This is a genomic window from Pseudobutyrivibrio ruminis DSM 9787 (assembly GCF_900218035.1).
Taxonomy (GTDB): domain Bacteria; phylum Bacillota; class Clostridia; order Lachnospirales; family Lachnospiraceae; genus Pseudobutyrivibrio; species Pseudobutyrivibrio ruminis.
In genome coordinates, this window is the sequence record NZ_OBMR01000014.1 from 1 (window position 1) to 57,671 (window position 57,671).

61 protein-coding genes and 1 tRNA gene (1 of these 62 running past the window's edge) are annotated in these 57,671 nt (G+C 35.7%); 28 read left to right on the top strand and 34 right to left on the bottom strand.

The genetic code is table 11. From position 1 onward, the window contains the following. Positions 1 to 57 precede the first annotated feature (57 nt). The 17 genes from CRN97_RS12845 to CRN97_RS12925 all read right to left on the bottom strand — a co-directional run bounded on the left by CRN97_RS12845 (position 58) and on the right by CRN97_RS12925 (position 12,402). Positions 58 to 501 carry a GNAT family N-acetyltransferase gene (locus tag CRN97_RS12845; RefSeq protein ID WP_097077132.1) on the bottom strand — a complete coding sequence of 148 codons (444 nt, stop codon included), beginning with the start codon at positions 499 to 501 and terminating at the stop codon, positions 58 to 60. Between the two features lie 2 nt (positions 502 to 503). Beyond that, complete coding sequence (locus tag CRN97_RS12850) at positions 504 to 977, bottom strand: MazG nucleotide pyrophosphohydrolase domain-containing protein (RefSeq protein ID WP_097077133.1); 474 nt, start codon at positions 975 to 977, stop codon at positions 504 to 506. Positions 978 to 1,010: 33 nt separating this feature from the next. After that, positions 1,011 to 1,083, bottom strand: a tRNA-Pro gene (locus CRN97_RS12855). A 179-nt stretch (positions 1,084 to 1,262) separates the two neighbouring features. Then, on the bottom strand, positions 1,263 to 1,817 hold the full coding sequence (locus tag CRN97_RS12860) for a DUF5714 domain-containing protein (protein ID WP_097077134.1): 555 nt from the start codon (positions 1,815 to 1,817) through the stop codon (positions 1,263 to 1,265). 22 nt (positions 1,818 to 1,839) lie between these two features. Further along, a complete protein-coding gene (locus CRN97_RS12865) occupies positions 1,840 to 2,277 on the bottom strand; it encodes a GNAT family N-acetyltransferase (protein WP_097077135.1) in 438 nt (145 codons plus the stop codon). 67 nt (positions 2,278 to 2,344) lie between these two features. Beyond that, positions 2,345 to 2,794, bottom strand: coding sequence for a GNAT family N-acetyltransferase (locus tag CRN97_RS12870; RefSeq protein ID WP_097077136.1), 450 nt, complete (start codon positions 2,792 to 2,794; stop codon positions 2,345 to 2,347). 309 nt (positions 2,795 to 3,103) lie between these two features. Next, a complete protein-coding gene (locus CRN97_RS12875) occupies positions 3,104 to 4,333 on the bottom strand; it encodes an EAL domain-containing protein (RefSeq protein ID WP_097077137.1) in 1,230 nt (409 codons plus the stop codon). Positions 4,334 to 4,438: 105 nt separating this feature from the next. Continuing rightward, entirely contained in the window at positions 4,439 to 4,732 is a 294-nt protein-coding gene (locus CRN97_RS12880; RefSeq protein WP_097077138.1) for a hypothetical protein, read from the bottom strand. Between the two features lie 2 nt (positions 4,733 to 4,734). Then, complete coding sequence (locus CRN97_RS12885; RefSeq protein ID WP_097077139.1) at positions 4,735 to 5,250, bottom strand: hypothetical protein; 516 nt, start codon at positions 5,248 to 5,250, stop codon at positions 4,735 to 4,737. A 138-nt stretch (positions 5,251 to 5,388) separates the two neighbouring features. Continuing rightward, on the bottom strand, positions 5,389 to 6,321 hold the full coding sequence (locus CRN97_RS12890; RefSeq protein ID WP_097077140.1) for a hypothetical protein: 933 nt from the start codon (positions 6,319 to 6,321) through the stop codon (positions 5,389 to 5,391). Further along, on the bottom strand, positions 6,302 to 6,715 hold the full coding sequence (locus tag CRN97_RS12895) for an ATP-grasp domain-containing protein (protein WP_097077141.1): 414 nt from the start codon (positions 6,713 to 6,715) through the stop codon (positions 6,302 to 6,304). Before CRN97_RS12895 ends, CRN97_RS12890 begins: the two co-directional genes overlap by 20 nt. Beyond that, positions 6,705 to 7,190 (bottom strand): hypothetical protein, encoded by a 486-nt coding sequence (locus CRN97_RS12900; protein ID WP_097077142.1) that lies wholly within the window; start codon positions 7,188 to 7,190, stop codon positions 6,705 to 6,707. Before CRN97_RS12900 ends, CRN97_RS12895 begins: the two co-directional genes overlap by 11 nt. A gap of 11 nt (positions 7,191 to 7,201) precedes the next feature. After that, positions 7,202 to 9,640 (bottom strand): VirB4-like conjugal transfer ATPase, CD1110 family, encoded by a 2,439-nt coding sequence (locus tag CRN97_RS12905; protein ID WP_097077143.1) that lies wholly within the window; start codon positions 9,638 to 9,640, stop codon positions 7,202 to 7,204. Next, positions 9,637 to 10,053: a PrgI family protein gene (locus tag CRN97_RS12910; protein ID WP_090394428.1), complete on the bottom strand. Its 417-nt coding sequence runs from the start codon at positions 10,051 to 10,053 to the stop codon at positions 9,637 to 9,639. The genes CRN97_RS12905 and CRN97_RS12910 overlap by 4 nt, the downstream gene beginning before the upstream one ends. 23 nt (positions 10,054 to 10,076) lie before the next feature. After that, the gene (locus CRN97_RS12915; RefSeq protein ID WP_097077144.1) at positions 10,077 to 11,120 is read right to left on the bottom strand and encodes a hypothetical protein; all 1,044 of its coding nucleotides are present in this window, start codon (positions 11,118 to 11,120) and stop codon (positions 10,077 to 10,079) included. Then, positions 11,121 to 11,414, bottom strand: a complete 294-nt coding sequence (locus tag CRN97_RS12920) for a hypothetical protein (RefSeq protein WP_097077145.1) — start codon at positions 11,412 to 11,414, stop codon at positions 11,121 to 11,123. A gap of 7 nt (positions 11,415 to 11,421) precedes the next feature. Next, entirely contained in the window at positions 11,422 to 12,402 is a 981-nt protein-coding gene (locus CRN97_RS12925; RefSeq protein WP_097077146.1) for a ParM/StbA family protein, read from the bottom strand. Between the two features lie 117 nt (positions 12,403 to 12,519). Between CRN97_RS12925 and CRN97_RS12930 the strand changes: the two genes are divergently transcribed. Then, a complete protein-coding gene (locus tag CRN97_RS12930) occupies positions 12,520 to 13,212 on the top strand; it encodes a hypothetical protein (protein WP_097077147.1) in 693 nt (230 codons plus the stop codon). Between the two features lie 50 nt (positions 13,213 to 13,262). On the opposite strand, the gene CRN97_RS12935 is transcribed toward CRN97_RS12930, so the two are convergent. The 10 genes from CRN97_RS12935 to CRN97_RS12980 all read right to left on the bottom strand — a co-directional run bounded on the left by CRN97_RS12935 (position 13,263) and on the right by CRN97_RS12980 (position 25,947). Then, positions 13,263 to 13,484, bottom strand: a complete 222-nt coding sequence (locus CRN97_RS12935; protein WP_097077148.1) for a hypothetical protein — start codon at positions 13,482 to 13,484, stop codon at positions 13,263 to 13,265. A gap of 47 nt (positions 13,485 to 13,531) precedes the next feature. Continuing rightward, positions 13,532 to 13,873 carry an HTH domain-containing protein gene (locus tag CRN97_RS12940; protein WP_179670756.1) on the bottom strand — a complete coding sequence of 114 codons (342 nt, stop codon included), beginning with the start codon at positions 13,871 to 13,873 and terminating at the stop codon, positions 13,532 to 13,534. A 133-nt stretch (positions 13,874 to 14,006) separates the two neighbouring features. Then, entirely contained in the window at positions 14,007 to 14,390 is a 384-nt protein-coding gene (locus tag CRN97_RS12945; RefSeq protein WP_097077150.1) for a hypothetical protein, read from the bottom strand. 8 nt (positions 14,391 to 14,398) lie between these two features. Next, positions 14,399 to 16,852 carry a VirD4-like conjugal transfer protein, CD1115 family gene (locus CRN97_RS12950; RefSeq protein ID WP_097077151.1) on the bottom strand — a complete coding sequence of 818 codons (2,454 nt, stop codon included), beginning with the start codon at positions 16,850 to 16,852 and terminating at the stop codon, positions 14,399 to 14,401. After that, entirely contained in the window at positions 16,849 to 18,129 is a 1,281-nt protein-coding gene (locus tag CRN97_RS12955) for a hypothetical protein (protein WP_097077152.1), read from the bottom strand. The genes CRN97_RS12950 and CRN97_RS12955 overlap by 4 nt, the downstream gene beginning before the upstream one ends. Then, positions 18,092 to 19,849: a hypothetical protein gene (locus CRN97_RS12960; RefSeq protein ID WP_097077153.1), complete on the bottom strand. Its 1,758-nt coding sequence runs from the start codon at positions 19,847 to 19,849 to the stop codon at positions 18,092 to 18,094. Before CRN97_RS12960 ends, CRN97_RS12955 begins: the two co-directional genes overlap by 38 nt. A gap of 13 nt (positions 19,850 to 19,862) precedes the next feature. Next, on the bottom strand, positions 19,863 to 20,351 hold the full coding sequence (locus CRN97_RS12965) for a TM2 domain-containing protein (protein WP_097077154.1): 489 nt from the start codon (positions 20,349 to 20,351) through the stop codon (positions 19,863 to 19,865). 39 nt (positions 20,352 to 20,390) lie between these two features. Beyond that, positions 20,391 to 24,608 (bottom strand): BspA family leucine-rich repeat surface protein, encoded by a 4,218-nt coding sequence (locus tag CRN97_RS12970; protein WP_097077155.1) that lies wholly within the window; start codon positions 24,606 to 24,608, stop codon positions 20,391 to 20,393. After that, positions 24,609 to 25,094 carry a hypothetical protein gene (locus CRN97_RS12975; protein WP_097077156.1) on the bottom strand — a complete coding sequence of 162 codons (486 nt, stop codon included), beginning with the start codon at positions 25,092 to 25,094 and terminating at the stop codon, positions 24,609 to 24,611. It lies immediately after the preceding gene. A gap of 4 nt (positions 25,095 to 25,098) precedes the next feature. Next, positions 25,099 to 25,947 (bottom strand): toprim domain-containing protein, encoded by an 849-nt coding sequence (locus CRN97_RS12980; protein ID WP_179670757.1) that lies wholly within the window; start codon positions 25,945 to 25,947, stop codon positions 25,099 to 25,101. 154 nt (positions 25,948 to 26,101) lie between these two features. Here CRN97_RS12980 and CRN97_RS12985 point away from each other — a divergent pair, with 154 nt between their 5' ends. From CRN97_RS12985 to CRN97_RS13035, 11 genes are all read left to right on the top strand, one after another. Next, positions 26,102 to 26,581 carry a hypothetical protein gene (locus CRN97_RS12985; protein ID WP_097077158.1) on the top strand — a complete coding sequence of 160 codons (480 nt, stop codon included), beginning with the start codon at positions 26,102 to 26,104 and terminating at the stop codon, positions 26,579 to 26,581. A gap of 369 nt (positions 26,582 to 26,950) precedes the next feature. Continuing rightward, positions 26,951 to 27,550 (top strand): hypothetical protein, encoded by a 600-nt coding sequence (locus tag CRN97_RS12990; protein ID WP_097077159.1) that lies wholly within the window; start codon positions 26,951 to 26,953, stop codon positions 27,548 to 27,550. Further along, a complete protein-coding gene (locus CRN97_RS12995; protein WP_097077160.1) occupies positions 27,550 to 29,841 on the top strand; it encodes a relaxase/mobilization nuclease domain-containing protein in 2,292 nt (763 codons plus the stop codon). The genes CRN97_RS12990 and CRN97_RS12995 overlap by 1 nt, the downstream gene beginning before the upstream one ends. 725 nt (positions 29,842 to 30,566) lie before the next feature. Beyond that, positions 30,567 to 31,361, top strand: a complete 795-nt coding sequence (locus CRN97_RS13000; protein WP_097077161.1) for a ParA family protein — start codon at positions 30,567 to 30,569, stop codon at positions 31,359 to 31,361. 13 nt (positions 31,362 to 31,374) lie between these two features. Beyond that, positions 31,375 to 31,962 carry a hypothetical protein gene (locus tag CRN97_RS13005; protein WP_097077162.1) on the top strand — a complete coding sequence of 196 codons (588 nt, stop codon included), beginning with the start codon at positions 31,375 to 31,377 and terminating at the stop codon, positions 31,960 to 31,962. Between the two features lie 648 nt (positions 31,963 to 32,610). Further along, positions 32,611 to 34,056 (top strand): replication initiation protein, encoded by a 1,446-nt coding sequence (locus tag CRN97_RS13010; RefSeq protein WP_097077163.1) that lies wholly within the window; start codon positions 32,611 to 32,613, stop codon positions 34,054 to 34,056. Between the two features lie 120 nt (positions 34,057 to 34,176). Continuing rightward, positions 34,177 to 34,482, top strand: coding sequence for a single-stranded DNA-binding protein (locus CRN97_RS13015; RefSeq protein WP_097077164.1), 306 nt, complete (start codon positions 34,177 to 34,179; stop codon positions 34,480 to 34,482). A 33-nt stretch (positions 34,483 to 34,515) separates the two neighbouring features. Beyond that, positions 34,516 to 36,747 (top strand): hypothetical protein, encoded by a 2,232-nt coding sequence (locus CRN97_RS13020; protein WP_097077165.1) that lies wholly within the window; start codon positions 34,516 to 34,518, stop codon positions 36,745 to 36,747. 2 nt (positions 36,748 to 36,749) lie between these two features. Continuing rightward, the gene (locus CRN97_RS13025; RefSeq protein ID WP_097077166.1) at positions 36,750 to 39,614 is read left to right on the top strand and encodes a C40 family peptidase; all 2,865 of its coding nucleotides are present in this window, start codon (positions 36,750 to 36,752) and stop codon (positions 39,612 to 39,614) included. 5 nt (positions 39,615 to 39,619) lie between these two features. Further along, positions 39,620 to 40,003: a signal peptidase I gene (locus CRN97_RS13030; protein WP_097077167.1), complete on the top strand. Its 384-nt coding sequence runs from the start codon at positions 39,620 to 39,622 to the stop codon at positions 40,001 to 40,003. 190 nt (positions 40,004 to 40,193) lie between these two features. Then, positions 40,194 to 41,255 carry a hypothetical protein gene (locus CRN97_RS13035; protein WP_143483268.1) on the top strand — a complete coding sequence of 354 codons (1,062 nt, stop codon included), beginning with the start codon at positions 40,194 to 40,196 and terminating at the stop codon, positions 41,253 to 41,255. A 33-nt stretch (positions 41,256 to 41,288) separates the two neighbouring features. Here CRN97_RS13035 and CRN97_RS13040 read toward each other — a convergent pair whose 3' ends face one another. Then, positions 41,289 to 41,708 (bottom strand): hypothetical protein, encoded by a 420-nt coding sequence (locus CRN97_RS13040; protein ID WP_097077169.1) that lies wholly within the window; start codon positions 41,706 to 41,708, stop codon positions 41,289 to 41,291. Positions 41,709 to 41,871: 163 nt separating this feature from the next. Between CRN97_RS13040 and CRN97_RS13045 the strand changes: the two genes are divergently transcribed. Further along, positions 41,872 to 42,582 carry a helix-turn-helix domain-containing protein gene (locus CRN97_RS13045; RefSeq protein WP_143483269.1) on the top strand — a complete coding sequence of 237 codons (711 nt, stop codon included), beginning with the start codon at positions 41,872 to 41,874 and terminating at the stop codon, positions 42,580 to 42,582. A 37-nt stretch (positions 42,583 to 42,619) separates the two neighbouring features. Here CRN97_RS13045 and CRN97_RS13050 read toward each other — a convergent pair whose 3' ends face one another. The 4 genes from CRN97_RS13050 to CRN97_RS13065 form a co-directional block, all read right to left on the bottom strand. Next, positions 42,620 to 43,462: a DegV family protein gene (locus CRN97_RS13050; protein WP_097077171.1), complete on the bottom strand. Its 843-nt coding sequence runs from the start codon at positions 43,460 to 43,462 to the stop codon at positions 42,620 to 42,622. 619 nt (positions 43,463 to 44,081) lie between these two features. Further along, entirely contained in the window at positions 44,082 to 44,660 is a 579-nt protein-coding gene (locus tag CRN97_RS13055) for a GDSL-type esterase/lipase family protein (protein ID WP_097077172.1), read from the bottom strand. Continuing rightward, entirely contained in the window at positions 44,657 to 45,139 is a 483-nt protein-coding gene (locus CRN97_RS13060) for a GNAT family N-acetyltransferase (protein ID WP_097077173.1), read from the bottom strand. Before CRN97_RS13060 ends, CRN97_RS13055 begins: the two co-directional genes overlap by 4 nt. Continuing rightward, positions 45,129 to 45,821, bottom strand: coding sequence for an alpha/beta hydrolase-fold protein (locus tag CRN97_RS13065; protein ID WP_143483270.1), 693 nt, complete (start codon positions 45,819 to 45,821; stop codon positions 45,129 to 45,131). Before CRN97_RS13065 ends, CRN97_RS13060 begins: the two co-directional genes overlap by 11 nt. Positions 45,822 to 45,962: 141 nt before the next feature. Here CRN97_RS13065 and CRN97_RS13070 point away from each other — a divergent pair, with 141 nt between their 5' ends. From CRN97_RS13070 to CRN97_RS13135, 14 genes are all read left to right on the top strand, one after another. After that, positions 45,963 to 46,148, top strand: a complete 186-nt coding sequence (locus CRN97_RS13070; protein WP_090394397.1) for a hypothetical protein — start codon at positions 45,963 to 45,965, stop codon at positions 46,146 to 46,148. An 8-nt stretch (positions 46,149 to 46,156) separates the two neighbouring features. Beyond that, a complete protein-coding gene (locus CRN97_RS13075) occupies positions 46,157 to 46,555 on the top strand; it encodes a hypothetical protein (RefSeq protein ID WP_242962105.1) in 399 nt (132 codons plus the stop codon). 66 nt (positions 46,556 to 46,621) lie between these two features. Continuing rightward, the gene (locus tag CRN97_RS13080; RefSeq protein ID WP_097077175.1) at positions 46,622 to 47,674 is read left to right on the top strand and encodes a DNA/RNA non-specific endonuclease; all 1,053 of its coding nucleotides are present in this window, start codon (positions 46,622 to 46,624) and stop codon (positions 47,672 to 47,674) included. Between the two features lie 18 nt (positions 47,675 to 47,692). Next, on the top strand, positions 47,693 to 48,739 hold the full coding sequence (locus CRN97_RS13085; protein ID WP_097077176.1) for a macro domain-containing protein: 1,047 nt from the start codon (positions 47,693 to 47,695) through the stop codon (positions 48,737 to 48,739). A 100-nt stretch (positions 48,740 to 48,839) separates the two neighbouring features. After that, a complete protein-coding gene (locus CRN97_RS13090; RefSeq protein ID WP_097077177.1) occupies positions 48,840 to 49,052 on the top strand; it encodes a hypothetical protein in 213 nt (70 codons plus the stop codon). A gap of 120 nt (positions 49,053 to 49,172) precedes the next feature. Beyond that, complete coding sequence (locus CRN97_RS13095; protein ID WP_097077178.1) at positions 49,173 to 49,400, top strand: hypothetical protein; 228 nt, start codon at positions 49,173 to 49,175, stop codon at positions 49,398 to 49,400. A 132-nt stretch (positions 49,401 to 49,532) separates the two neighbouring features. Further along, positions 49,533 to 50,219 (top strand): vWA domain-containing protein, encoded by a 687-nt coding sequence (locus tag CRN97_RS13100; protein WP_097077179.1) that lies wholly within the window; start codon positions 49,533 to 49,535, stop codon positions 50,217 to 50,219. 4 nt (positions 50,220 to 50,223) lie between these two features. After that, a complete protein-coding gene (locus tag CRN97_RS13105) occupies positions 50,224 to 51,009 on the top strand; it encodes an ADP-ribosylglycohydrolase family protein (RefSeq protein ID WP_097077180.1) in 786 nt (261 codons plus the stop codon). A gap of 177 nt (positions 51,010 to 51,186) precedes the next feature. After that, positions 51,187 to 51,432, top strand: a complete 246-nt coding sequence (locus tag CRN97_RS13110) for a hypothetical protein (RefSeq protein WP_097077181.1) — start codon at positions 51,187 to 51,189, stop codon at positions 51,430 to 51,432. Between the two features lie 10 nt (positions 51,433 to 51,442). Next, entirely contained in the window at positions 51,443 to 51,631 is a 189-nt protein-coding gene (locus tag CRN97_RS13115; RefSeq protein WP_097077182.1) for a hypothetical protein, read from the top strand. Between the two features lie 184 nt (positions 51,632 to 51,815). Further along, positions 51,816 to 52,532 carry a hypothetical protein gene (locus CRN97_RS13120; protein WP_097077183.1) on the top strand — a complete coding sequence of 239 codons (717 nt, stop codon included), beginning with the start codon at positions 51,816 to 51,818 and terminating at the stop codon, positions 52,530 to 52,532. A 1,139-nt stretch (positions 52,533 to 53,671) separates the two neighbouring features. After that, a complete protein-coding gene (locus CRN97_RS13125; protein ID WP_097077184.1) occupies positions 53,672 to 54,364 on the top strand; it encodes a hypothetical protein in 693 nt (230 codons plus the stop codon). A 53-nt stretch (positions 54,365 to 54,417) separates the two neighbouring features. After that, positions 54,418 to 54,714 (top strand): hypothetical protein, encoded by a 297-nt coding sequence (locus CRN97_RS13130; RefSeq protein WP_097077185.1) that lies wholly within the window; start codon positions 54,418 to 54,420, stop codon positions 54,712 to 54,714. Positions 54,715 to 55,138: 424 nt separating this feature from the next. Next, positions 55,139 to 55,573 carry a hypothetical protein gene (locus CRN97_RS13135; protein ID WP_097077186.1) on the top strand — a complete coding sequence of 145 codons (435 nt, stop codon included), beginning with the start codon at positions 55,139 to 55,141 and terminating at the stop codon, positions 55,571 to 55,573. A 40-nt stretch (positions 55,574 to 55,613) separates the two neighbouring features. On the opposite strand, the gene CRN97_RS13140 is transcribed toward CRN97_RS13135, so the two are convergent. Together CRN97_RS13140 and CRN97_RS13145 are read right to left on the bottom strand one after the other, a co-directional pair. Next, complete coding sequence (locus CRN97_RS13140; RefSeq protein WP_097077187.1) at positions 55,614 to 55,805, bottom strand: hypothetical protein; 192 nt, start codon at positions 55,803 to 55,805, stop codon at positions 55,614 to 55,616. Between the two features lie 3 nt (positions 55,806 to 55,808). After that, entirely contained in the window at positions 55,809 to 57,068 is a 1,260-nt protein-coding gene (locus CRN97_RS13145) for a hypothetical protein (RefSeq protein WP_097077188.1), read from the bottom strand. Positions 57,069 to 57,323: 255 nt separating this feature from the next. On the opposite strand from CRN97_RS13145, the gene CRN97_RS13150 reads away from it, so the two are divergent. Continuing rightward, positions 57,324 to 57,671, top strand: partial view of a 3'-5' exonuclease gene (locus tag CRN97_RS13150; protein ID WP_097077189.1) — the 5' portion only. Its footprint extends 318 nt past the window's final position; the window shows 348 of its 666 coding nt (coding positions 1-348); it begins with the start codon at positions 57,324 to 57,326; its stop codon lies off the right edge, out of view.

Consider the following 57,671-nt stretch of genomic DNA (forward strand, 5'->3'; position numbering starts at 1 on the left):
GAGGTACATCAGCTTCTACTGTTTTTCTAATTTCCATTTCTGAGTTCTTTCTATATATTATAAAGCCTTTTCAAATATCTGATCTGCAAGTCCTACAATAGGTTTAAAATCTGCAATCTTTTTAAATCCATATTTTTCATATAGGCCACGATGTTCGCTTTTTAGATAAACTTTATTTAATCCTAGTTCTTTGCCATAACTTAGGGCTTTTTCTATTAGCTTTTCTGAAACTCTTTTGCCTCTATAGGATTCATCTACAAATACTAGATTTATAAATGGGTGGTAATTATATTCAGGTGGAATATATCCGTTCTCTTCAAAAACGCAAAATCCTGCGATCTCATCATTTTCAATCGCTGCAAATATCTGCTCGTCATCTTTAAAGTCACCGTTTTCCATTCTTGTAGCTAATTTTTTACCTGGTAACCATGAGCACTTACTTGAAAAGGCTATCAGCTTATCCCAATATGGCTCATTCTCATCTACTAATATAATCTCCATTACTACTTATATCCCTTTCGCTCTTTTGCCTTTTCTATAAGTTCTTTTGCTTCCTCAAAAGCTTCTGGAAGAGTATCCGCAAACCATTCCTTGCCTGCCTTTTCACGCTTCTTTATTTCTTCCCAGGCTGCATGCTGTTCTTCCTTTGAGTTATAGGTTACTCCAGCAAAGACATGAGGGTGTCGTCTGACCATCTTTTCAGATACAGTCTTTGCTACATCATCAAATGTAAACAGGCCTTCCTCTTCTGCTATAACAGAATGGAACATTACTTGAAGGAGAAGATCACCAAGCTCTTCCTTAAGGTTTTCTGCATCACCCGTTTTATCAAGGATGTTTATTCCACTGACAACCTCAGCAGCTTCTTCGATTACTTCTGGCTTTAGGCTTGTATGAGTCTGAGCTCTATCCCAAGGACAACCGTTTTCACCTCTAAGTGTTTCTACTATTTCTTTTAATCTATCGATTTCTGCCATAGTTACCTCGCTCCACTATTAATGTTTTAACAATCGGAGTGACGCGATTTGAACGCGCGACTTCTACATCCCGAATGTAGCGCTCTACCATCTGAGCCACACCCCGTTAAGAAAATGGCTGCAAAGATTACTCCTTGCAGCCTTATATATTTTAGCGGATAAGCTTAGCTTGAACCCGCAATGTCGAGTTTAGGCCTCCACAATGTGGAGGAATTGACGTCTTTTCATACGCAAGACCTCCTCTCCTAAATTCAACATTTATTATAGCCTAGTGCTATATCTTTTTCACTCATAGAAAGGACATTTTTCTTTAATGCATTGTTGATTCATGCTGTGAAATTCACAAGTCTGTGGTTCGTATTCTAGTTTTACATCGTAGTGATTATTGATATATTCAATGCCATGTTTAAATGCTATCATTGCATCTCTTTTACAGCATCTTGGACCATTAATCTTTCCAAGTTCACCAATAGCATCAGAAGTATAAGCCATATGGTTTCCCCATGTACCATCATCAGATAGAGGTCCTGTCTTATCTAATATAGAAAGAACTGCACCAATAGATGTAATAGCACCACAGATACCCCAGTGACCACACATAGCCCCTGGCATTTTTAATCCTTCAGATACTAGTCTTTCAAGACATTCATCTAGGTTTATATTTCCACCTGCATTATTGTATGCTACTAAAACACAAGCTCCATCTAATATATGATGTTCTGGCCCATGCATACTAATGTAATCTTTAGATGCCATTCTTTTAAATATCTTTACAGGATTAATTCCGGTTTCTTCTTTAATATCCTGTATTATGAGCTTTGCCTTTTCTTCTATTGTCATAGAGTATTTCCTTTACTTTGTATTACAAATTAATTCTCATGGATGCTATACCATTCTCATATCCGGTTTCTTCAAAGCCCATACGCCTATACAATTTGTAAGCAACCTCCATTACATCGGGTCTGGTGGTAAAACAAACTTCTTTATATCCTAATTCACGAGCTTGAGCAATCATAGAATTAAGCATGATTCTAGCATAGCCATTTCCTCTGAATTCAGGTTTGATATATAGACGCTTTGCTTCACAAATATTATCATCTACCATCTTAATAGCTATACATCCAAAAGGTATTTCATCCTCGTAGCCAACTAATATGGCTCCACCTGAGTAAAAGCCTTTCAAATCTTCAAGTTCCTTATCAAAAGAAACAAAGCATCCTTCAGCACCTTTAATCCTAGAATACTCAACGAATAAATCCTTTATAGTAGAATAGTCTTCTGAACATTTAATTTCTGTCATTATTTCCCCCTCGTATTCATGTTAATCTTCGACTTCGATATTAAATATTACTGTCTCTCCTTTTTTACTATATACTCATTACCATACATTCCTCAGATGCCTTAAAACCAAGTTTTTCATACAATGGTCTACCTTCGTCTGTAGCATCTAAGCTTATTTCTGTGGCATGCTTTTCTTTAGCATCATCTATAAGCAGATTTACCATCTGTTTTGCTATACCTTGTCTTTGGTAGTTCTTATTAGTATATACATTCATAAGATGTGCTCTTTTTCCCGTCGGATGAGAATAGGTTGGCATTACTTCTATATAAGAGATACTTGCACAACCAACAGCTTTATCACCGTCAAAAACTAGACAAGTAGTTTGGTTACCATTTAAGAAATAGTCTTTACTACATTCTAATAGTTGTTCACTAAACGGTTCGTCTTCTTCCATATGGTTTACAACTCGAAGCATTTCAAGACGGATATCCATCAAGGTGTCTATGTCTTTACTTGTTGCTATTCTAATATCCATTTAATCCCCCTCTATGAATGCCAAATACATGTTTTTCTCATTATAAGTATTTAGAGTAAGAATTGAAACAGTTCTTTAGAATAAAAACGGCCCATCAAGAGCTTTCGCGGCATAAATCCATTGGTTTATTCCACGGTCTCTTGACAGGCCTAGACCTCCTGCTTATTATCGGATGCCGATAACAGGGGCTGTTGATCTTATATTTATATATATCAGTTATCGCTTAATTCATTCTAGCAGGAGGTCTTCTCTTGTTTTACCTCCTCCAGGAACTGTTGGATTTGATTATTGGCTAGCCTTGGGGTTTAATTAATATCCAAATCTTACAGTGCCTACATAAGTATCATCACTAAAGTCTACGTAGTGAATAAAGGAAACCATAAACACATCATTACTATCTGGATGATTCATAAAGTAATCTTCAAAGGCTACTTTATGATATTCTCCTTCTTCAGTACGTTGACCTACTATTCTTACAACTGACTTTTCGCCTCTTTCATATGCTTCAAGAAGGTTTTCTCTTGTAAATGCTTTATCTAAAGTATCAACATCCTCTTCTTTACACATACTTCTGGCATACTTATATCCTTCAGTATAGCTTCCTGTTTCAGGAAGAAGTGTATTCATAAAGGTTTCTCTTTTCATCACATGGTAGCTATCTCTTGTTAGATTTGTAAATACTACCATATGGAACTTACTATAGACAGCATCTATAAGTGCTCTTACCTGACCGAAAGCTGTCTGGGATGCAAATGGATCAAAGAAGTCTACATCTACAGGAGCTTCATTAGTACACATGTTGAAAAATTCATCATGTGGTACAGGCTTTGAGAACAGGTATCCCTGGATATAATCACAATCGCAGGTGTTTATGAAATCAAGTTGCTCTTTTGTTTCTACACCTTCTACCACTGTTGTAAGTCGAAGTCTGTGTGCCATATAGAAAACGGATTCAAGTGTGATTCTTCCTTTTTCTGACTGGCAGTTATCCTCCAAGAAGGATTTATCTATCTTTAATACTTTTGCAGGAACATCTTTTACAAATGAAAGGGACGACATACCTGAGCCGAAGTCATCAATGGATACTGTATATCCAGCTGCTTCTACTCTTTGAACCCAGGCGATAACATCTTCTTTTTCAGCTACTACATCAGATTCTGTAATCTCTACACCAAGCAAACTCTTATCAATATGATACGCTTCTACCATCTTATCAAGCTTTTCTACAAAGTGTTCATCCTTAGCGTGCTCTCTTCCGAAGTTTACGCTTATCTTTATTGCTTTATCGCCAAGCTCTTTGATGGTTTTACAAGCTTCTTCTGTTATAAACCAATCTACTATACTTACCTGGCCTTTTTCTTCAAGTTCTGGGATGAACTCTGCTGGTGGTACTATGGTGCCATCTGGCTTTACCCAGCGAACCAGTGCTTCGGCTCCGCCGATGACTCCTTTTCTTGGGTTATACTGTGGCTGATAATATGCCTGCAGCTCATTATTTTCCATGGCTGCTACTATGTTATCGAGTAATGTTCCTTTCATTAATTATCTTCCTTCAAACGTTACAAAACTATATAGCGCGACAATTTCAAATTTTATTATCACGCAAGCAAATTGTCAATAAATTTCTTGTCTTTTTAATGTCACTTATTTGAGTAGTCTGATACTGCCTACTACTGGTACTTCTGTTTCTTCTTCACGGGTTGCGTAGATGAAACCTATAAACCAAAGGATAGTTGCAAGTGGCATTACTACCATTCTTATATAAGGAAGGAATCCTACCAAAGAGATTAAATGAATGATTAATGCCTGGTTTAAATGAAACTTTGCTCCTTCTCTATCACCGCATAGGTATGCAAGGATAAATCCTATATATGAAAAGTATGCTACGATACCTGTCATCTTCTTTGACATTGTCTGATTTGTTGATTTGTTTTCCATTATTAATTACCTCTTTCCATTTCTTCAAAAAACTCTTCCTCGTCTATTTCATCAAGAAGAGTGTTAACTGTATCTTCATCCAGCCCTAAGAACTCAATATTTTCTGTAGGTGCTATAAAGTGAATGCCATTTGGTATTTCATAAGGCCTTGATGCCTTATAGGAATACATGGCTCCTACCACAGTAAGATAGTTTTCTATATCTCCTGCAGGCATAATTGTAAGTGTTAAAAGTGGTGGGATTTCTGCCTTTGAGTTTGCTTTTGATACAAGACTAAAATACTCATCCAAAAGTCCTGTCAGCTGAACAAACTCATAATCTCCACTATCGCTAAAGGTCAGCTCAAAGGCTGAGTTATGGTCTGGTACTATGGCCACATCCAAGATGCCGTAGAAGGATGTGACAGTATCTATCATTTCATTTTTAACTACATCCATGATGCCCACTACTACCTGAGCTTTTGACTTGCCATCTTCATCTAAGCCTTTGACTTCATTTAAGAATTCATTTTGATCCAAACTTTTGGCCCCTTTCTTTCTGATATCTAGCTTTATAATTTAAAAACGTCGCACTTGTATGAATACATATTTTATTTATGTTTTTTATATAATTTATATTTTTTATGCGCATAGTATTGCTTATGTGTATTTAAAGGTTTATCTATCCAGGTTTTTAAAGTATTTCTTTGTATCGAATAATCCTTTATAGTCCTGATGAAGTCTTAGTTTCTTAGCTTCCTTTACCATGTAAAGTTCCATGTAAGCTGCATCATCAGAAGACATAAGCTTATATCTTAGGCCTTTAATCATGGTTTGGGCTTGGGTAGTGGCTTCTATTCTTTCCAAAAGACCTAAAGTCTCGTTCTTATCCTCCTTCATCAGTGCCCTAAGAAGCATTATCTCCTCAAAATCAAGGACTACTCCTTCTGTCAGATAGTGGCAACGCTTTAATATTAAAGAAAGGTCCATCAATCGTTCTTCATTAAGAAAGGCCTTAAGACAAGCCATATCTATATCAGGCTTTGATGGATAATATCCCTCATTAAGAAGAACCATATATACAAGAAGCCTGTTGTAATCCCTATTTTCTACCTCTTCTTCTGTAGCAAACAGTTCTGCTAATATCTCAAGCACTGCCCTATTAATCATGCCTTTATCACTGAACTGGCTTGTATAGACGTTCTTTGCAATGTAGGCCTCACCATTTCCCTTATCAAAGTGGCCAAATCTACCATCCCATAAAAGCTCTGTAGGGCGTGGAGTAATACCAAACACCTGAAAGAATCTTGTAAGATGATTAATGCCCACATCCGATTTCTTTGGCGGTCTGACTTCCTTCACTTTGGCTCTGGCAAAAGTCATTTCTTCCTTAAAGACTGGAAGGAAGATTTGCCCTTCTACTCCAGTAAAACGCTTGCCCAATTCAACAATGCTATTTTCAGGAAGCACGTACTTTTCAATGTTTCCCTGATTAAATAGATATGCGTGATTGAAGGCCCCAAGATTTGGATTATTAACTACGATTTTTATGTATCTATCAAGATTTGTAGCATCAAGGGTTTCTAAAGCTTTAGACAACTGCGTAAGCATTACCCACCACCTGATAATTCTTTAATTTCTTCTTGATTACATTCAGCATTTCCTGCTGACGGAATACCTCATCTTTTATGTAGCCACCTGCGTAGAGATTTAAAAGCACTGTAAATACAAGTTTCATGGCCTCTCTATCTCCATACTCCTTCTTTTCAATGTTAGAAAGTGTTGTATGCTTCTTCAGAAGTTCCTTTAAGTCATTGGCTGGTTCCATGGCATACTTCTGCTTATCTACCTCTGTTACTACCTCAGTGCCCTCTCTTGATACAGACACATCTACCTCAGTAGTATCAAGGAAACATTCAAATAGAAATCTCACGGAGCCAACCATACGCTCTGCAATCAATTCCTTTACCTGTCTGGTTTTCACTTCCATTGATTTATCTTTCATTCAATAATTCCTCTTCCTTTGTAAGCTCATACTTTGCTTTTTCAGCTTTTATACGGGCTGCCTCTTTTTGCTCAAAAAGCTGTTTCTTTCTTAGATCCTTTTGTCTTTGCTCTCTCATAGTTGCTTCAAAGTAGGACTCTTTCTGCTCAATAAAGTTTGTAGGCTGCTCTTCAATATTTACTACATCTTCCCTTTGCTTCTGCTTAGTCATGAAGGCATACTGCATGGCAGCCATAAAGCCCAAAACATTCTCATTAACAGGGTTGTTTTCTACAGGCTTTTCAGCGGCCTTCTTTACAATCTGCCTATGTCTTAGATTTACAAAGATCATGTCTATAAAATTTGAAAACAGCATTACTACAACAATGCCTGCAACTAAGATAAGAAAATATACGTTATTAAGAGGGGTTGGCAGGTTCGCAAAAAACTCTGTAAACAGTTTTGTCCCCTCTACGTAATCTATAAATTTATCCATTTGCTACCTCTTTAAATAAGTCTTTTTAATTCTTTCTTTGCTCTGACTTCTTCTCTTTTTTCCATTTCCTCAAAGGCCTTGATTTCCTTAAGGTCTGATGTAAGAGCTTTATATATGTCATTACCCTTAGGGAACCTTGAATAAAATGGCACCAGGTTCGCCCCTGTATACAAAAGCCCCTGTCCTCTTGGAGCATTAGTTATATAAGAAACCTGAGTATCAGATAGATTCAAAATCTCCCTAAGCCTTTCTCTATCAGGTCCAGATTGGCTAAGTATGGCCAGGTAACAGCAGTTTTGAAGCATGTCTCTTGCTGTTGGACTTTCAAGCAAGCTTGATACGTTTTGAGTAATACCCGTTGGAACTCCTCCGTACTTTCTGGCTCGTCTGAAAAGAGTATTTAGGAATGTAGCTGAATACTCATTCTGGAATAATAGATAGATCTCATCTACAAAGAACCAGGTATTCTTTCCTACCTTTCTGTTGGTTACAATTCTGTTCCAGATATGATCTAAGATTGTAAGCATGGCAAGAGACTTAAGTCGGTCACCGATATCCCTGATTTGATATACAACAAAGCGGCTTCTTGTTTTTACGTTGGTTTTGAAACCAAAGGTGTTAAGAGATCCCTTTCCTGTATAAAGCTTTAGTGCCATGGCAAGACTTCTTGCTTCTGGCTCCCTTCTTTTGGCTAGCAAAAACTGCAGGTCTGTAAGGGTTGGCATCTCATCTTCAGGAATGTCCCTTAGTCTTCCGTTTACTACAAATGGCTCAAACAACTCCTGCACACACTCATCGATGATGGTCTGCTGAATTGAATCAATACCAAATGGGGATGATAAGATACATTCCATTACCTTAAGAACAAAGTCGGCTTTTGCATTAACAGGATTTGTTTCATCCTCAAGCTCATAGCTGTTTACAATCTCGAGAGGATTTATATGGCTCTTTCCATCAGGCATGATTTTTATTACTTCTCCACCTAGCATGGTTGCAAGGGCCGTGTACTCATCCTCTGGATCTATAACGATGATGTCAGCATTGGTTTTTAAGAATACTGAAAGCATCTCAACCTTACTGATAAATGACTTACCAGAACCTGGACTACCTAACACAAATCCATTAAAGTTGTTGGAACTCATGCGGTCATAGACAATAAGATTCTTTGAAATCAGGTTACAACTATAGTTGATTCCTGACTTATCGTTTAATTCCAGTGTTGAAAATGGAATAAAGATAGCAGCTGAACTTGTAGTAAGTGTTCTTCTGTCTCTAATCTGGCTGTTGCAAAGAGGTAGTGTTGAGTTAAAGCCCTCTTCCTGCTGATTAATCATTACGTTAATAGTTGCCGCAGCCTTTTTATATTCAGTGATTATGGTCTCTGTATACTCATCAAGCTGTTCCTTATTCTCTGCAAAGATTGTTACTGTAATGCTTGTTTCAAAAAGATGCTCATCCCTTGTATGCATAGCATCTCTTAGAGCCAGAGCCTCAGCTTCTCTATCTAGAATCTTTGGATCCACGTATGAGTCATCATAGATACCTGCCTTTTGTCCTGCCTGAAGAGCTCTTTTCTTTTCATCTCTGATGAAAGATAGGTTCTTTGCTACCAGAGCGTCTGCCTGCTTTGCAGAGATTGGATGAATGTTTATTGTTGTAAGCAGACTGAAATTCATATCTGTTACGTTTGTAAGAAATTCATCTGAAAGCCTGCTTGGAAGCTGTGTCACCCTTAATGTTCTTGCAAACTTATTGCCCATGGTCATATACCTTGGCTCAAAGGTAAAAGATGATGGCGCAAGAAGGTCATTTATGGTAAGACCCTGGGAGCGCATGTTTTCAAAGTCGAAGCTCTTTTCTTCCTTAAGCTGGCCCTTATCATCTACTGTTCTATGGGTTTGAACCAAAAATGTGTCATCATCATTAAAGATGTCATAGAGAATTTCTATTTCCTCAGGAAGTGTCAGGGGGATTGCAAATGAGCCGATCTTTTCAAATGACTTATTTAAATCGTTGCTTATTCTTGAAAACTCATCAAAAGCCTTCTTTGGAGTCTTTGATTCTACTGAAACAGATAGGTACTTAGCTTTTACAATTCCGTTTTTACCTTCTTTGATTCGGTCTAGGATAATGGTATTCATCTGCTTTCTCAGATAATCCCATTCATCACCAGCCTCTTTAATTAGCACATCCTCAGATACTTCGTTTTCATTGATGGCTCTGTTAAATATTGTGATGGCAAAATCTACATTTGAACCGAAGGAATTAAGAACCTTTCTGTATCCCTCGTAAATCTGGGCCTGCTCTTCTTCCATGGCTGTAAGATAATTGTTATCTCCCAGTCTATAAATCTTTACGAAGCGTCCCTTTGAGGTTTCAATAAGACCGTATTTTTCATATACACCACTTATTCTGATTGTCTTTTGTGTTGTTGATATATTTATATTCATCTTATGTAATTCTCTTTAACCTTTGATTTCTTCTGCTTCTTAAGGCTTTTTCTAACCTGCTTATTAGCTAAGTCAATCTGCTTTCTTCTTGCATACTCCTTGTTTAGAAGAGTCACGTAAGCATTCTTTGTTCTATAGGTTCTTTTCTTGGTTCCATAAAAGGCCTCGTTTATCTTTTTAAACAAAAACTCTTCCATTGGTACTCCATCAAACTTAATCCATCCAAAGGCAAAAGCTATGGCGCCAACCACCATTGAAGGAATAATGCTTACATAAAAGTTCATTGAAAACAGCAGTGCAAACAATATAGCCATAAGAAGACTTATTAGAACACATATGAACTTTCTCATGCTTAAGCCTAAAAGAATCTTGTTTTCCTGTTTTATTTCCTTTTCAATATCTACACTTAACATCTGATCCTCCTTAACTTAGTTTCTTAGGCTATACCTAATGCAGTCTTAGTTATGTCATTAGCTCTAAAGCAGACACCTACCTGAACTATTCCTACAATTACCTGCTCCCAGCAAAGGGAACCAAAGTTGTTTGCTGTTACAGCCTCTGCAAAAATTGAAGCCTGAATGCTTGAACCAATGATTACTGCAAGCAAGATAATTGAGCCTGACATTGAAAGTGCTATGACATTTTTTATGGCACGAGCTGTATTTGATGTATTGGCATCACCCTTTGCTATATCAGACAAAGCTATAGGACTTACCACTGCCATAAGGGTTAGCTCTATAAATCTTGACCAACATACTACCTGTAAAAGCACCCAGCAAAGCTTATTGATAACCCATGGAATAAACATCTGGGTTACATAGCCTACCTGAACTCCAAGATCTGCCATGTTTTGAAGTAAACGCTTTATGGCACTGGCATCAGGATTGACTGTATAGATGTCTGACCATATCTCTGCTTTTACATCATCCAAAGCTGGAGTGTTGTAGCCTGTGGAGGTAGCCACGTTATAAGCTTTAAGGACTATGGCTGAGCCAATGTTGGCTATTCCATAGACAAGCTCCATAGCCTGGCTTATAAGAACTACTCCTACAACAAGGAATACAAACTTCTTAATCATCTTTTCTATGTACATCTGGTTAAAGGAAAGCTCTTCAAGTAAACCTGCTCCAAAGTACATAATCATTACCATGATTCCCAGGTTTTGAAATATCTTATAAAGCTTTGGGATTACTGCCATGTTTATTGTCATTCCACCACTTGCGTTTCCAGTCTTTCCAACATTGGCTGCTATAGTGACTGACCCATTTTTAATGGTGTCAAAGTCTATGTAGAGAAGATTTTTAATATCTCCTACTGTCTGACCCTTGAACATGTCATCAATCCAGTCACTGATAAGGCCACTCATGATGTGCTTTTCTGTAAATGGATCAGGAATAGCAAAGGCAAGAGAAACAACTAAGAAGGCTGTCATGGCAAAAAAAGTAAATGCCAAAATCTTATATTTACTAATTCTTATCATTTAAAATCCAAAGCCTGAAAGACCTGCAAGTGCTATAGATGCATTGTCTGTCTTAGGCTCTTCCTCCTTCTTTTCCTGTGGTACTACTTTTTGACTTATTGGCTTTGTATCCTTCTTCTGGCCAACTTTGCTGGTACAACCTGTTTCAACAATCAGCCATGAAGGAAGGTACTCATCACTTTCTTCCATAAGTTGATAGATAAGCTGTGTTATAACTGCACTTCTCTTTCTTTTTAATGCCTTAACAAACTTGATTACTTCCTCATCTTCAACTTCAAAATAAAACCTTGTCATGTGCCACCTACTTAACCAGCGCCTCAGCGATTTTTTCATATCCAATGGCATTAGCTGAGATTGAGTCAATGTAATGAGTAATTCCAAACATCTTTGACTTTTCAATGTATTCCTTAAGAACCATTGAGCCACCACCTAAGAAAATTGATGGATAAACTCTAAAGTCAGCAACCTTGGTATGTAATTGGTTGATAAGTTCTGTAGTAAACTCAGCTGTAGTCTGCTCAATTCGGTTCTCAACCTGCTCTTTAATGTCATCAGGAAGTGGCAGCCTCTTATCTTTCAGATATCCATCAACTGTTTTTGTATCAAGTGTTACTCCGTAATCATTGATTACATCATCAATAATCTGTCCTCTTAGCTTTGACATACCCATTTCTCGACTCAGCATTGTGTCCTTATCTGGCATTCCATCTGTAAGTCCTACCATGTCTACTGTTCCATCGCCGATATCGATGCAATAAACAGTGCTGTTCTCTTTGATCACATCTCCCATCATGATGGTTGCTCCAGCATAGTCCTGAGGAAGCACAATTACATCCTTCAGATATGCCATTATTGACTTACCGTTGTACTTAAAGTTAATTCCATTTTTCATGTGATCCTCAAAGTACTTCTTAAATGCCACATGCTGCTTTTCAAAATGAGCTGGTGGAAGTCCTAGAGCCAAAACTATTTCTTTTCCATTTAGACCTGAGAAGTTTTTCTTGAAGTCATAATCTTGCGTTTTTTCCTTCAAGCGGGCTTCCCATTCCTTTGCCATGGCAAACATGGTAAGAATTAGTGCTTTATCATCAGCAGTCTTATCTGTCTGGTATGCAAACTTGTTTGTAGTCAGGCTATAGAACTTACCCTGATATTCAATGATGTCTTTTGAGAACAAGTGAGATGGTTCTGTCTCCTGCATCTTGAATCCACAAGGGAAGCTTTGTCTGACCGTCTTCATGTTTCCATTTCCATGGTCAATTCCAAAAATGATATTTTCCATTCTTCTTTCCTCCTGCATATAAAAGGGACCAAAATTTGAGTTTTGGTATACCTAGAGTTAAAATTGGACAAAGAAATTATTTAGTGTACAAAATCTGGTTGCAGGGAGATTTAAATAATGGAAAAATTGATAGCACTAGCTGAGGCAGAATTAAAATCCTTTTATTTACCTTATTTTAAAAATGAAAATGAACTACAGACATTTTTAGATACGGTTTATGAAATGGATTTCGATGATAGAATTCCTCGCCAAATGATTTATCAAATACAGCGATTCGTGACATTATCACAGAGAATAGAGGAAATATATCCTCCAAGAACTGGTTTAAGACTATTGTTTCTAAGGATTGCTATGGAATCCTTATGTACTCTAGATAAAAGAACGACAAAGAACAACCCTTTATTCTATTCCTTATTCGTGGATTGTTTTAGCGAAGCAGCCAATAATTATATCCTCGGAAATTTCGAGTTAACTGCTTGCTATTACGCATCTAATGATATGGCTATTGGGCATTCCGATCTCACTATGAGTGATATCCTTACAATCATCAAATTCATTAGAAATCAAGTTGTCCATGATGGCGTTTTTTGGGATTTTCAAATGTTTAATGATAATATAGAAATACCTTTATTTACACACATTGAGGCTCAAAAACTTAAGCTTGAATGTGTTAATTACACGGAAAATGCCAATATTCCTATTGTGTATCACTTTGAGACAACACTCCAATTTGATGTATTTATACGCTATTTTACAGAGGCTTGTATTCAATACGTTAATGACTATATTGATCATCTAAAAAACAGATGATAAAAAAGACCTAAAGCATCAATAATTGAGCCTTAGGTCGTTATTTTTATTTATATTTGTTTTGTACTTATCAGTTTTCCAAGCTGTTCATCTTTAATCAGATTTCTTGTATAAACGGATCCTGAATCCTTAAACACTACCACTTCATCACTCATTGTCAGTTTCAACCCTTTTGAATATGAGAATACATAAGCATTGTCATACTCACTTACGGTATCAAGCAATACCTTTCTGGATTGGGCCAGTTCTCTGGCCTTTTCGAATTTGATCATATGCCTTTACCTCCCCATAAAAAAATCTGCCCTGGTTTCGGGGCAGATTACTTATCTTTTTCCAATGTTTTAATTGCTAACTCTTCCGTCATTTGACGAAGTAATTCTTTTTTCTCCCCTTTTGCTTCTTCTATCATTTGTTTTAGAAGTTGTTCTTTTTCTTCTCCAACGGCCAGTCGCTCAAGTGATGGCGCTGACTTTAAAACGTAACCACCGTTTCGTCCATCAGTGGCTTCAAAGATACAGCCATGATTCTTAAGTCTGTCGATATCATCCTGAACAGTGTTTTTTGCTACACCAAAGTAGTCTCCAATTTCAGTAGCGCTAATCGACCTATTTCGGGAATTAAAATATTCGATCTCATATAGAAGTCTTTCTCCCTTTTTCATGGCTTCTTTCCTTTCAATTTCTATGTAAAATATCACATTTAAACGACCAAGTTGTACATGGTCGAATTGGGCGCAAAAAAAAGGCATCCGCTTAAAACGAATGCCCTTAAATCGTGGTATAAAAATGTGTATTTTACATGAATGTCATCGTTGTTGGGTCTACGCCAATGATAGCCTTAACCAATGCCTTAGAAGCACAAAGAACAATTCCTCCAACTAAAAGTCCTGCGCCTCTACCAATTGTTCCTGGCTGTGCTGTCTCTCCAGATGCTACTGACATAACGACTCTAATAAGTGATACTGCACCAGCAATAATCAAAATGATTCCAACAAAGATTAAGAGAGAAAACAGAAGCTTTAAGAAGTTCTGCATTGATGAATTTCCGTTAATCTCGCACATTGCTGGAGAAAGAGTTGTCATGATTGTTGATGTTAAGCAAATAGCTACTGCTACTGCAGGCTTAATCTTCTGCTCTAACACTAAGTTCTTTACATTACTAATTACATTTTGAAACATTTCTTTATTTACCTTTCTTCTAAATCATCTTCAATTAAATCCACATCATAGAAAACATCTGGATCAGCAAATGAGTCTATAGGTGTTGCTGTTACTACATTTTCAATGGTTTCATCTGATGTTTTCACCTTATAGTTATCCCCTATGTCAGGATTGTCTGTCTTTGTCTCATCAGAAAACTCTATGGTATCTGCAAATCCTAGGTCCTGAGGGGTATATCCTATTTCGTTATCTATTCTTGCAAAAGCCTTTAGCTTATTTAATTCCATAGATATGGTTATTCTTGCAGCCTTCTTCTCTTTTTCATTGTCAGAAGTGGCTATAATCATATTTAGCCTATCTATGTTTTCCTTAATAATCTTGGCCTTCTTACGGTTTTCAATAATGAGGTTTCTTCGTCTAGCACTATCTACTACAGCAGGTTTAATATAGCCATCTTCACCAACTGCCTTGATTCGAAGACCTTCGATTTCCTCATCCTCATAATTTGATTCAATCTGGTTTATGTAAATCTCGCCCTGACTTCCTTCAGCAAGAAACTTATAGTTCTTATGGTTTTCCAGTACAAACTTCTTTGTTCTGAAAGGACGAAGAGCTCTGATAAACAAGAGACACTCGTTGTTAGACATGGTCTCTACCTGAACTCTTGTCATAAGCTCCTTTGCAGAAAGCTGCTTACTTGTAGAATTCTGACCTCTTGTAAAAAGAAGGGCTGAATTCATAGACAGTGTTTTTACAGTCTCTTTTCCTAGGTGGCTTGTTATGATTTTCAGGGTTGCCTCATCTGATCCTCCTAAAAACAGGAAGGCATCACAGTTTGAAATGATTGAGTTTGCGCCCTTTTCACCATAAACCTCTTCAACCTGCGAGTAGTTTTGGAATATAGGTACAATGGAAATCCTATACTTTCTACAAGTAGCCAGATATATGGATAGATTTGGTATCTTTCCAATATTTCTACACTCATCTATAAAGAATCTCACTGGTACCTTAAGCTGAGGGTCATTAAGCCCCTCGTCCCTCATACGCTGCTCACCTTTAGCATAGAGTCTCTTAAAGAGGATGCTATAAAACATGGCAGTCAGCCAGGAATAAGTGGTGTCAGCCTGAGGAATACACAGGAATATAGCCATTTTTTCTTCCGAAAGACGGTCTAATTCCATCTCATCTTTATAAGTCAGGTTCCTAACTTCTGGAATATCCATCTGAGACAGGTTTACTGAGGTTGAAATCAGGATGTTAAGCCTGGTCTTTGCTGGGGCCTGCCTGAAAATCTTGTACTGCTGGTATGCATAGGAGGCTGGGTTTGCCTCACCAAGTCTTATAAACAGCTCATCAAAAGCGGTTTCACTGGTGTTGTCATCACTTTCAGAACGTCCATCAAGCCTTATAATATCCAAAACGTTAGAGAAGTTTCGGCTTTCTATAGGGCAGACTTCCACCGTGTATCCTATGCAGGCACATAGAAGCGCCGTAGACGCTTTTAGCCAGAAATCACCATCTCCTGATGCGCTCTTTTTCTTTTCACCATCCACGTTTTCTAGGAAACAGTTAACAATGATTGCTATATCCTTGGTATCCCTTATGTAATACAAGGGATTAAACCTTAGGGACTTAGTCATGTCATCAATGTTGAAACACTTAACCTTATATCCTGCCTTCTTTTCCAAGAAATAGCCTGTAGACTGCATAACATCAGATGATGGATCAGTAATTACTATGGATGTATTTGCCTGGAGAATGTTTGGCTTTAAGAAATAACGGCTCTTTCCCGTTCCTGAAGCACCAAAGACTATTGCATTTGTATTTCTCTGACTCCAATTACCATTCAGTGACAGATAAATATCATTGGTATAAATCTGTGCTTGGTCCTTACAATACTCGATTAACTTCTTATGCTTGTCTTCTTTTATAGATTCACACACAAGCTTACCTTCATCATTTCTGGTAAAGCTTGCCTTTATAGGCTCAGATTTTCTAAATCTACGCCTGAGTAGTGCAAACCTAACATATATATGCTGCAGCCATTTGACCTTACTTTTCTTTACTGGCTTTATGTCATCTTTTAGGCCTTTAGCCTTTATCAAGGTTGGATCACATACAAACTCTTTGTTGTACTGGTGATAATCCTCTTCGAAATATGAGTCTCCGTGAGCATCTTCAACTGTACCTTTTACTCTCATGTATTCATTAAAGAGAATTGCACACATAACAAAGGCTGCAAGTAATCCTATTCCTAAATAAGTAAGGTTTGATGGAAATAAGGCATACCACTTGGCATAGCCTCCTCCAGAGAAAGTAATAACTACGTTAAATAGATCTCTTTCTTCTAAAGGCATGTGATAGGCTACATTTCCAAGGCGCAAGCCAAAATATATGCTTGATATGGTAACTACCACACAGTTTGTCAGGAAATTAGATAGTCTCTGTTTTTCTGATATGTGAGGTTTTACGGTTTTCATCGATATACCTCACTCATCTGCTTTTCATTCCAGACCTGAATTACAAAGTCTGTTTTCTTTTCAGCATGCATCAGAAGGAAAACCAAAAATGCTATAAAACCAGCTACAAGTACTGCGATAAGGATTATGATTCCTAGATATGAAGACTTTTCTATATGGGTTTCTATGGAAGACATGTACTGATCTCCCTTTGAAAACAGATCAGAAGTATAAAAATATATGGTTAAATCCTTATACTTATAGATACCGTTTTCTGGGATAGTATCTGTCACATCTATAGTCTTTCCACCATCAGTGGAAATGGAAAACTTAGCCTTTCCCAAGGTCTCTGAGGATAGGATATCTATCATAAGCTGAAGATCTTCCTTTGAAGCTCCAGCCACAACCACGTTACTTTCAAGGGGATTAAGCTGAGATACATAATTCGTTGCAGGAACATCTGCTGTAAAAGTATCTCCTACCTGTAGCTCATCTGTATCTACATCAGTCTTAAATCCAATCGTTATTCCATAAGACCCTAGATCAAACTCCTCTGAGGTAGTGTCATCTCCTATAAATGTTTTTCCTCCATCCAAGGAAAGCTTAAATTTAGCTTCTCCTACTACTCCCTGTTCTATGATTTCAACATAGACCTTATAGTCGTTAGTGGCGTTTCCATATATTTCAATGGTTCCCTTATCAGAATCAGCCTTAGTTTCATAGTAAAGAATGCCTGTAGAATCAATGGTTACGCCTTTTAGCCCTGTAGGGGCATAGTCTATAACCTTTGGCTTTTCCTCACCTTTGTTTTCATCTATCTGCGCTTTAATCTCGTCAAAGTTTGAAATCTTTACCTTGATGCAGAAAAATGAATTACTCTCTCCATCCAAGGTAAACTCATCCTCACCCTCCACTAGGTCGAAGGTATATTTACCAGTGTTATCACCATAAACTCCAGCTGAAACAAAGGAATAGGTCCCATTTTTCACATAGGCTCTATCTGAGTATCCATTCTCCTGGGATACAGAGATGTAATAATGAGTCCCCTCTTCATCAGCAATCTCAATATAGGCATTTAAACCGAATCCCTCAGGAATCTGACAAACACCCTCTATCTGGTTAGGTGTCTCATCCGTTTTAGAGGTGTCATAGCTCATTACAGCCTCCACCTCATCACCCTCATCTAATTCCACTGCAGTGGCAGTTAAAGGCGTAAAATAAAGCAAAGACACTAGTACTGCCACCCAAAATCCCGTGGCCTTATATATCAATGTCGTTATCAATCTCTTTTGAAACATGTTTCTTTTGCATCTCCTTAAATATCTGATTATCAAGAACCTTTGCTACAAGGGACATCTTTAAATAGTCATCCCTTGCTTTTTCATGTTCTTTAGACACGCCCTTTTCGCCTCTTGCCATCATGTCGACAAATTCAGCTCGCTCTTTTTCCTCTTTTTCTATGAGGTGTTCTACTGCAAGGTTTCCTACATCTCCTATGGCTATGGATTCAATCATCTGATCTCTTCCAGGTGAAAGCATTTCCTGTTCAGTAAGCCCTATAGGATTACTTAATTCCCACATGTAATCTGAGACAAATCTCTCATAGCCATCTGATGTATTAAGAACTTTTGCAATTTCCACCCCATCTTCAAGGAGCATTGCCGCTTTATTGTCGATTCTCAGGACAATGTTTGGCTTATCTGGCTTAACAATGTAGTAAACATTGTCTGATTTTCCAGAAAGGTCCATGAGATGCTTTCCACTTCTGCCATTTATATACATTCCAAAAGATAATCTTTTTAATCTATCAAGGCCCTTTAGTTTTTCTCTAAAGAAGTCATCTACAAGTTTCTTATCCTCTTTTTTGAGAGCAATGGAACCATCGTAATGCATGTATATCTGCGGATACTTTTCTGTAAGCTCCTTAAGATAGTTTTGAGGGATGTTTACAAATCCCACTATCTCCTCTCGTTCTATAAGAGACTTCTTCTGCGGAAACTTCATGATATTTGGCTTTTGATTTTCAAAGCGGTAAATCAAGTTTTGAAGGTTGACCGCAAAATAGTCAGCTTCCTTTGCCATACCATTTCTTGAATAGCCTTTTACCAAGTCAAAATCTTCCTCTGCCATAAGCATTGGTTTCTTGTAGGTCATTGCTATTTTTAGAACATCTTTTGGCTTTGCATGTTTCACAACTCTGGCAGCTGGGTCAGATACTACATCAATCATCTCACCGTCAGGCTGCCTTTCTTTGTTAATCACAAGGTTATGAGTTGAGAAACTATCTTTTGTCACGTGGGTGAAATTGCAAGGATCTGCTCCATCAACAATATAAAAACTCTTTGTCTTCATCAGTGAGTTAATCTTGTTATACTGAGCAGAGTACTTATCAATCTCGTTTCTATATGCTCCACCATTCAGATTGAAATCAAAGGAAATACCAGCAAGTACCCTTGATAAACCTTCTTTATTGTCAGCAAATATCTGGTATCTGCCTTCATTCTTTGTATCCTTACCAACGCAGAACATGAACTCTTCTTCTCGCATAGCTCTTCTAAAAGCGTATATTTCACCAATAGTAAGATTTGATGCTGCAGCAATCTCAGAGTTTTCCATGAGCGCCTTAAAACTATAAATATCCAGCTCCCTTGTATTCTCAGATAGAAAAGATCTATAGCCCTTTACAATATCTTCAACTATGTCTTTGTCTTTATCCCTGAATACAAGTGTCGCTATAGGAGATTCATTCCCTAATATGGTATTCATAGTCACGTAAGGAACATGGTTCATCTTAAAGACCGCTTCCAAATCATCTATATGCTCAGAAAAGATTTCTACATGTGATAAGTCGCCACCTTTATCAACCCAGTCATTTAAAGCATCAATACCTCGTTCTTCTTTATAGGCCTTATAGTATCGGCCTACATTAGCTTCAATGACCTGGTAAGGTACAGCGAATATTCTTGATAGGATTTCAATAAACCTCTCAAGATTGTATTCATCTTGAACTGTATTCATAAGTAATTCCTTTCTAATACAACGAAAGCTCTATGTTAGAAAGGAGTTCGCTTACTGCCACAACTAGTGGCCAATACATAAACTTAACTACTACAATGCAGCCGACAGCTGCCACTAATGTACTAATTAGTGCCTTCTTTTTATTTTCAAGAGGCTGTGAGAAAGTCTTTACCTTTGTAGCTCCATCTCTGGTAATGCTGTTTGACATGTAGCTATACCCACCAGTAAGAATCATTACTAAATCAAGAATGTATCCAAATCCAAGTAGTCCAAAGGTAAGCGCATACAGTATTCCCTGTAGGTAATTTCCGGTATAAAACTTATGGCCTCCAAGCAAGCCAGTAGATAAAGCTATTGTAAAAAAGCTATCTCCATCTGCACTCATACATGGAAAGTAAGCCTCTCCAATTTCATAAAATGTCTGAAATGGTCCTACCTTTGTAGTAATCCTTCTACGAATATCAATAGAGCCATCTTCGTTGTATCTATATTTTTCTATCATTTATATCTCCAATAAGGGCAAGCTAAGCTTGCCCATTACTTATGCAAAAATGTCCAAGATGTAGGTTTGCCCTGCCACACTATACTGGTATGCCAAAACATTGTTTTCTAAAACTGTGACATTCTCTTCATTCTTCCTGTCTTTTGAAGATGTAAGTAACTCGCAAGAAAATAGGATTTCATCACTTTCGTTAAATACAGTTAGGATATATGTATCCTTCTTGAGATTTCTAAAAATGAACTCACCATTTTTATTTGTTCTTGTTCGAAGCTTATCCCTTCCCTCTAAAGTTACGACACAGTTAGAATAGTTAATGCCATCCTTTGAAATAAGCTTTCCTCTTACTTTTCTTCGTCTAAACCATATGATTACAAAGAAGATTCCACCTGTAGTTCCTGCAGCTGATACAGTTACGACTACAGCCTTAATGACCTTTTCGACGAAGGATGATTCTTTGGCAGTATCGTCAGCCTTATCATCTGCAAGATCTACTTTTTTAAGCTGACTGTCATCGCTCATAGCCACAATATCTACAGTCTTAAGCTCTAAGCCATCATCAATTAGATTGTCATCAGGCTTTGAATTTGGTAATGAAACAATTAATTCATGACCAGGATTAATTGGAGTCTCCTCTTCTTCATCAATGACAATATCAATAATTAAGTCACTTGGTTTATTGTCATCACCGGCTCCTGGCTTTGTTGGTTCCTGACCAGGGTTTGGGTTCTCATTACCTGAAGGATTAACGATGTCTTGAGGTTTATTTTTCTCTATCTTTGGTATGCTCTTAGTCTCTCTGGAAAGTTCTACATGGCAATGCTTGCAATATACGACGCTTTCATATGAACCTTCCTCTTCTTCTGTTGCATCAACCACATTTTCTCTTACTTCGGCACCAGCGATATGTCCTAATGGGTCAAGAGTGATTGTTTCTCTTGATAACTCGTCGCCATCATCAACACAATAAACAACCGACTCATAATGGCCTGGTTCTGTACATGTGGCATCCACTCTGTTTTCTTCAACAGGTGTACCTGGTACATGACTTGTAGCAGCTACCGTAATTGTTTCTCGGCTTAGCTCAGCGCCACATTCTTCACAATAAACAACTGAGTCATAATGGCCGTCCTTTGTATGTGTTGGCTTTACATTGTTTTCAGTTTTACTTGCTGCTGGTGTGTGTGTATGAACTCTTGTTAGAGTCATTCCTCTTATAGGCATTGTTCCAGGAGTGTACTCATCACCATCTGCATTAATCCACTTCTTGCCATAGACTTTAAGAATATCCGCAAGTGGCTCTCCATAAGTTACATGGTCTGAATAAAGAACTTTTCCTTTCTCATCCTTGAGCACCAATTTGAATGTAGCAAGTCTAAAGGTGTACGCTTCATACGCCATTTCGTTGCCTTCATCAACATTAAAATCCCATTCATTTCTTGATAAAGTTATCTTTTCACCAGTAGAATAGATAACAAAATCTTTAAATTCCTCATAGTATTCATCCTTTTTTAGCTGTGAAATCGGATTTAATGGTTGATACATTATATGATTTGAAGGTTCTATATCCCAGCTACTATAGTCATCATCAGTTCCATAGGTTCCATCAGGGCCTGACCTTTTGCAGTGTTCACCTGCTATTACTTTTAATACGTCACCATCCATCTTTATGGTGTATACAAATGCACGCCCTGTTTTATTTAAAGGATCACTTTCATCCAGACACTCTTCTTTTATAATTTCAAAATCCTTTACAAGATATCTATTATGAAATACTACTTTTCCATATTCTGGATCTAAATATTCAAATGCCTCTGCATCATCCGAAGGCTCCACAAGATTTATGATTGTATAATTCTTTTTGAAATTCTCTAATGTATTCTTCTCAGCTACAGGATTGTCATCAAATATATATCTATGCGACACGCTATCCTTTTTGAAAACTTTAAATTTCTTATAAGCGCTATCTGCTTTTCCGTCTTTGTTATCATCTATATACATAAATGAATTACCCAACATCAAATTCGAAGTTGTTTGTGCGGATGGAATTTCCGGTATTCCAACTTCTTCTTTAATGACGTCCGTTCTGAACATGTCAATTACAGTAAGATTGTCACAATCTTGAAATATTCTATATGTTGCCCCACTACCGAAATCTTCAACCTTTGATACATCCCAGGTACTTAAATCTAGATATTCAAGTTTTGAACAACCATTGAACATCATATACATGTTTTTAACCTTAGATACGTCCCAGCCTGATACATCAAGCTTCTTCACCTTTATATTTCCATAAAAAAGCTCACCCATATCAGTACAACTTGATGTGTTCCACTTAGAAACATCTAGTTCTTCAACATTACGTAAGAATGATAGAGCATCTTTCATATTTGTTACTTTAGCAACATCCCAATTTGATATATCTAGAATTTGTAAGCTTTCACATCTATCAAAAGCATGCTCAATATTTGTAACAGAAGAAGTATTCCAATTTGAAACATCCAATTCACTAAGTTTGAAACAATTAAAAAACATTTGATCCATTGTAGTTACTCTGGAAGTGTCCCAATTTGTAGTTGAAAATCCACCTTCTAGCAAAACGCTATTTGCAAACATCTTACTTACGTCTTTTGCAAGTTTTAAATCAGCTGGCAATTTTATTGTTTTGATTTTTGACTGATGATATGGACTTACTAAAAACATTGCTATCATGGTCTCTGCTGATGAACTATCAATACAACTCAAATCTATCGATTCGAGCTCATAGCATTGATAAAACATCCAATCAAATGCTTTTACATTCGAAGTGTCTGTAAAAAGTCCGCTTTGTCCATTGAAATTATTTTCTCCATCTAATGTTTTTAATTTCTTGCACCCAGCAAACATTTCATCCATTTTACATACATTACTTGTATCTAATGGATTAGTAATTTTTAGGGTAGTAAGGTTTTCACAGAAATAAAACATGCGTCCCATATCAACACATTGAGATGTATCAACATTCTCAAAAATTATTTCCTCTATTGAAAAACAATTTCCAAATAAATCATACGCGTTTAATAGCTTTACATCCTTAAAATGCACTTTCTTAACTGGTGTTATATGACTAAACCATGGAGGCATTGCTGTAGTATCATTTTGATCAGTAAAGCCTAAATTTTTCGATCCCTCGGTACTAACATAAACAGCATCTTTTACATACTTGTCTCTATATGCCTTTTCTTCTTCAGGACTATCAAATCTTACAAACGCAGGGATTGTTTGTTCTCCAGTAACGACAACCAAATCTGGTTGATTATCATTATCCTCATCAAAATACTCATAACTTAATCCCAGATATGTTCCCTTAGATAATGATTTATATTCTGTAGTACCTACTGTGTATGTTGTGAAATGGTCAGTATCAAATTCCAGGCTTTCTCCATTTTGAGATGCAGACATATCAGAGACAGTACCATCGTCAGTAATTCTATATACCTCTAGCTCCTCTGCTGTATCTAATCCTTTGATAGTAACTGATACTTCTTCACCAAATTCTGTCGGCTGGTATTGCTTTTCACCTGACATTAGCTTGATATCAAAAGAAACCTGAGCTGCAAACGTTATATCCAACTTATCTTCTACTGTTTTTTCTGCTGTGGAATTTCCAATCTTTTCTGCTAAAAGCTCAGTATCTTCTGGCATATTTCCAGTGATTATAATCGTATAGCCTGCTACTTCTGAAGATAATTCTTTGTATACAAGCTCATTACTTTCTTCAACCTTGTCATACTTTGCTATTACTTCCTCATCAGAAACCACATCTATATAATTTCCGACATACTCGACAAAATCATATCCATCATGCGTAGGAGCCTCAGGCAATTCCTCAACTGAATCTCCTTCATTAACTGTGTATGCGGCAAATTCAGAATTATCTATAGAATCAATAAATGATACCTTGAATGTTTCGTTATCATTTTCAGACTCTGCTTCTAACGGATTTGTATTAGCTTCTTCGCTTAAAGTTTGCTCCTCTTCGCCGACTGCAACATCTGCGTCCTCTACTTCGACTTCCTTTGATTCAATTTTTTCCTCACTTACAGTCTCATTAGATTCAGAATCTGAAATCTCTATCTCTTCAATTTCTTCAGATTCTTCAGCTGCTGGTTCAACTATTTCCATAGGCGGTTCTACTGATTCTTCTGCATAACTCATAGTCGTGAAAATGTTACAAGCTATAAGTGCACAAGAAATCAACGATAATATCTTCTGTTTCATTTACCTCTCCTCTCCTGAATCCTCTTGAGCTGCTGATTGAACTATCATTAATATTTGCTCAAGATAGATTTCATACTCTGGACCGTCATAGATCATAAAAGTTTTTGTTGGTGCATCTACAGCAAACATTGATGTGACTGTTTCATCCGTTGTTATGTACCAGTTCACTGCTTTACTGAACTTTTCTGCACCTTCAACATTCTTAATGCGTAAAAGTCTGCTAATAAGCTTTTCAACATCTTCATCTGAAACATCTTCATCTCGATAAATCTTGTAACCATCCTCGTTGTCATACTCTTGAGCATCACTTACCAATGAATATGAAACCTCTGGCTCGTCTTCCGTAGTCGTCTCAGTTGCGTATATCACTGTTTCATCAACAACCTGTTTTTCTTCTTTCTTATTCTGATTTGTGATATAAACACTGAAGATCAAGAGGTTTACCAGAATAACAACAAAAGAAATCTTTCCAAAACTCTTTTTCATATACCTATCCTTTCATCAAGTCTTCATTCCAATCCTTGTGCTTCGATACAATACTTCTAATGGTGTTAAATCTATCTCTGCAGCTTTGCCCTGCTTTATCGTTATCAACTGCCAATACGCATTTTCTTCCATACTTATCTATTAGTTTTTCTATGGTTTTATAATTTGCGACACCACCGATTGATACATAGAGAGCATTCTCTGCATCCATATTCCTAATAACCGCCAAGCTAATTGCATCGATTGCAGATTCACATATATATACTGTTCCAATCTCATTACCTGTCATAAAACTCCAGTATTCGTCTAACGCTTTTCTTCCATTACCGTGAAAGCTCTTTCCAAAAGACAAAGTTCCATGAATTTCGTAATAAGACTGCGTATCATTAACAAAAACACAATTGCAAAATCTTTTATCTCCTTGGGGAATACAGGATTGGTATATTAGCTCCTTCTTCATTAACCTAGCTATTACGTCTCCTGGTATCCTGCGTGTGATACAAAGGTATGCCATTGTCTCTTTGAATGATTTAGCCTTAATTGGTAATTCGTAATGTGATACATAGTCGATTTCACTTTTTTTATAACTGGAGGCATCTGCGCCTATTTGTGATTCCATTACGCTTTTAAATGTTTCTCCATAATATGTAGTCAAAAGATCAATCAGATTACCTGAACTACCTTTTCCTTGCATCGCAAAATCTATATATCTGCTGGAACCGCGCTTAAAACAAACTGATTTATTACTTCTTAGTCTTGCCCAGTTACCTTCTTTAACAGCATCTAGATTTTTCAATGCGAAGTCGTACAAGTCGATATTTACGACTTCCTGAATTTGTTCTTGTGTGTACATCTTCACCTCCGCTCTACCCATAAAAAGGGACCAAAATCTGAGAAATGGTACACTTAAATAAAAAATTTTTTCCGTACGATATTTGTGCAATTTGCGAATTGCTTATTTTTCGGGCTTTTGCAATAATCAAATTAAATTTAGAAAGGCGATTTTTATGGCTGCAAAAAAAGAAACTTCTACTGGAACTTATGATCCAAATACAGAAGTCGTTAGAAAAAAATATGATTCAGAAAATGTAAATCGAAGAGAATACACTCAGGGTAAAGGTACTTATGATCCAGAATACTACCAACGCCACAAGGAATATTTCTCTTCCATGCATGAGCGCTATTATAAAGAAACATATAAGCGAGTTCCTTTTGATGTTCCTAGAGACTGGTATAACACTCTTACTGATGTTATTGATTCATTAGATGAGAAAAGCTCAGTAAATGGTTTTATTAAGAATGCTGTAGAATTCTATGTTGCTAATGAGCTAAGCGATAAGCGTTTTGAAGAATACCATATAAAGAAAGCTCTGATTAAAGCTGATGGTCTTGTTTGTTCTAAATGTAATAAAGAAGTTGAAAGTATAGATAAGCTCTCCTTAAACAAGGATGGCACTGCTCTATTATGTTCTGATTGTCTTAAATAGGCTCTTGGTTCCTTTGAAACCAGGAGCTTTTTTCCATTATTCTAATTAACGTTACGTTATTCCACTTTATTGGAAAATTCCTATTTTTATTTGATCTTTATTTTTTCCATTAATCCCATTAACGCTCCATTAATCACAACTAATGGAAAATTTTGCGCCTTGGTGTACCATTTCTCAGATTTTGGTCCCTTTTATATATGGCTATCCCGACTATAAATGAGGTCCGTTTGTTTTTTGCAAGCATAGGAAAATGTCCCATTTTTCCATTAAAACTTCGTTTTAATAACATGTTGGGCAAGCCCAAACCCTTGATATTGTAGATATCAAAGGCTGCGCACTATTAATTATTGTGGAAAGGTAAACTAAAACATGAGTAATTACAATTTATACATAACACTATCACAAAAAGAAAAACTACTTCTACAATCTGAAGCTAAGAAAAGGGATATGAGTTTAACTTGTTTTGTAAAATCATTATTGCCTTTGAAAGAATCAGATGTTGCCCCTCCTGCTCTTTATATTCCTGCTGATAAAATTGATTATAAAATCGGATCTAGAAAGAAATGTGTAAAAGCATATTTTACTGATACTGAGATGAAAGCTATTGAATACATGGCTGGCAAGGAACCATTATCGCGATTCGTTGCAAGGAGAGCTCTACAAGGGGAAAATGTATTGGATATAAAAATAGAGGACGACGATTACTACTTCGTTTACTCGGTGATAGAACCTATTTATACCTCTATTTATATGTATTTACATAATCTAAAGGGTATAAAGGAAATTGACCCAGTTACCATAGAAAACTTTATATGTGAACTTGAGAAGTCAAATACGTTTCTTGTTAATCTAACTGAGTATTTCAAAAATAATAGACGTAGTCTTAGAAAAACAAGGCTTAGGGAATTACGCAAGCTATCAAATTTTCTAATCAAGGATTATGAACTTTATACTGTGGAGGACCAGTAATGACAGCAATTTGTAAAACAATTGCTGTTCATGGCGAGCATTTATCAAGTCTTTTAGATTATGGAGCAGATATTGAAAAGACTTCTCTTCTTGGTAATGATGCGCTTTCCAATCTTTTTGATTATGCAAAAAATGAAAGTAAAACTTCTTTTGTTGATCCGCTTAATGATGAAAAGTCTATATTAGTAACTGGAGTAAAATGTTCTCCTGAAACAGCAAATAAAGAGTTTAAAGATACACGTGATCTTTATCCCGATTCAAAACGCGGACTTGGAAATAAACAATCTCGTGTTATTGCTATTCATCTAATCCAATCTTTTAAAGAAACCAATATATCTCCAATTATTGCACATAAGATTGGAATAGAACTACTTGAAAGAAATGGCTACATGGGCGTTGTGGATACCCATATGAATAAAACTCATATACATAATCATATAATCATTAACTCCTATATTCCTGGAGGAGACAAAAAAATTATCCTTGAGAAGAAATTCTTGATGAACATTAGAAAGTTCTCTGATGACTTACAAAAGGAGTATGGTATCCCGATTGATTTTGAGTCTCCAACAAAGCAATTAGAAAAATCAAAAGATTCCCTCCAATATGGAGAATGGGCTGCACAACGTAAAAACAAATCATGGAAAGCTGATTTGTATGAATCCATGCTTATATGCTCTGCTTCTTCCTCTAGCAAAGAGGAATACATAAAGCTCTTAAAGCGATTTGGATATACCTTAGCTAAACAACAACGCAATGGTGATTTAGTATGGTTTAACTTGGATAAAACCAAAAAAATAAAGGAATCAACCTTGTATAGAGAATTTACTGATTCAACTTTAAGGCAGTTTAATCATTCTTCTATTCATTTTGATTATCTTGAGACACGATATTCCTGGGATGGACGAGAATTGAATAATATAGAGAATACTCTTAGAGAAACCTATAACATTATCTGCGCAGTTGCAAACTATATATCTAATTCTCATTCAATAGCACAACTTAAATCTTATAATTTGGAATATAAGAAGTCCGAACTAACATGGGCCTCAAACATTAAAGGCTTATATTCTGTAGATACGATTAAAGAATTAGATGAAAAACTTAATTCTGTTGGAACTTCAATATCCATTATAAAGAAACAGATTAAGGATATAGAATCCATCAAAGACTATTACCACACAATCGCAGAATACTCTTCTTCTGCCAAACTATTAAAACAGTCTTTCATAAATCAAGGTGGTCAATCGAATTTGCTCAATGAATTGTACTTGCCGCATATAAGTGCTTTAGAGGCTTCTGAAAATAATGCAACTATAGCTCCATTATCCTCAACTCAAAAACGCGACCTACATATTCTAATGGCGACACATCCTGATTATAGGATTGTTAATGCTCAGCTAGGCTATAGGAACCTTTCTACTGTAGACTACTTTAATATTGTAAAATATTTCAAATATGGTGGTGAGCTACCAGGCATCCTGTGCAACAGGAATTCATTTAACCATGACATGGCTTATAAAAATCAATATGATTTTTTATCTAAGAAATTTCCGTTCGCAGCTAACCCTAGACAAATAGGTGATTGTAAGAAGCTACTTGTTGATGCAGGGTATGATATTACAAAGATTAATCTTAAATCACTTACATTAGCAGATGTAATCAATATTCAAAACTGCTTAGGTCCAGCTCCAACATTGGAAGATACTAAAGACATTACTTCCCCTAGTGTCAATGATATAAATAGATGTGTTGATATCTGTAAACAAAAAGGTATTGTCCCACCTATGCATCCAAAAGATATGTCCTCTAAACAATGTAATATCTTTTATAGTTGGGCATGCTCACAAGGTAAGGATCCTAGAATTATTGAGTTGCAATCTAAACATATTAATGATGACAAAGCCTTTTCAAAATCGATTGTGAATCTAAAACCTGAATTACAAACTGCTATCAGATCATATAGGAATGCTGTTATTAAACTTCATAAAATTGGTCTATCGCCAGATGATATTGATGTATATATCAATCAATTTGAAAATATTGATGAACATTTAAATTCTTTAAAGCTTAATCAAACTACTCTAAATAAACAATATAAAGATCTAATTCATCTGAAACAAATTTTATATTTTTCTCATGATTTAAATTATGTTTATGGTTCACCTAATCTTAGAGAAGAATTTTATGAGTTTAAAAGACGTGATTTATCTCTTGATAATGATCGATTGCAATTTCAAAAAGACAACTTCAAAAAGAATAAAGATAAAGATTTGGATTTCACATTTTGATTTTCTATTGGCCAGGGATTAATATCTCCTGGCTTTATTTTTTAACATAAAACTAGTAAAATATTAGCATAAAGTTAAATTATTTCTTTCAAAATTATCCTAAATTAGTTTTGAAGCCTTAAAATTCTATAAACGGGTTGCGCAGAGTTGTTTTTATGGCCTGTAAGCTTCATATTTGCCCCTAGGAGAGTTTCTACATATTTTTACGAACATCTATAAGGTTTTGATTTAAAATAGCTTAAATCGCGTTTTTCGTAAATTATTTATGTTTTTTATATAATTTATGAATATTATATAACTTGTCTTTGTTATATTTCTTTTACAATTCCTCTTTATTTTATTATTTATATGTATTATATTGTTTACGTTGATTATATTTATTGTATTATTTATCATGCTTATATTATCTATCTTATTAATATTTATATTCTTTTATTTATTATTTTTATATTTTATATGTATTATATTATATATATATTATTGATTATTTATCTTATTTAGATTATTATTATAATAATTAATTTTATGATGTTTAATATAATTATGATTATTTACATATATAATATGTTTTATCATTTCTATATATAAATGATTATTTATATTGTTTACATTTGTTGGGAAAATAATATAAATAAGAAAATCAATAAAATAATGATAATTTGTAAAATAATTCTTTCTTATATAAATAGGATGGTTTATAATGATTACAGAAACGGAGAAGAAAAATGAAAGTAATTTGTATGACAACATCAAAGGGTGGAGCTGCAAAAACAACAAATACTGTAGAGACGGCTGCTGCTCTAAAGATACTTGGAAAGAAAGTTTTGGTAATTGATATTGACCAAACAACTGGATTAACAAAATACGTAGGTGCTTACTACGAGCCAGATGAACGTGAAAGTCTTGGAATAAAGACGATTTACGATATTTTAACAGGTGATTGTTCAGTTGATGAAGCTATTTTAGACGTAGAATGCTTTGATTTGATTTCAGGCGATGAAAGACTTGCTAATCCTCAAATAACATTCAACAAAGAAGATGACCAATATTTATTAAAAGACATCTGTGAAATGCTTGAAGAAAACGGATATGACTACATTTTCATCGACCATGGCCCTCAAAAGGACCTTCTCCAGAAAATGTCATATATCGCATCAGATTATTTCTTTATCACAACATTAATGGCCGAAAATGACAGACAACAAGCAAAAAATGCTGTAGCAGAAATATCTCAGTTACAAAAATCTAGAAATAAATTAGTTACTGGTGATGTTTATGGATTCATAGTAAGCCGTGTTAAGAAAGTTTCACTTTCAGATCTTGCAATTAGTGATATGGAAAATGAAGCCGCTATTTACAAGGAAAACAGGTCAGTTGAACCACGAATCTTCACAATACCAGATGCAATAGCAATTGCAGAAGCACAAACCTTTAAAGTTCCAAATACAATGGCTCATAAAAGCTCAAATGTATCAAGAGCATATTATGATTTGGCAGATTATATTTTAGAGATTAACTAAGGAGGATTAATACGTGAGTAAAGCAGATTTATTATTAAAAGCACAAAATTCAAAAAGAACTTTACCAAAAAGAGACGCTTTGCCTCCTACTAAAACTGTGTTGAGTGATGAATCAACTATAATAGAAAAACCTACAATACAAGAGGAAAAGCCAGCTCCAGAAGCTAAACCAGAGAAAAAAGAACCTAGTGTAAAATCAGAACAACCCAAAAAAGAGACTACAAAGAAAAAAAATACAAGTGAATCGAAACCAGAAAAGAAAGTTAGCAAAAACGAAGGAACTATAAATATTACTGTAAAATATTTTGAAGCTCTTGATCAAGAATTCTTTAATGCCCAAGCTACACTTAAAGGAAAAGCAAAATGGCAATATCTGCAAATACTGGTAGAAAAAGACATGAAAGAAAAGATTGACAGAACAGATGACCTTCATAAAGAAATAAAATTTATGGAATCATCAAAACCAGGAAATTTACCAGTTACTGAAGAAACAAAGCAGAATCTTATAAAACAAGCTGCAATGCACTCATTTAGTGGAGTAGCTCCTTATGTTGCTTACCTAGTTAGAAAAGAACGTTTAGCAACTCCAGGCTGGAATTAAAATCAATGGATCTAGTTAAATTTAGACTAGGTCCTTTTTTTGTGCTCTGTCGGAAAGAGTATATAACAGTATAAAATACTGTATAGATAGTATAGCAAGACATAAAGAAAGCCTAATTTTATAAGGATTGCGAGGATTTTTGAAAGACAAATAAACGAGTGTAGTACGACAAATTGACGTTTACTTAAGACAACCCTACGTAAAGGAAAGACAGATAAACGAGATGGTGCGACAGATTGACGAGTGAATACGACAGATAAACATTTTGTCTAATTTAAATTCAAAAAACAACGTAAAATCAACGTTTCTGAGGTTCTAATTTGCAAATACGACAGATTGACGAGTAAAAAGACGAGACGTTAATTTGTCTAGAATATAAAATAAGGCGTAAAAAAACCGACAAATTAACGAGTTAAACAAAACCGTTGAAAATAAAGGATTTTCCAAATGCATTTTTGATGAAAAATCAAGGTTTCAAGTGTAATAATCGCTTGATTAGACAAAAACAAAGAATGTCTATTTTTGACAAATTGACGAGTTTAATAAATGAATATATATCTTCTTGCAAGATAAATACTGTTTATGTATAATGATTTAGACAAGACATTTATTTGTCGTGTCTAAAAATGCAAGGGAGAGATAATATTAATGGCTATCATAAGACAAGATGAAAACGGAATATATCGAGACGTAAACCCTAAAACTAATAGGTTTTATGATGAAGATGAATATCCAATAGGCTCAAAATTAGGACAGGTAGATCATCAATATACTCATACAAACAAAGGCCGAATAATCGATAGAGATGATGATACCCCGGATGTAGTTGATAGTGAAACTGGATTAGCTGTAGCATCAGAAGATGAGAATAAGATAAAGACTTTTATTAAAGAAGCAATTTCTATAGATAATCTTGTAGAAACTTTTGATGAGAATTCACATGAAACATTATTAAAGCTGCTTGCATTACAGGATAATAAGCATCCGCTGAAAAAAGGTGGAGTTGGTATTGCATACAGAACCGATGCTCTTATTATGCACTGTAAAATGGAGTTCTCAGCTGAAGAAAACGTAGTATTTGATGCTATATTAGGTACAATTAGTACATTCCCAGAGAATAAGACATATAGAATTGAACCAAGTAGTTTCATAAAGTTTTCAAAATATAAAGTGGAAAATACATTATATGATGTTTTTAGAAAAGGAACAGCTAAGCTAAAGGATAGACATTTAGTATTTGATGAACTGGGACCAGATGGACAGGATGATATTGTTGTTCCATGGTTTGACATTCTTCGATACCATAAGAAGGGTAAAAATAATGATGTAGCATATATTGAGTTTAAACCTTCTGACTTTTTCAAGGATTTAGCACTTTGCTCTGGAATAATACATGGAGCATTTGGCTCAATGGAAGTAACTACACAGCTGCAGGGTAAATATACAATAGCTCTTTATTGGTATCTTGAGAATATGAAAAATTACAAGGAGTATCCAACAGCTACACCTGGTGTGTTTGAGATATCAATTGAAGAATTAAAGCATCAATTCTCGATGCCGCAGTCTTATACGAAGACAGACATTGAGAGACGTGCTTTAAATCCAGCAAAAGCAAGTATTAATTCTATTGAATTATGCGATTTTACTTTTGACTTTGAGGCAAAAAAAGAATCTGGAAAATATGTAGGATTTATATTTAGAGTAACAAATAAGTCTTATATAGAAAGCACTGCGGTTGAATTGCTTGAAGATAACGAAGTAGAGGAAAGTGGTATTACAGAGCTTCGAATGCTTCTGTCACTATCAAAACTTGAATTTAGTGAGGAAGAAATACAGCGAATAGCAGCATGTGCTAAGAAATTCAATAGGGATTCAGCTTATATGATGCAGGTTGTCTCAGTTTTTAAGCAACGTATAGAAAACAAATCGCTTGAACCTGTTGATGATAAGATAGGGTATATGTGTAGAATGATTGAGAAGGGTGCAACTGCTAAGATTTCATCAAACGATAAAAAGAAAAAAAATAATTTCAATAACTTCTCTCAACGTGATTATGACATGGATGAGTTAGAAAAAAAATTAATAGGTCATTAAAACAATGATTTTACAAGGCTTCAGCAAATTTTGCTGGAGCTTTTTTTATTGCAAGTGTACCATTTCTCAAATTTTGGTCCCTTTTATGTGTGGAGGCGCAAAGAGAAAGTGAGGTAACAAATGTTAAACGAGTTTAGATTTTTAGGACGCCTTGCTGGTGATCCAGTAATAGCAGAAAAGTATACAAGATTTCCTCTAGCTGTAAAGCAGGATAAAAGAGGTGATGCTGAAGTAGAAACAGATTTTTTTAATATGACATGCTTTGGAAATACAAAGAAGGTTGTTGATGAGTACCTTTCAGAAGGTAAAGGAAAGCTTGTCCTAGTATCAGGCGGAGTTAGAAATAACACCTATGAAAAGGACGGAGAAAAGAAATACGAGATTTCTTTTATTGTAGATAGAATAGATTTTTGCGAAAAAGCTTAATATATTGGCGCCTCCAACTTATTAGGTGAAAAGATGAAACAAAGAAAAGTAGATATAAGCATGATTCCATATGATAAATGCTATGAGGACAGTGGAATAATTAGCAGCTCTGAAGGAACATATAGCAAGTCTTACAGAATAGAGAATGAAAAGAAGACAGATTCTAATGTTGATTTGGAGCTTATATATTTAGCTTTTTCTCAGTTATTTGTGGAATTAAAAAATACAACATTTCAATTTGTTATTAGAAATGCAGCAATAGATAAAACTGAATATTTAAAGAAGATTCAGCTTGAAAAGAATAAAGAGCAAATAGTAAATGATGTGATTTCAAAATACAACAATGTGTTGGAAAAGAATATAGACGTTGGCCATAACAATTATAAGACTGATGTAATCCTAACAGTAAAGGTTGTTGCGGATAATTGTAATAATGCAAACCATATATTTGAAGAATTATTCCAGACGATATCAGAAAAAATAGAGTGCATTCCGGGATTTAAAGTATATGATATGAATCTCTTTGAAAGATTAGAGCTTATGTGTGATATCTATAATCCAGGGATTGATAAGAGTATTGATAAATCCCTGTTTAAGAAACGCTCTACGAAAGAAATGATTGCAGCGTCAAAGTATGACAGGAAAAGGCGAGATTTACTTGGCTTAGAGAAATACTACGTTAGGATGTTCTTCATTAACAACATACCAGGTGAAAATACGGATACTATCCTGCATGATTTATTGTCTGTAAGCAATAACAGCATATTATCGGTTGGTTATCAACCTTTAGATTCAATGATTGGATATAACGGAGCTAGAAGAGCTATTAAGGAAAATACTGATGTATTAGAAATCCCTGTTAGGCGAACTATTGAAGATAGAAAGCTTAAGAGAGTATCAAAAGTAGAAACTATTAGGGCTGAATGTGAAAATGATAGTTTTACCAGAAGCGCTATAGAGATATTAAGGGACAGTGCATCAAAAGAAGAGCCTGTTATACAGGCATCATTCATCATAGGTTTATATGCAGAGACAATTGAGGAACTTGAAAGAGATACAAAAATGTTAAAGCTATCTGCCTCAAAGTATTCATGTCAGATTAAAACCTGTGATTATATGCAGGATAAGGCTTTCCAGTCAGTACTGCCTTTAGCTGAAACAAAAATCGATGTATCCAGAGTCTTTAATATATCGAGAATTAGCAAAATTCTTCCTGTTAACATAAACAATACTAAAACTAGTAAACCTATGTTAGAAGGATTAAATGCTATAAACGATAACATGATATTCATTGATAAAAATAAATATCAGATAAGTTTGATTACCGGCGGATCTGAGCAGGTGCAGACATATGCATTAAAAAGAGATGTGGTAAATACTCTGATGTCGTCTGATGCTTCTGTTGTTATCGTGACAACAAAGGCAGAGAAATATAAACGATTTACAGAAATATTTGATTGTAAGTTGTATAAAGGTATTTTCCCAGATTTGTTTTCAAAAGATGAAGACTATGGATTAGATACTGATGTTAAGAAAGCGAGGGCTATATTCTTAGAGGCTTTCGTTACAGCAAAGGATGGATTCTACAATCGAAGACTCATGAAAGAAGAACTTAAGGAGTATTACGAGAAAGTAGAAACAGATGTGGGCATGGTTAACGAATTACATGACTTCAATATGGTTTTAGATTATTTAGATCTAAATCCAAAGAGATGTGAGCTATTTAGGCGCGCAATTGGAGGATATATTGTTGATTCAACTATTCCAATTTTAGATGATTCGCGAGTCAACATTATTGAAACTGCCAACTTTGCTGAATATTTGACAACTATCGACTATTTGTGGTGTCAATCTATAAAATTGAAGAAAAACTGCAAGAATGTATGCGTTTTTCTTGATGGCGTGGATGAATTCTTGAAATCTGAAACTACATCTGATTATTTGATATCTATTTTAGACCGTTGTAGACGCTTGAAAGTACCTATAACAATGGTCTTAGAAGAGCCGGTGAAGATTGTCACCGATGATGATGCGGTAATTGAATTGGAATATTTCCTTAAGAAAATCCAACTGCACAAGATTTTATCATTGGGACCAATAGAAAGAAAGTACTTTATTGAAAAATTAAACATACCAAAGATTCTTGTTCCATACATAACAGATAGGGAGCCAAAGGAAGGTATTATAGTAAGTCCATCATTGAACATAGCCTTTAATGATCACTTTGAAAATAATGATGATCCTTTCTTTAATATATTCAGTTAGCTATGGAAGATATACAATTCAAAGCTCAATTGAATAATGAGAATGAGGCTTGCGAAAACCAAAGCCTTCATAAATTTGTAGATGCTTTCAATGGAATTCATCTTGATAGATATGAGCATACCTTAAAACAGGCATATGATGCATCGGTACAACAATCTGATTCGAACTTTTCAAAAGGCTCTGCAGAAATAAGGAAATTAGCAATTCCTTTAAAAGAAGCTGTTACAGTATGCGCATCAAAAGCTGCAGCCAGCGACTATAGACAACATTTGAATGACCAAGGCAAGGCTGCAGTAAAACTTGATAAATTTATAAAAGAAAGAAGCCTGACAATAGAAAGCCTGACTTCAATGAGCAATAAGGAATTAAAAGGGAAGTTGAAGGATTTAGGTTTTTCTCGCAAGGACTGTAATATCATTTCTAAAAATAAAGAATTCTATCAGGGAATGTTTCTATATAGAGATGAGTTAAAGAGCTATGTAAAAGGAACAAAGTACGAGACGCATATCAACTCCGCAGATTTCTTCTTTATTAACAAGAAGGAATCTGTGAAACTTCTAAAGCTTTATACCATGCATTCAAAGGATGATGCTATTAGAAATGTATCTGACTGGAACAAGAAATCTTCGAGAACTATAAAGAAGTTCTTGAAGAAAGCTGAAAAGAATGGCGTGACTGAAATTGGTAAGCATGCTATCAGGATGCAAGATAGGCTCAATAACTTTAGAAGAAGAAATAAATTAACATCACATCTAGTTAATAGAGATTTGAGATTTGCCCTATACAAGTTCAACAGGAGAACTAGAGAAGCTGATGATAATGCAAAGCTTGGCGCAGAAAAGCTTATTAAAACAGGTCAGATAACATATATAGGTTATAGAGTTTTAATTGGCCAGCATAGGTGTGGAATTGTGGCATTACCTGTGAGAGTAGGAATGAAGGTTACCTTAAAAATGGGAAATGCTTTAGATCGATTATGTGTTAAATATAATCTCCTCTATAGAAGAAGCTTTGGCATTGCACTTAGTAAAGGAAAGACAGCACTTGTAAATAAAGCATTATCAGCTGGCACAACTGTAAAAAAGGTAGCTAAAGAGAAAGCTAAGTATACGGTGAAGTCAGCCAAGAAGATAGTCAAGGCAAAATTCCAGCATAAACAAAGTGTCAAAGCTTTCAAAGAAGCTCAAAAGAAAGCAGCAGCAACAGCAAAGACAATCGCTCAATCTAAAGCTGCAAAAAGTGCTTCAATTGCTGCCAGGAAGGCTGGTAAAGGAGGCAAAATCGTAGGAAAAGCAAGTTTGACTGTTATTGATTATGGAATGACTCCAATAAGAATGTTCAGAAATGGAGTGGGAAAGTTCTTTTCTATAATTCATAAACTGAAATACATACTACTGGCAATATCCATGATAATCATAGCAGCATATATGCTTATCTCATTAATGTTCTCTATTACTCAGTCTATGCAGAACTATAGCCATTTAACTTCTTCAACAATACTGGGGCCAGATGACAATTCAGTATATGACAAGGTTGTTTACTTACAGGGATTATTGGATGAGAGAAAAGCAGAAGCTAGAAAGCGAGGGGAGGGAACACCTAAAACTACTCTAGTAGCAGCTGGCCAGAGTATTGATAGATATGGTCATCCTGAGACAGATGTGGATGGAAATACTACATGGACTAAAGGATATAAAATCTATTACAAAGACAGTGCTGGAAATCTCATGGCCGATGGAACCAACAATATAAAAGATGCTATTATCCTTGCTTATGTTGGTGAAGATGGTGAATGGGAGAAAAGCGATAGCCTGGATGACATAATTGATAACTATTGGGAATACTTAAATCCAGCTCTTACAGACGACAACTTGGTTGAGACAGATATATATTGCTGCGCAGAAGGATGTGAAGAATATAGCTACAGCTGTAACGATAGCAGTGCATATGACTTTATTAATCGTATTTCTTCTGAAGGAGGCCATATATATAGCAGTGTTGCTCCAGCTTCATCAGAAGGATGTAAAAGCAGAGTAGTTCAAAAAACTGGTATTAGACTTAATTCAAAAACTCATTTGCCAGAGCTGTACACGTATGATGAGGTTGAGCATTACTGTGATGGTCATACTGTGAATGTTTGCTATGGTCATAGAGACGTTGAAATACATCTTGATACTTATTTCATGCAGGATGCTTTTGACCATGATTATATGGCAGGAGCTATTTTTGAGAAGCTAAGCTCCTGGGGACAGGATGAAATAGACTGGTGCAATAGTCTCTATGATTCAGATTGGTATGACGCCTATGGAATAGATCCTATGGGTGGATTTGGCTTTATTGTAGAAGCTACTTATACTCCGGAAGAAATAGCAGCCATGCTGGCCAATATTGATGTGGATGATACAAGAAGAGCTATTGTTAGCAATGCTATTTCGCTTGTAGGTAAAGTTCCTTATTACTGGGGAGGTAAGGCCACTGAATTTGGAGTCTATCCTTTTAGTACTTCTGCAGGAGGTAAAGTAGGAGAGACAGTATCACCTGATGAAAAAGGAAGGACATTAGCAGGAGTGGATTGTTATGGCTTTGTTCAGTATTGCTATAACTCAACAATTTCTGGACTACTGCCTACTAGTACAACAAAAGGAATCATAGACCAGAATGGATATGGACTTAAGGCGATATCAGCAAAGAATCTTCAACCAGGAGATATTGGTGTGTTTTATAAAAATGGTTCAGGAGGACATATAGGAATCTTCTATGGATATGATGATAATGGATCTGCGTTATGGGTTCATTGTACAGGAATGCCAAGAAACAATGTTGTTTTAAGTACCTGTGGTTTTGATCATTACTATACGATTCCATAACAGATATGAAGAAGAAAATCGAAAAGCTATTGATGTTCATTGCCATTGGACTATTTGTAAGTGTTATTTATTACAAGGTTGCATACGGTGAGTTTTTATTACTAGGATATAAACCTTTTCTTATAATGTCTGACAGTATGGAGCCTTGTATAAGTACTTACCAGTTTGTCCTGGCAAAACAGGTGGATGCGGATGAAATACAGGTAGGAGACATAGCAGCTTATGAACTCTATGCAGAAAATTCGGAGATTATAAAAGAGACAGTTATACATCGAGTCCATGCTATTAATGAAGATGGAACATATTTATTTAAGGGTGATAACAATAAAAACATAGATGTAAATCCAATCCAAAAAGACAGAATTAAGTACAAAATTGTTATATATTGACAATATCGTACGATATAAATGAGAAAATATAATGAAATATGCCACTATTATTGTACGGAATGGGATGATATTATAAACTTGTTCCAATTCCGTACGATATAACTTTTTTATAACGCACATATATCGTACGGTGTAATTGTTCTGAAAGGATGGATATATGAATGCAAAGGAAAAGTCACTTGAAGAAACATTGAAGTTAACAGCTCCAGAGTTTAAATTAACTGAGCAGGAAAATGAACTTGTAGATTCTTTAGTTATAAACTACGGAGAAACCTATCTCTTACCCTTCTGTGAAATTAAAGAAATGGAAGAGAAGACCAAGTGTTTACTAAGATACAGAATCATTAATGTTGCTAGTCAAAGACAAGGTACATTAGTTGAAAGTCTCAAGTCTCTTAGTTCTGGCTCAAAGTGGCTTGATGAGAATTACTATAATATGATCCATGCAAACTCTGATGAGGAGAGAGTCATAATAGAGGCCTGCCAAGCCGGTGCTGAAAATGCCTTCACTTATATGTATCTTCTTATGGGACACAAGGTAACTTCCTTTGTTTACGATATTAAGTTTGAGGGATATCGCTATGTTGAACCTGGAGATCTATATAACGATCTTCTAATTGAGCTTTTTAGAATATGTTGCACTTATCCATTAGACAAATATGCTTTTGGTGGACTTACTTATACTTACGTTCAAAATAACCTTATGCATTTTCTCTATGAGGATATATTTAGCAAGAACGATATTCTTAGCTACAATGCAGGTACCAAAAAGCGTTTGAATACAATTAAGAAGACTCTTGATGATATCTGTGATATGGATGGGAAGACATCATTATCTACAGAAGAGATTAGAAACCTTACCTCTGCTAGAAAAGGTGAATTCGATATATACCACATGATTTCAAGTCCTCTTAGTTTCGATAGCAACGATGGTTTTCTTAACAGAACGGTTCAGGATAAAACAGCAAATATATCTATTGAAAAGATTTGTCCTGAAGAAGAAAACATATGTCAAACAGTTGCAAAAAACTTAAGGTTCACCGAAGAAGAAATCGATGAACTGATCAATGCTCTTATAAAGCATGTCGAAGAGTGTCATGTTACTGTCACTGGTAAGGTAAGAAAGATATCAAGACGCAGCCTTAGAACTTTCTGCCAGAAACAAGGTAAAACAGTAAATACTCGTGACGTAAAACGCATACTTGAAGAATATGCTTTTGCTAAAACAGGTCGTAAAATTTTTTTTGCGTGACAACAATACCGTACGATATAAAAGAACTTCTTTTTAAAAAAGTTCTTTTTCTAAACGTACAAATGTCACATTCTTATTAGGAATATTGTTTTTGATTTCATTGACCATATCAATGAGTGTACTCACTGATGTAGATAGAGTTAAGTTTGCGATGAATTCATCATATGCTATGGTAATAGCATCAGCTAGGTTCTTAGTACAATGCTTGAACCAGTTTGTCACAACTTCTACTGGAGCGTTAGTTGCTAGTTCAATAAATACTGTCATATCATCTCCGATAGGGAAAAGTGCCAGATCATCATTGTCACCAAACTGAGCAAAGATTAACGTTTCATCCTCAGTTTCTTCAACTCTAAGGGATATTAGTTGGTTCGGAAGGTGCAATTTAAGCTCCTGCACCAAGAGCTGATTAAATTGCCTTTTATAGGCATGTACAGCGGATAACTTGTTCATATACTCCTCCATTGATAAACAAAACGTTACATAAAACCGCAAATAACAAAAAGTTTAAACATTTATCACACTTTATTCACCAATAGGGTTTATTATACTGCCTGTTTTTGCAAACTGAACAACGAGATTTTGGTTTTTACGTTGAAAAATCAAGAGTTGATTGATGAAACAACTACAGTTGGTAACATTTTTGGAGGGAAAAAAGTTGAATGCTGCTAACGAGAGAATTAAGGAACTGAAGAAAGAGAAAAATATTACAGACGGGATGATTGGTGAAGTGATTCAATATCACCCTAAGGTTGTGAACAGGATGCTCAATAAGAAGGCAAAGATTCCAGAAGATGTCATTGCAACTTTGAGTGAGTATCTGGAAGTATCTCCAGAATATTTAAAAGGTCATAGTGAATTTAGGACAAGAGAAGAGCAGGAGTATCATATCCTTGCTCAAAAATATAAACTTGTTATTGATATAGTAAATAGCATTAAACATTTGAATCTCTGTTTTGCACCATACTTTATATGGACAAGGAATGATTCATCTGAAATGGATAAAATCAATTATATCCTTGAGGCTGCAGATGATCCTTCCAAGTGCAAGGAGATATCAAGTACGACTAATCTTAATGATTTGGTATGCATGAAAAAATGTCAATTATATACCTGTAGAGAGGATGAGCCAATAGCATTATTCTTTGACTATGAGAGAAATCATATGGGAAAGGGGAATATCTATTGCTTCCATGAGGTCATGCACAATGGTGAAAGGACTGGAATTATTAGTCATGAGAAGTTCCTTCATTTGATTGATAATATTAATAATAACATTGCTAATATTGTATCTCTTACATTAGGATTAATATCTATAGAGGTTTAAATTAGGGTGTCCGTAAGGGCACCCTTTAAATGTTCTGTTATTCAGCTATAAATAATACACCAAGTGTTCCAGGTCCACAGTGGGATGATACAACAGCACCGGCATTAGTCTCTAGGATTTCATCAAAATGATTTAGGCTAGTGAGATAGTCACGAACTGATTCAACAATATCCCTATCACAGCCGGAATGAGTAATGAAAACTCTCTTCTTATTAGCAGATAATAGGTCTGATTCCATATCTTTTACATAATCCATGACATATCTAATATCCTTGCCGCGGTATTTCTTTTCAGGATGCATAGCACCCTCTGATACTGCAATACGTGGATGAAGCTTCAAGGCTCCTCCAACAAGTGCTGCAAGGCCTGAGCATCTGCCACCTCTATGAAGGTATACAAGAGTATCTATCACGAAGCTAGCTCTAACTTTATCTCTAATGTCATCAAGTTCTTTTACGATATCATCAGCATTCATATCGCTGGCTGCAAGCTCAGCTGCATATAGGACTTGTAATCCAATACCGGTAGAAAGATTAGCGGAATCAATTACATGCACTCTATTTTCAATTCCAAGATCTTCTGCGGCAAGTCTAGCATTATTGAAGCTTGCAGACATAGAGGAGGAGATAGTGAAGATTATATATTCATCAGTCGAATCCTTATCTAGGAATTTCTCTATATCTTCTACACTAGGTGCGGCAGTTTTAGGAGTCTCTCCATGTTTATCAGACCAAGCATAAAGCTCTGATGGGGTAATGTTTATACCATCCTTGTATTCTACATCTCCTAGGCGGACATACAAGGGGATGATACCAATATTATATTTCTCGACCAATTCTGGTGACAAATCACATGTGCTATCAGCAAGAACCTTAATCATAACTATCCTCCAATACTTGTGCTCACGTTAATAGGTGTTTCGCTCATTTTACCACTTTAGCCTTGTGGTTTACCATTTTATTAGGAAAATTCAGAAGTGGGAAATAAAATAACGATTAAGATGTTAATATTTGCCACGCTAATAGCCTTTGAGTCATGCCAAAGTGGCGAAATATTTGTGAAAAAGGGATGTTACAGTTGTGAAATTGTGGTCTATTCAAACCCATAAGAAATGCCGCCAAGGCATTAGAAAAGTTCAATATATATTTACAATTAATAATATTCTCTATATAATGGAAATAAGAAGAGGCGCCACCGATAGACGGACGCCCTAACTTATATGGTTACTTAGAACCGCAAAGTTGGTAGCTTGGGCGGTTCTATTTTTTTGTCTTGCTATTTCGACCTACGGAATAGCCAAGACTGAAGCAAGTAATACATAAACTAGTTACAGCTATTAAATCCGATAAAGTCAACATGACATTGTCCTCCTACGAAGATTCCCCTACGGGGTTATGCAAACGAAGTTCACAGTACTTCGGAATTGGACGACCGCCTACCCGTTAATGGTAGCACCGATGTATAGTCTATCAAATCATATATTCATTTACAATCGAACATCATAATATTCTAGATAGAAATTCCAATAGAGATTCGGCAAACTTTTTATGCCCATCAATTGAAAAATGAACTCCGTCGTAACCCATCTCTATATTCCATTTTCCAGCATCGATAGCATTTATGTTATGCTCTTTTGCTAGTTTCATATAGCCTGCATTAAGTCGTAAACTGCAGTCATGGTATAGTTCCAGTTCAGAATCTGATGCGCTTATATATGGTGGTGCGATCAGGATAAACCTAGCCAGAAAGTTTTGATTAACATAATCAAGAATGCTATTAAGTCTTTGAAGAGTAGCTTCAACATCTGGATGATTGGTTAACAAGATATCATTGGTACCAAGCATCATCACAAAGACATTTTCTTTAGTTAGATTTTGAATGGTTGTTGTGAAATAGCCATAGCCTAATTCTGGCAACATTCGGCCATTCATTCCTTCCTCAATGACTTCATAGTTATCTTTTAGGGCTTCTTTTACATGAGTAGTCCAGCGAACTTCTGTAGGATATCTACCACCCAAGAAGCCTCTTGGATCATAGCCATATGTATTTGAATCTCCGAACAGAATTAGTTTTTTCATAGAGATAACCTCATTTGGTACCAGGTAACATTACCGTGAACTGATTCACTTATACCTTCATTAACAAAACCAAATTTTGAATAGTAATGAATTAGCTTATCCTTGCATGTTAGAACAAGGCCTTTACGACCTTGGGATTTAGCATCTGAAATGGCTTGTTTAATAAGCTCTCCAGCGAAGCCTTGGTTTCTATATTCTGGAAGAGTATTTACGCCAAATATCATTTGCCAAATGCCATTTTCTTGGTGCATATCAGCTTTTGCATACATTTCATCGGTAAGATCAGGCTGATTAGTGCAAAAGCCATCTACAAAAGCTATAAGCTTGTCATCATCAAACATAAGCCAAAAATGATTGGCATAGTGAGTAAGCCTATCTTTAAATTCATCTAATGTGGCAGCTTCTGCAGGTGGGAAGCATTTTGCTTCTACACTTGTAATAGCATTTAAATCATCTATAGTCGCTGTTCTAATTGTCATTAAAAATCCTTTCAATACACCATACAAAACCCTTGGCAGTTCTAATATCTGCTTCTTTAAAGTGATTTCCTTCATTCCACTCAAGTGTGGAATCTATATTTCTTGAATTGAAGAGCTCAAAAAGTTGTCTAATACAATCTCCAACTGTAGACATAACTGGATTTTTGGCTTTTTCTTCTTTATCACCAAGGCTTAAATAGATATGACGTGAAACTGTATCATTTTCCTTAACATAATCGATAAACCCTGGGAACCATGCCGATGGAGACGCTGCGTTAATAGCTAAAAAAGCATCTGTTTGAAATGCACTCCATAAAGCAAAAAGACCTGCAAGGGAATATCCTCCAAGGATGGTTGGAATGTTTGTTAGGTTATATGTATCTCTTATGCTTGGAAGAAGCTTTTCTAAAATAAATGAAAGATTATCATTTGCACCTTCGCCAAAGCCAACTTTTCCAAACACAGGTGGAGCAAGCCAAGGGGATAAGTCTTTGTTCCATTCATTAACGCTAAAAGCTATTAGCATAAATGGAGTCATAGAATGGCTTGATATATAAGCTATTTCATCATCCAAAATATCATAATCATGTGAATCTATTGGCTGAATGAGTAGTATTTGTGGCATCTCATCAGAATATGCTATGCAGTTTGTACTCCCAATCTGAAAGGTTTCTTTTTTCATCTTCAATCCTCTATGTTAACTATAGATTGAGGATAGCTTTTGTTGCCATATTTTTCAAGGCATGTAGCTGTCCGATTTATAGCCCTTGTAGCGAGTACACTTAGAATTAGAAGAGAAGCATGATAAAGGAGGTCTTAAGATATGGGAGATAAGACATGGGTACACAAACCAACCGGTAAGTATTTTTTTGATGATAGATTGAATATGAAACTCTTGTATGAGGACATTGCTCATATGACAAACCAAGAGTTTGCTGCTTTTTGTAAGATGATTGAATTTAATGGAAAGTATCCTAAAAAATATTCTGTAACAGGTAACTGGGAATAGGAGGCGCTATGAATAAGATGGGTTTTACATATGTTGAGCCAGCATCATACATATCTGAAGAGATGAAGGAAATTCTATTTGCGGAAGATTATGAGAGGATTCGTGCTTTTGTATCAAAGTATCCTTGGACCTTTGCTAAAACTTATGCCAAGTTTGCTCCACATGAATACTATGTAAAAGATGAGCTGGATGAACATGGTCAAGCTGAGTTTGTATGGTTTGTAGAATATATCAGAGATAATGGCTTTGATTGTAAGTTTGCAGGCAAAGAGTATACTTACTTTGAGTTAGATGGCCACTACTATTGGACTATGGGTGAACCAATTGAGGAGACCATAATTCTTAATAGATGTGATAAAGATAACTATGTAATTCAAGGAAAGAGCATGGTTTTTAATAAATCATAGAGGGTACTTGTAGATACATTCTCATTAACAATATAATTATTGTAGACGGCACTAAGGAGGACATAAATGAAGAAGAGATTACTAATAGGCATACTTGCCTGTATTATTTCAGTAGCAGGCTATGGCTTTTACAGTACAGGTAGTGCCAATAATGAGGCTAGCAATGTAGAACCTCAAATAAAGGTTGAACAGCCAGTAGAAGCAAAAGCTATTGAAGATAAGGTAGACAAAGAAGAAGTAGAAGAAATAGAGGTTGAAGAAGTTGCACCGGCTACAGCAATTGATGAAGAGATACCTTCTTCTAATTTTTCTTTAGATCAAATAGCGGCTTATTCAGGAAGCCCATATATTACTGTAAATAATAATATTCCCTATTTCTCTGATGAAGACAAGGTTCGTACTGATGCTTTTGAGATATTTAGTAATCTTGATTCATTGGGGAGATGCGGAGTTGCTTATGCAAATATCTGTAAAGAGCTTATGCCTACAGAAGAACGTGGCGAGATTGGTAGTGTAAGGCCAAGTGGCTGGCATACAGCAAATTATCATGAGTATGTAGACGGAAACTACCTTTACAACAGATGCCATCTGATTGGTTATCAGCTTAGTGGCGAAAACGCCAATGAGAAAAATCTCATTACTGGCACAAGATATTTAAATGTTGTAGGGATGCTTCCTTTTGAGAATGAAGTAGATGACTATGTAGATAGCACTGGAAACCATGTTTTATATAGAGTTACTCCTGTGTTTGAGGGTAACAACCTAGTAGCTTTAGGTGTTCTTATGGAAGCTTATTCTGTAGAAGACCAAGGCAAAGGTGTGATGTTTAATGTCTATTGCTATAATGTTCAGCCTGGAATAGTAATTGACTATGCTACAGGAGATAGTCAGTTATCTAGTGATGCCACACCTATTCAAAGCCAGGAAGTTACAACAGAATCATCCCTCACACAAACAGAGGCTGCTGATTATGTTTTAAATACAAACACTAAGAGATTTCATTATCCTGATTGTAAATCAGTAACTGATATGAAAGAGAAAAATAAGCAGTATTATCATGGCTCAAGAGAAGACTTGATTAATCAGGGCTATAAGGCCTGTGGTAACTGCCAGCCTTAGATATAATGGGGGAGTTATATGCCATTTCAAATTATTAGAAACGATATTACTAAAGTAAAAGCAGATGCCATAGTAAATACAGCAAATCCAAACGTGTTTATTGGAGCTGGTGTAGATTCGGCCATATATGAAGCGGCTGGTAAAGAGCTATTGTTGACTGAGCGCAATAAGATTGGTCTTTTAGTGCCTGGAGAAGTTGCAATTACCTCTGCTTTTAATTTAAATGCTAAATACATCATTCATGTAAGCAGCCCATGGTGGGCAGGTGGGGATAAAGGTGAAGCTGAGCTACTAAGAAGTTGTTATGATAAGACTCTTAAGTTAGCCAAAGATAATAATTGCAAGTCCATAGCTTTTCCATTATTAGCAACTGGCTCTTATGATTTTCCGAAGAAATTAGGTCTAGAGATTGCGGTTAGTGCTTTTACTGATTTCCTCGAAGAAAATGAGATGGAAATAACTCTTGTTGTCTTTGAAAAATCCACCGTACATATATCTGGTGAGCTAGGCAAAGAAGTCAAAAGCTACATAGATGATTTATATGTAGAAGGAGCACTTCAAAAAGAATATGCACGAGATAATTATCTTGATGTAGAAGAAGCATCTTCAGTTTTACGTATGCCTGATTTTATGACTTCTATAAAAGGGGCTGCAGCTGAAGATGACGATGATGCATGTGAAATAGAAGAATCAGAAGATTTAGAAGATATTCTTGGTGATATCTATACAGAGACATTTGGAAAGCATTTACAGAAACTGATTAACAAAAAGGGCCTAAAGAATTCGCAAGTCTATGCTGCAGCAAATATATCAAAACAGTATTTTTCTAAGCTCTTAAAGGGACAGGTAAAGCCTTCAAAGGAAAAGGTATTAGCATTAGCAGTAGGTTTACGATTAAACATGGATGAAGCTGAAGATTTCCTGAGATTAGCAGGATATGCTTTTTCACCTATATCACAAACAGATACAGTAGTAGCATTTTTCCTTAAGAAGCAAGAGTTCAGTGTTGCTATGATAGATATTGTTTTATTTGATTATGGGTTAGATACTCTTTCGAAAGAGTAATATTTTACATTACTTAGAGTCGGAAATTTGGTAGATACGCAATGTAATATCAATATGATGGTAATAATAGTGACCATCGTTCAACTAGGGAGGCGCAAAGATGCCAGAAGATATGTATTTTGCATATGGGCTGGATAAGGCAAAGAAAACAGCCCAGAGAGTATATAGAATGATTGACGGTCTTTTTGAAAGAAAGATGAAAGACGGAGCATGGAAAGAAGCTCCAGAACAATCATGCATCCTTATCGGAGAGGATTGGGATTATGAAGAGATTACACAGGAAGAGGCGGAGAGGCTGAAAGTGCTGTGGTAACAATTTAATAATTTGGGTTTATAAAGAGGTACATTTACGTAGCTCCTTTATCAATACGATGGTAACAAAAAGGACCATCGTTCAACAGAAAATGAAAAAAATTCATGAATAGGTGATTATATGAATAAAACAGAACTTGATAAAACATTAGAAGATGAACTCGTAAAAATAAGACAAGAAAAAGGTTTTATTAGATTTGTTTTCAATTATTGCGAAACACAAGAGGAAAGGAAAAGATTATTAACGTTTATCCAAAGTGGGCACAATGAAAGAAAAGAGGTATTGCTGATGGCATCCCAAATAGCTATTGAGGCTGGAACCTCTGAGGGTGAATTAATTGATGAATAATAAAAAATAAAAGTTTTGATGGTCAACCGTGGGTTGACCATTTTTCATTTTCTGACGTGTATTATTTAACCATCAAAACAAATAAGTCTCGCTGCAGAGAGGATTAGGTGAAATGTACAGGAGGAAAAGATTATGGGTAAAGGATTAACAGAAATCGTTTATATACTTGATAGAAGTGGATCAATGGCTGGTTTAGAGGAAGATACTATTGGTGGTTTTAATTCCATGATGGCAAAGCAGAAAGAGACAGGGGAGAAGGCTGTAGTATCTACAGTTCTTTTTGATGATGAGTGCGAGGTGATTCATGACAGAGTTCCTATTGCTAAAGTTGAGAAGATGACTGACAAGCAATACTACGTTCGTGGTTGTACAGCTCTTCTTGATGCAGTAGGTGGTGCTATTCATCATATTGGAAACATTCACAAGTATGCCAGGGAAGAGGACAGACCTGAAAAGACTATATTTGTTATTACTACCGATGGTTTGGAAAACTCTAGTAGCAACTACTCTTATGAGAAAGTACAGAAGATGGTTAAGCGGCAGCAAAAGAAGTATGGATGGGAGTTCATATTTATCGGTGCCAATATTGATGCTTATGCTGTTGGCCAAAAGTTTGGCTTCAGAAAAGACAGAACAGTTAATTATATTGCTGATGATATGGGAACAGCTAATGTATATGATGGTGTTTCTTTAGCTATTAATACCGTTTTAGCATGTCCTGATTTCATGTCGGTATCAGAGAACCTTTCTAAGAGTGGCTGGTCGGACAATATAGAAGCAGATTACAATAGACGTAGTGGGAAGAAGAACAGGAGGTAATATCATGGCAGTTAAAGGTGCAGTATTAGGCGATATTTTAGGATCACAATATGAATTTAATAGACCAAAGAAATTAGATTGGAAGAATGTTCCACTTATTAATACAACTGCTATGGGATTTACTGATGACACAGTAATGATGATGGCTATTAAGAAGGCTATAATAGAGGAAGCCGATTTAGTTGATACGATGGTTGAGGTGGGACGGAAGTATCCACATTGTGGATATGGTTGTCGTTTTTTTGTATGGATTAATGGGAAAGTACATAGACCTTATAACAGTTGGGGTAATGGTTCTGCAATGAGAGTAGCATTTGTAGGTGAATACTATGATGATTATAACGAGATGCAAGAAATGGCCAAGAAGACGGCTGAAGTTTCTCATAATCATCCAGAAGGTATCAAAGGAGCTGTTGTAACAGCAACATGCATATGGATGGCAAAGCATGGCAAGAGCAAGCAGGAGATATACGACTATGTAGCACAGGAATACCCTAAAAGCAAATATGAATATAGCATTGAATATAGCCTGGATGAAATCAGACCTCGATATAAATGGAATGAAAGCTGCCAAGGTTCAGTTCCTGCAGCCATAAGATGCTTCTACGAAAGCACTGATTATGAATCTTTCATTAGAAATATTTACAGTCTCAAATGTGACAGCGATACCTTTGGAGCTATAGCTGGAGGAGTTGCAGAGGAGTTTTTCCATGGTTTTGGGAATGTAGATGCGGAGGGGGTGCTAGAGTCATATTTGGATGATTATTTGTTAGCTATATTGAAAAGATAGAAGCCTTTTATAAAAAATACAAGAAAATACAAAGTGTAATAAATGCTGTAGAATCAACGTTTATAGGCATTTTATATCCTAACACACAATACAGACTCACAATACAAACTTATCTATACAAAAGAATAATGACGTGCTATATATGAATTATCATTTAGCTACGAGGAGGTATAGGTAATGAAGAAGAACGAGTATATGGCTATGATTATTAAAGATTATTTGAGATCACTGGGAAAAGGAACACATACTTTGACAGCACTTGAAGCGAGAAAACTTCCAGGCATGGATGATTATGCAGCAAACAGTTGTTATCCGAATGTTTGTATAGCCATGGATAAAGTTGCAAAAGAGTATTACGTTGGAACAGCTCTAAATGATCATAATCAGAGTAGTACCTATGCCTATGAATATATAGTAAAGTGAGGATTCGATTATGGATTGGAATGACGATGGTCAAATAGGAATGGATGATTTGATACTGACGGATATTATTCTTAATGACGATGAAGAAAAAAAGGGTGGTGGAGATAATAAGCCTAATGGAAGTTGTCTATCTAGCTTGTTATTATTTATTATTCCACCAATAGCGCTGATTGCTACACTATGTAATTTTATAAGTTGATTGTAGTGACTCTTAATTAGTAAACATCATTTGAAACTACAAATCCAGTAGAATCTGAAGTTATGATTTCTTTATGATTACATGTCCCATAAATATCAATAGTAGAATGCTAGACTATAGTTGTTAAAAGTGAAGTGGTATAGTTAAATCATAAATACATGGCAATGTTTGCAATGGAGGGGATATGTTAGCAGGGATTATTATTGTAGTTATTCTGTTATTAATCGTGACATTCGTTTATAGCTTTAAGAATGCTTCTAACGAACAAAAAACAGGCAGTACAAATACTGATGCAGATGATAATTGGTGGAGTAGCGAAATGGAAGAGGATTATCGTAAGTTTCAGGAGCAACAGAATCGAGATCTCAAGAATATGCCTTTAACCGATGCAAATGAAAAGCTTACACCTAGCAATGATACTCAGTTATGTTCAAAAGAAAAACTTGCTGTCTATGTAGCAGAGATTGAAAGTCTTAGCGTATCACATGAGAATGCCGAAGATTCAAATTCGAGAAAGAGCATTAAAGTTTTTGATCCAGATTATAGCAATCTGGGAGACATAGATCCTACGTTTCAAGAGCAGTTGCTCAAATTGATTGGTGATAAAGGCCTAACAAATGTTGAGTTCTATAATGCAGCTTGGATTGATAGAAAACTTTTTTCTGCTATAAATGGTAATAAATTCTATAAGCCTAAGAAGGAGACGGCAGTAGCTTGTTGTTTTGGATTGAAGCTTTCCTTATGGGAGGCTGAAAAGCTTCTCAAAGCAGCGGGATATGCTCTATCAGACTCTATTCTATGGGACAGAATAATTAAATATTGCTTACAGCATGACATAAATAGGATAGAGCAGGTAAACCAAATCTTGGATGAAATGGGAGAGAAATGCATAGGCTGTTAGTTTTGAAAATGTCTTTTTAGAAACGACCTTTTTATAGGAATGATGGGATATATTGAAGATGGCTAGTGGATACCGACCGGCAATTGGAGCCTAGTACGTATCTTTTTAGTCCAAGTTAACGTCTGTAGAGCGCGATACTTTAAGGATGCTATGCGACACCGCGGTTAACTTGGTTTACATCTGGAGTCTGTGTAGTGTAGTAAATGACACTGTCCTATATGCATATTTCAGGACATTGGGACTTGACTATGTATTAACGTTTCTTGGGTATTGGACCCTTGCCCGTTAGGGATAATTCTTGCATCCCATAGATATATTCAGATGTTTTCACTCATCAAATTAAGATGATTCGTGGAGGGATTCACCCAACGCTACATCCTAAATACGATGGGAGCCTAAGTTTTTTAAAGCGTCGTTAATTCGACGTAAAGCTTATGCAAATAAGACTCCCTTTCGGTGGGATTTACTCACCCCGGGAGTCGTGAAGACTATCTGGCCTTTGCAGCGCTTTTATGAGGAGCAAATGCACACTGGTGTTAGTCTTTGAAAATTATAGTCCATATGAGCAAGTGAGTTAATCGTTGATGTTGTTGCTGTTTGACTACGTTGAAGGGTGATTAGCTAGGGGAACTAGTTTTAATTCTAGTCAGGTAGGAGCGACAAGTGCCCATGATTAGCCCTCCTAAAGCTTTAGGCATATGACTATGATTATATTTTGATATGGCAAGAACTACTAGAATTAGAATGCTCATAACACTAATCAAAACTTCGGTTCGTACTTGCTACCATTATTCTATATATTCATTCATGTAGGTGGGATTTGCCCCGCCCTTGGTGAATGAATAATATGTATTAGCACTTTTAGAGAAGATTGACTTCTCATTAGTGCTTTCTGCGTGTCTGCTAGCGATTTACGCTAGCAGCCGTACATTGTTTTAAATAATGAAACTGATGTCCAAGGCAAGCGAGCAAATCTATTACTCGTGCTATCTGTGAGGTTAGACCTCGGGCGACGATTTTAGAATTGTGACACCCCTTGGAGGTAAAGTAGGTTTCATTATAGGCATACTCGGCTGGAAGGATTGAGACGATTGCTCTTTTTGTGAACAGTTGAGTATGCTTTTTTATTTGGGGGTTATATGGAACAGATAAAGATTAATAAAGCGTTATATGATGCGATGGAAAAAGATAAATACACGGAAATTAAAAAGCTTATAAATGGAGGCGCAAATCCTTTAGATTCACATGATGATAGAGATTTAGAGGATAGTCCATTAGCTAAGTTTTTATTTTTTGCAAGTATGCATGTGGAAGATAACCCTGGTAGTACAAGGATTACAAATATGTTTTCGCTTCTTATCGAAAATCATTTGCTAGATTATATTATATATGATGAAGATGGGAGCGATAATTTACCTCTTTGGGATTTGGAATTTTGCTGTAGTAAAGATGCTGCCGTTGCTTTAAAAAAGATTTTGGATGCAGGGTATACGGGATTGTCGGTAAATGAATTGGTTGAGCATTTCTGGACAGATTTGTTTTTGGCAGATTTTATGGAGTTTGAAGGATGGAAAACGGATGCTCATATAGAATGGGGCATTAGAATGATGATGTTAGTAGCCTCTTATCCAGAGATTCTTGATAAAAATGAGTATATTCAAAGATGCGTAGAGTTAAAAGAAAATAAAGCGTCTAATATTTCATTTTTTAGAAACATAGATGGTTATTCAATTGAGTATGATGAATATACTTGCGTAGAAGATAATAAAATGACGGGGCTAACAGTCAATATGAAGGTGAATAATAAGTTGATTTGGAAGATTCATATGTAGGCAGAAACGAATGATTATGTAAGTTGTTTTTTGATGGAAGGAATTGAAGGAATATGTACACAGATAAAGGGTTTTATTCATGCCTAGAAGAAGGAGAAGTTGTAGCTGAAGGCGTTGATGTGGAATTTGAGTGTAGGATGGAAGAAAAGCTAATATATTTTTTGTCATCATATTTCCAGGCATTTGGGATGTCGAAAAGATTTGCAATTGGATCTATCAATTCACTTACAAAATTGCAGTGTGTGGTTTTAGTGGGTTATTTTAATTTATGCGTTGAGTATGAAATAACACCTACAAGAGAAGAGCTTATTAAAGCTATTGATTTGATAAAGATAAGAACAAAGGAATAATATACGATAGTAAGTTGAATAATTGTCGTCTTAGAAGCGACCATTTTGGAGTTGCCATATGTTATAAATAGACAAGGCTAAAGAATAACTATTGAAAGGCAATTGCAGCTCGGTATTTAGATTATTCAAATGAAATGTAGAGTGCGGATCCCTTGACTGGGTGTTTGGAGGGTAGGCTCCCCGTAGAGCACATTTCCCTGAACCATCTTGGGCAATTGGCGCCCTCTGATCGTAGGAGCTAAAAGTAATGAGTGAAGGCACAGTGCCAGGACAACGTCCTCTGTGGTATCCACATTACTGAAAAACACCAATATGACCAAGGAGTTCCGGGAACACTGTGCTCATAACACAGAAAGGGGCGTTCGACTCGTACCTGCCATCATATTGGTGTTTTTTTTAGATTAGTGAGGGGGGTGAACTAGCTATGAATAAAATGATAAAACCAGGTATGATGAAATACTGTGTTGTTGCTAATATCAAAAGCGATTCCTACTGTGATAAAAATGGATTTATTCGATATGGAACTAAAGTATTTCCAGCCGGTCGGAAGATATATCTTTCTCGTAGATTATGGAAAAATGGAGTTGTTGCTATGGGACTGAATAGGTATAAGAGTCGATATGATACAGATACTGTACCATTAGATCTTGTAGAAAATATTAGAGTCACACGTACATTTAAACCATCTATTCTTATTAAAATGGGATTTTGTGATGAGTATATAGATATGTGGTGGTCACATAGAGCAGAAGATTTTAAAAGAGCGCAAGAATATGCTGAAATGCTAAATTGTATAAAAAATGGTGATATCACGGCATTTGATAGATATTTTGATGAAGTGATGGTAAATTATTGCTGAGTATAGTTAATGGCGGAGCAAAGGCTCCGCCCATTTACTATTACCAATTGTCGTTATCATCTGAATTTGCCCAACTAGAAGAGGTGTTATCAGTAAGATGTAGGTCTCCGGTTTCTAGGTCCATAGCCATGCCGGAACCCATGTTCTGCATGAGATGGCCTTCTGTATCCATGGCCATGCCAGAGCCCATATCCATTAAAAAATCTCCATCAGTAAAATCAAAGATACTCATAGTCTAACTCCTTTCATTCATATGCATTACTGAATCATAGATTGAATTAAGCTCATTTATAAGAGCTTGTGTTGTACTATTAGAGGATTTCGCGTTGATGAAAATGAGATTAGTTACAAATCCATTGATAGGTTGTCCCTTTTCCACATTAGGGTTTGTGTAAGCAAAAAAGCCTTCTTTAGGGTATGGAAAGAACCATTTCCAAGTAAGACTATTTACAGCTTCTTTATAATACCCTGAGTTATCGTCCTCGATGTTGATGCTTTTATAATATTCTTTGCTTTGCTCAAGTGCTTCTCTTGAAGCCTTTAGCAGTTTTTTATGAACACTTTTGTTGTAATCGATAGCTGCAGTGAGCCATTTGTTTGCATTAGGATGTTTGCTTTTAATCATCATTGAAAGCAGTTCATTTAGATAAGGATATATAAAAGTATTTGTACTATCTGTAAGTGATGAGTCAATAGAAAACTCATTAAAAAAATATTCAATGGTTTTATCATCACTTGAGGCTATAGCTTTTAACAGTTCTTTTATATCAGGTGTTAATGCTATTGGATCATTAGTAAGGGTATGGTGTCCCAGAGTAGGTGTTAACAAATACAGTCTTGGTATTTCTCTAGCATGTAGCTTATCTAATAGTTCGTAATTGCTATTCTTAATAGCAAGTGTAATCATTTTGATTCTTAGGGTGTCATTGCTGCCTAGATATACATCAAGAGTATCAATACTACCGACGTCCCTTCTTTTAATATTTGTTCCTGCCCCAAGGCTAATACCATAGTCATTCTTATTACCACTGACAAACCAAATAATATTTTTATCCATCAGATATGTCAGTAGTTCGTGGTTTTCAAATTCAAAAGCGTAGTCTATAAGCGTCTTATTATATTCATCAGCGTTTAAAAATGGTTTATCGATTTGATTGATATATTCATCCCACATTTCTTTATCCTTTGACTGAGCAACAGAGAAGTTCGTAGGGCGGTTCGACATAGTTGCTGTGTGCTTTCCAGCGCTAAGTATTTCATCTACAGATACTTCGAGCATATGTGAGAAGTATGGCAAGTCTTCCAACTGAATACTTTTATTTCCATGCTTAATTTGACTGATACGGTTTTGCATGTTTTGAAGTGATTCGTCTGAATCAGGTCCGTAACGTCTTTCTATATAATCTCTGGCAAACTGTCTATCAGATTGATATTTTCTACGTATTAATATGTCTAGATAATTTCCTATTTCTTTATTACTCGCTGTTTCAAACATAATCGGAATCCTCCTGTTGCTATCAGAATATAATTTTTATTTCCGGCAGTATATATATGATTGGCATATATAAAAAGCATACAAATATAATATCACATTTATCTATATGCTATTAGCATATATTATTTGTTTCTCATCTTGATATACGAAAGAAGAGTTTAGGGAGTTTTATAGTACAGCAAAGATGATATTTTATAATCACAAAATTTAATAGTTGTGGGTAATGAACGGGATATTTCACAGGAGGAGATAATTATGAAGCACGTAGTTGTAGATTTAGAGATGAATAATGTAGCACAGAATTCTGAGGCACGTTATATTTGCTCGTCAGAGACAATAGAAATTGGAGCAGTAATGCTTGATGATAATCTCACAGAAATATCTTCATTTCGTACATATGTAAAACCAGAGCATAATGTTCGCATTATGAATAAGATAACAAAGCTTACAGGAATAACCACAGAGATGGTAGAAAATGCACCTGTATTTAACGAAGCTTTAAAAATGTTTATGAATTGGTGTCTCGGAACTGGTGAAGAGGTGACAATCTATGCATGGAGCGATAGCGATTTTAACCAGATTTCAAAAGAAATTATTTTAAAG

Excerpts from the sequence above, each read along its gene's own strand:
- CRN97_RS12845 (WP_097077132.1), bottom strand. The coding sequence starts at position 501 with ATGGAGATTATATTAGTAGATGAGAATGAGCCATATTGGGATAAGCTG.
- CRN97_RS12850 (WP_097077133.1), bottom strand. The coding sequence starts at position 977 with ATGGCAGAAATCGATAGATTAAAAGAAATAGTAGAAACACTTAGAGGT.
- CRN97_RS12860 (WP_097077134.1), bottom strand. The coding sequence starts at position 1,817 with ATGACAATAGAAGAAAAGGCAAAGCTCATAATACAGGATATTAAAGAA.
- CRN97_RS12865 (WP_097077135.1), bottom strand. The coding sequence starts at position 2,277 with ATGACAGAAATTAAATGTTCAGAAGACTATTCTACTATAAAGGATTTA.
- CRN97_RS12870 (WP_097077136.1), bottom strand. The coding sequence starts at position 2,794 with ATGGATATTAGAATAGCAACAAGTAAAGACATAGACACCTTGATGGAT.
- CRN97_RS12875 (WP_097077137.1), bottom strand. The coding sequence starts at position 4,333 with ATGAAAGGAACATTACTCGATAACATAGTAGCAGCCATGGAAAATAAT.
- CRN97_RS12880 (WP_097077138.1), bottom strand. The coding sequence starts at position 4,732 with ATGGAAAACAAATCAACAAATCAGACAATGTCAAAGAAGATGACAGGT.
- CRN97_RS12890 (WP_097077140.1), bottom strand. The coding sequence starts at position 6,321 with ATGCTTACGCAGTTGTCTAAAGCTTTAGAAACCCTTGATGCTACAAAT.
- CRN97_RS12895 (WP_097077141.1), bottom strand. The coding sequence starts at position 6,715 with ATGAAAGATAAATCAATGGAAGTGAAAACCAGACAGGTAAAGGAATTG.
- CRN97_RS12900 (WP_097077142.1), bottom strand. The coding sequence starts at position 7,190 with ATGGATAAATTTATAGATTACGTAGAGGGGACAAAACTGTTTACAGAG.
- CRN97_RS12905 (WP_097077143.1), bottom strand. The coding sequence starts at position 9,640 with ATGAATATAAATATATCAACAACACAAAAGACAATCAGAATAAGTGGT.
- CRN97_RS12910 (WP_090394428.1), bottom strand. The coding sequence starts at position 10,053 with ATGTTAAGTGTAGATATTGAAAAGGAAATAAAACAGGAAAACAAGATT.
- CRN97_RS12915 (WP_097077144.1), bottom strand. The coding sequence starts at position 11,120 with ATGATAAGAATTAGTAAATATAAGATTTTGGCATTTACTTTTTTTGCC.
- CRN97_RS12920 (WP_097077145.1), bottom strand. The coding sequence starts at position 11,414 with ATGACAAGGTTTTATTTTGAAGTTGAAGATGAGGAAGTAATCAAGTTT.
- CRN97_RS12925 (WP_097077146.1), bottom strand. The coding sequence starts at position 12,402 with ATGGAAAATATCATTTTTGGAATTGACCATGGAAATGGAAACATGAAG.
- CRN97_RS12930 (WP_097077147.1), top strand. The coding sequence starts at position 12,520 with ATGGAAAAATTGATAGCACTAGCTGAGGCAGAATTAAAATCCTTTTAT.
- CRN97_RS12935 (WP_097077148.1), bottom strand. The coding sequence starts at position 13,484 with ATGATCAAATTCGAAAAGGCCAGAGAACTGGCCCAATCCAGAAAGGTA.
- CRN97_RS12940 (WP_179670756.1), bottom strand. The coding sequence starts at position 13,873 with ATGAAAAAGGGAGAAAGACTTCTATATGAGATCGAATATTTTAATTCC.
- CRN97_RS12945 (WP_097077150.1), bottom strand. The coding sequence starts at position 14,390 with ATGTTTCAAAATGTAATTAGTAATGTAAAGAACTTAGTGTTAGAGCAG.
- CRN97_RS12950 (WP_097077151.1), bottom strand. The coding sequence starts at position 16,852 with ATGAAAACCGTAAAACCTCACATATCAGAAAAACAGAGACTATCTAAT.
- CRN97_RS12955 (WP_097077152.1), bottom strand. The coding sequence starts at position 18,129 with ATGTTTCAAAAGAGATTGATAACGACATTGATATATAAGGCCACGGGA.
- CRN97_RS12960 (WP_097077153.1), bottom strand. The coding sequence starts at position 19,849 with ATGAATACAGTTCAAGATGAATACAATCTTGAGAGGTTTATTGAAATC.
- CRN97_RS12965 (WP_097077154.1), bottom strand. The coding sequence starts at position 20,351 with ATGATAGAAAAATATAGATACAACGAAGATGGCTCTATTGATATTCGT.
- CRN97_RS12970 (WP_097077155.1), bottom strand. The coding sequence starts at position 24,608 with ATGAAACAGAAGATATTATCGTTGATTTCTTGTGCACTTATAGCTTGT.
- CRN97_RS12975 (WP_097077156.1), bottom strand. The coding sequence starts at position 25,094 with ATGAAAAAGAGTTTTGGAAAGATTTCTTTTGTTGTTATTCTGGTAAAC.
- CRN97_RS12980 (WP_179670757.1), bottom strand. The coding sequence starts at position 25,947 with ATGTACACACAAGAACAAATTCAGGAAGTCGTAAATATCGACTTGTAC.
- CRN97_RS12985 (WP_097077158.1), top strand. The coding sequence starts at position 26,102 with ATGGCTGCAAAAAAAGAAACTTCTACTGGAACTTATGATCCAAATACA.
- CRN97_RS12990 (WP_097077159.1), top strand. The coding sequence starts at position 26,951 with ATGAGTAATTACAATTTATACATAACACTATCACAAAAAGAAAAACTA.
- CRN97_RS12995 (WP_097077160.1), top strand. The coding sequence starts at position 27,550 with ATGACAGCAATTTGTAAAACAATTGCTGTTCATGGCGAGCATTTATCA.
- CRN97_RS13000 (WP_097077161.1), top strand. The coding sequence starts at position 30,567 with ATGAAAGTAATTTGTATGACAACATCAAAGGGTGGAGCTGCAAAAACA.
- CRN97_RS13010 (WP_097077163.1), top strand. The coding sequence starts at position 32,611 with ATGGCTATCATAAGACAAGATGAAAACGGAATATATCGAGACGTAAAC.
- CRN97_RS13015 (WP_097077164.1), top strand. The coding sequence starts at position 34,177 with ATGTTAAACGAGTTTAGATTTTTAGGACGCCTTGCTGGTGATCCAGTA.
- CRN97_RS13020 (WP_097077165.1), top strand. The coding sequence starts at position 34,516 with ATGAAACAAAGAAAAGTAGATATAAGCATGATTCCATATGATAAATGC.
- CRN97_RS13025 (WP_097077166.1), top strand. The coding sequence starts at position 36,750 with ATGGAAGATATACAATTCAAAGCTCAATTGAATAATGAGAATGAGGCT.
- CRN97_RS13030 (WP_097077167.1), top strand. The coding sequence starts at position 39,620 with ATGAAGAAGAAAATCGAAAAGCTATTGATGTTCATTGCCATTGGACTA.
- CRN97_RS13040 (WP_097077169.1), bottom strand. The coding sequence starts at position 41,708 with ATGAACAAGTTATCCGCTGTACATGCCTATAAAAGGCAATTTAATCAG.
- CRN97_RS13045 (WP_143483269.1), top strand. The coding sequence starts at position 41,872 with ATGAAACAACTACAGTTGGTAACATTTTTGGAGGGAAAAAAGTTGAAT.
- CRN97_RS13050 (WP_097077171.1), bottom strand. The coding sequence starts at position 43,462 with ATGATTAAGGTTCTTGCTGATAGCACATGTGATTTGTCACCAGAATTG.
- CRN97_RS13055 (WP_097077172.1), bottom strand. The coding sequence starts at position 44,660 with ATGAAAAAACTAATTCTGTTCGGAGATTCAAATACATATGGCTATGAT.
- CRN97_RS13060 (WP_097077173.1), bottom strand. The coding sequence starts at position 45,139 with ATGACAATTAGAACAGCGACTATAGATGATTTAAATGCTATTACAAGT.
- CRN97_RS13065 (WP_143483270.1), bottom strand. The coding sequence starts at position 45,821 with ATGAAAAAAGAAACCTTTCAGATTGGGAGTACAAACTGCATAGCATAT.
- CRN97_RS13070 (WP_090394397.1), top strand. The coding sequence starts at position 45,963 with ATGGGAGATAAGACATGGGTACACAAACCAACCGGTAAGTATTTTTTT.
- CRN97_RS13075 (WP_242962105.1), top strand. The coding sequence starts at position 46,157 with ATGAATAAGATGGGTTTTACATATGTTGAGCCAGCATCATACATATCT.
- CRN97_RS13080 (WP_097077175.1), top strand. The coding sequence starts at position 46,622 with ATGAAGAAGAGATTACTAATAGGCATACTTGCCTGTATTATTTCAGTA.
- CRN97_RS13085 (WP_097077176.1), top strand. The coding sequence starts at position 47,693 with ATGCCATTTCAAATTATTAGAAACGATATTACTAAAGTAAAAGCAGAT.
- CRN97_RS13090 (WP_097077177.1), top strand. The coding sequence starts at position 48,840 with ATGCCAGAAGATATGTATTTTGCATATGGGCTGGATAAGGCAAAGAAA.
- CRN97_RS13095 (WP_097077178.1), top strand. The coding sequence starts at position 49,173 with ATGAATAAAACAGAACTTGATAAAACATTAGAAGATGAACTCGTAAAA.
- CRN97_RS13100 (WP_097077179.1), top strand. The coding sequence starts at position 49,533 with ATGGGTAAAGGATTAACAGAAATCGTTTATATACTTGATAGAAGTGGA.
- CRN97_RS13105 (WP_097077180.1), top strand. The coding sequence starts at position 50,224 with ATGGCAGTTAAAGGTGCAGTATTAGGCGATATTTTAGGATCACAATAT.
- CRN97_RS13110 (WP_097077181.1), top strand. The coding sequence starts at position 51,187 with ATGAAGAAGAACGAGTATATGGCTATGATTATTAAAGATTATTTGAGA.
- CRN97_RS13115 (WP_097077182.1), top strand. The coding sequence starts at position 51,443 with ATGGATTGGAATGACGATGGTCAAATAGGAATGGATGATTTGATACTG.
- CRN97_RS13120 (WP_097077183.1), top strand. The coding sequence starts at position 51,816 with ATGTTAGCAGGGATTATTATTGTAGTTATTCTGTTATTAATCGTGACA.
- CRN97_RS13125 (WP_097077184.1), top strand. The coding sequence starts at position 53,672 with ATGGAACAGATAAAGATTAATAAAGCGTTATATGATGCGATGGAAAAA.
- CRN97_RS13130 (WP_097077185.1), top strand. The coding sequence starts at position 54,418 with ATGTACACAGATAAAGGGTTTTATTCATGCCTAGAAGAAGGAGAAGTT.
- CRN97_RS13135 (WP_097077186.1), top strand. The coding sequence starts at position 55,139 with ATGAATAAAATGATAAAACCAGGTATGATGAAATACTGTGTTGTTGCT.
- CRN97_RS13140 (WP_097077187.1), bottom strand. The coding sequence starts at position 55,805 with ATGAGTATCTTTGATTTTACTGATGGAGATTTTTTAATGGATATGGGC.
- CRN97_RS13145 (WP_097077188.1), bottom strand. The coding sequence starts at position 57,068 with ATGTTTGAAACAGCGAGTAATAAAGAAATAGGAAATTATCTAGACATA.